Source organism: Corynebacterium sp. 239_CJEI, assembly GCF_001055995.1.
Classification (GTDB): Bacteria; Actinomycetota; Actinomycetes; order Mycobacteriales; family Mycobacteriaceae; genus Corynebacterium; species Corynebacterium jeikeium_D.
The window spans coordinates 1-57671 of record NZ_JVOW01000009.1; the positions used below are offsets into that span (position 1 = coordinate 1).

51 protein-coding genes (1 of these 51 running past the window's edge) are annotated in these 57671 nt (G+C 59.0%); 28 read left to right on the forward strand and 23 right to left on the reverse strand.

Annotated features, from left to right (window positions below; all coding sequences use genetic code 11):
* Positions 1 to 124: 124 nt before the first annotated feature.
* The 3 genes from ADB08_RS02875 to ADB08_RS02885 form a co-directional block, all read right to left on the reverse strand.
* Positions 125 to 1336 (reverse strand): IS110 family transposase, encoded by a 1212-nt coding sequence (locus ADB08_RS02875; protein ID WP_011273191.1) that lies wholly within the window; start codon positions 1334 to 1336, stop codon positions 125 to 127.
* 251 nt (positions 1337 to 1587) lie between these two features.
* Positions 1588 to 1896 carry a hypothetical protein gene (locus tag ADB08_RS02880; protein ID WP_049170660.1) on the reverse strand — a complete coding sequence of 103 codons (309 nt, stop codon included), beginning with the start codon at positions 1894 to 1896 and terminating at the stop codon, positions 1588 to 1590.
* 259 nt (positions 1897 to 2155) lie between these two features.
* Positions 2156 to 2431: an amphi-Trp domain-containing protein gene (locus tag ADB08_RS02885; RefSeq protein WP_049170663.1), complete on the reverse strand. Its 276-nt coding sequence runs from the start codon at positions 2429 to 2431 to the stop codon at positions 2156 to 2158.
* A gap of 372 nt (positions 2432 to 2803) precedes the next feature.
* Between ADB08_RS02885 and ADB08_RS02890 the strand changes: the two genes are divergently transcribed.
* Positions 2804 to 3298, forward strand: a complete 495-nt coding sequence (locus ADB08_RS02890; RefSeq protein ID WP_049170665.1) for a 2'-5' RNA ligase family protein — start codon at positions 2804 to 2806, stop codon at positions 3296 to 3298.
* Between the two features lie 47 nt (positions 3299 to 3345).
* Here the strand turns inward: ADB08_RS02890 and ADB08_RS02895 are convergent, their stop codons facing one another.
* The 5 genes from ADB08_RS02895 to ADB08_RS02915 all read right to left on the reverse strand — a co-directional run bounded on the left by ADB08_RS02895 (position 3346) and on the right by ADB08_RS02915 (position 8712).
* Complete coding sequence (locus ADB08_RS02895) at positions 3346 to 4230, reverse strand: hypothetical protein (RefSeq protein WP_049170669.1); 885 nt, start codon at positions 4228 to 4230, stop codon at positions 3346 to 3348.
* Between the two features lie 146 nt (positions 4231 to 4376).
* Positions 4377 to 5549: an MFS transporter gene (locus tag ADB08_RS02900; RefSeq protein ID WP_053087303.1), complete on the reverse strand. Its 1173-nt coding sequence runs from the start codon at positions 5547 to 5549 to the stop codon at positions 4377 to 4379.
* A gap of 122 nt (positions 5550 to 5671) precedes the next feature.
* Complete coding sequence (locus ADB08_RS02905) at positions 5672 to 6196, reverse strand: CBS domain-containing protein (protein WP_016423146.1); 525 nt, start codon at positions 6194 to 6196, stop codon at positions 5672 to 5674.
* A gap of 296 nt (positions 6197 to 6492) precedes the next feature.
* Complete coding sequence (locus ADB08_RS02910; RefSeq protein WP_048732760.1) at positions 6493 to 7365, reverse strand: patatin-like phospholipase family protein; 873 nt, start codon at positions 7363 to 7365, stop codon at positions 6493 to 6495.
* A 96-nt stretch (positions 7366 to 7461) separates the two neighbouring features.
* On the reverse strand, positions 7462 to 8712 hold the full coding sequence (locus ADB08_RS02915; RefSeq protein WP_049170675.1) for a glutaminase: 1251 nt from the start codon (positions 8710 to 8712) through the stop codon (positions 7462 to 7464).
* Between the two features lie 153 nt (positions 8713 to 8865).
* Here ADB08_RS02915 and ADB08_RS02920 point away from each other — a divergent pair, with 153 nt between their 5' ends.
* Both ADB08_RS02920 and ADB08_RS02925 read left to right on the forward strand, forming a co-directional pair.
* Entirely contained in the window at positions 8866 to 10299 is a 1434-nt protein-coding gene (locus ADB08_RS02920) for a GuaB1 family IMP dehydrogenase-related protein (RefSeq protein WP_049170755.1), read from the forward strand.
* A 311-nt stretch (positions 10300 to 10610) separates the two neighbouring features.
* Complete coding sequence (locus ADB08_RS02925; protein ID WP_342585523.1) at positions 10611 to 10916, forward strand: YchJ family protein; 306 nt, start codon at positions 10611 to 10613, stop codon at positions 10914 to 10916.
* Here ADB08_RS02925 and ADB08_RS02930 read toward each other — a convergent pair.
* Entirely contained in the window at positions 10913 to 11866 is a 954-nt protein-coding gene (locus ADB08_RS02930; RefSeq protein WP_049170678.1) for a DUF808 domain-containing protein, read from the reverse strand. The genes ADB08_RS02925 and ADB08_RS02930 overlap by 4 nt on opposite strands.
* A 171-nt stretch (positions 11867 to 12037) precedes the next feature.
* Between ADB08_RS02930 and ADB08_RS02935 the strand changes: the two genes are divergently transcribed.
* Positions 12038 to 12745 (forward strand): isochorismatase family protein, encoded by a 708-nt coding sequence (locus ADB08_RS02935; RefSeq protein WP_049170681.1) that lies wholly within the window; start codon positions 12038 to 12040, stop codon positions 12743 to 12745.
* Positions 12746 to 12807: 62 nt separating this feature from the next.
* Here the strand turns inward: ADB08_RS02935 and ADB08_RS02940 are convergent, their stop codons facing one another.
* Positions 12808 to 13362, reverse strand: coding sequence for a gamma carbonic anhydrase family protein (locus ADB08_RS02940; protein WP_005510604.1), 555 nt, complete (start codon positions 13360 to 13362; stop codon positions 12808 to 12810).
* Positions 13363 to 13468: 106 nt separating this feature from the next.
* Between ADB08_RS02940 and ADB08_RS02945 the strand changes: the two genes are divergently transcribed.
* The 4 genes from ADB08_RS02945 to ADB08_RS02960 all read left to right on the forward strand — a co-directional run bounded on the left by ADB08_RS02945 (position 13469) and on the right by ADB08_RS02960 (position 17103).
* Complete coding sequence (locus ADB08_RS02945) at positions 13469 to 13792, forward strand: putative quinol monooxygenase (protein WP_038629105.1); 324 nt, start codon at positions 13469 to 13471, stop codon at positions 13790 to 13792.
* Positions 13792 to 14409, forward strand: a complete 618-nt coding sequence (locus ADB08_RS02950; protein WP_048732750.1) for a hypothetical protein — start codon at positions 13792 to 13794, stop codon at positions 14407 to 14409. Before ADB08_RS02945 ends, ADB08_RS02950 begins: the two co-directional genes overlap by 1 nt.
* A gap of 188 nt (positions 14410 to 14597) precedes the next feature.
* Complete coding sequence (locus tag ADB08_RS02955; RefSeq protein WP_016423138.1) at positions 14598 to 15464, forward strand: 3-hydroxybutyryl-CoA dehydrogenase; 867 nt, start codon at positions 14598 to 14600, stop codon at positions 15462 to 15464.
* 280 nt (positions 15465 to 15744) lie between these two features.
* Positions 15745 to 17103, forward strand: coding sequence for an acid phosphatase (locus ADB08_RS02960; protein WP_049170684.1), 1359 nt, complete (start codon positions 15745 to 15747; stop codon positions 17101 to 17103).
* Positions 17104 to 17111: 8 nt separating this feature from the next.
* Here ADB08_RS02960 and ADB08_RS02965 read toward each other — a convergent pair whose 3' ends face one another.
* The 3 genes from ADB08_RS02965 to ADB08_RS02975 all read right to left on the reverse strand — a co-directional run bounded on the left by ADB08_RS02965 (position 17112) and on the right by ADB08_RS02975 (position 22261).
* Positions 17112 to 18263, reverse strand: coding sequence for a MalY/PatB family protein (locus tag ADB08_RS02965; RefSeq protein ID WP_049170686.1), 1152 nt, complete (start codon positions 18261 to 18263; stop codon positions 17112 to 17114).
* Between the two features lie 97 nt (positions 18264 to 18360).
* Positions 18361 to 19944: a glycerol-3-phosphate dehydrogenase/oxidase gene (locus ADB08_RS02970; RefSeq protein WP_049170689.1), complete on the reverse strand. Its 1584-nt coding sequence runs from the start codon at positions 19942 to 19944 to the stop codon at positions 18361 to 18363.
* Between the two features lie 622 nt (positions 19945 to 20566).
* Positions 20567 to 22261, reverse strand: coding sequence for an FAD-binding oxidoreductase (locus tag ADB08_RS02975; RefSeq protein WP_049170691.1), 1695 nt, complete (start codon positions 22259 to 22261; stop codon positions 20567 to 20569).
* Positions 22262 to 22485: 224 nt separating this feature from the next.
* Between ADB08_RS02975 and ADB08_RS02980 the strand changes: the two genes are divergently transcribed.
* Positions 22486 to 23445, forward strand: coding sequence for a diacylglycerol kinase (locus tag ADB08_RS02980; RefSeq protein ID WP_049170694.1), 960 nt, complete (start codon positions 22486 to 22488; stop codon positions 23443 to 23445).
* Positions 23446 to 23500: 55 nt separating this feature from the next.
* On the opposite strand, the gene ADB08_RS02985 is transcribed toward ADB08_RS02980, so the two are convergent.
* The 6 genes from ADB08_RS02985 to ADB08_RS03010 all read right to left on the reverse strand — a co-directional run bounded on the left by ADB08_RS02985 (position 23501) and on the right by ADB08_RS03010 (position 32156).
* Positions 23501 to 25417: an ABC transporter ATP-binding protein gene (locus tag ADB08_RS02985; RefSeq protein WP_049170696.1), complete on the reverse strand. Its 1917-nt coding sequence runs from the start codon at positions 25415 to 25417 to the stop codon at positions 23501 to 23503.
* A 59-nt stretch (positions 25418 to 25476) separates the two neighbouring features.
* Entirely contained in the window at positions 25477 to 26829 is a 1353-nt protein-coding gene (locus tag ADB08_RS02990; protein ID WP_049170698.1) for a maltokinase N-terminal cap-like domain-containing protein, read from the reverse strand.
* A gap of 32 nt (positions 26830 to 26861) precedes the next feature.
* Entirely contained in the window at positions 26862 to 28673 is a 1812-nt protein-coding gene (treS, locus tag ADB08_RS02995; protein ID WP_049170701.1) for a maltose alpha-D-glucosyltransferase, read from the reverse strand.
* Positions 28674 to 28781: 108 nt separating this feature from the next.
* Positions 28782 to 30101 (reverse strand): PH domain-containing protein, encoded by a 1320-nt coding sequence (locus ADB08_RS03000; protein WP_049170704.1) that lies wholly within the window; start codon positions 30099 to 30101, stop codon positions 28782 to 28784.
* 60 nt (positions 30102 to 30161) lie between these two features.
* Entirely contained in the window at positions 30162 to 30650 is a 489-nt protein-coding gene (locus ADB08_RS03005; protein WP_049170706.1) for a PH domain-containing protein, read from the reverse strand.
* 231 nt (positions 30651 to 30881) lie between these two features.
* On the reverse strand, positions 30882 to 32156 hold the full coding sequence (locus ADB08_RS03010; protein ID WP_049170708.1) for a carboxylesterase family protein: 1275 nt from the start codon (positions 32154 to 32156) through the stop codon (positions 30882 to 30884).
* Between the two features lie 108 nt (positions 32157 to 32264).
* On the opposite strand from ADB08_RS03010, the gene ADB08_RS03015 reads away from it, so the two are divergent.
* Positions 32265 to 34319 carry a M3 family metallopeptidase gene (locus ADB08_RS03015; RefSeq protein WP_016423125.1) on the forward strand — a complete coding sequence of 685 codons (2055 nt, stop codon included), beginning with the start codon at positions 32265 to 32267 and terminating at the stop codon, positions 34317 to 34319.
* 75 nt (positions 34320 to 34394) lie between these two features.
* Positions 34395 to 34610 (forward strand): hypothetical protein, encoded by a 216-nt coding sequence (locus ADB08_RS11460; RefSeq protein ID WP_042388817.1) that lies wholly within the window; start codon positions 34395 to 34397, stop codon positions 34608 to 34610.
* Between the two features lie 359 nt (positions 34611 to 34969).
* On the opposite strand, the gene malQ is transcribed toward ADB08_RS11460, so the two are convergent.
* Positions 34970 to 37189 carry a 4-alpha-glucanotransferase gene (gene malQ, locus ADB08_RS03020; RefSeq protein WP_049170711.1) on the reverse strand — a complete coding sequence of 740 codons (2220 nt, stop codon included), beginning with the start codon at positions 37187 to 37189 and terminating at the stop codon, positions 34970 to 34972.
* 154 nt (positions 37190 to 37343) lie between these two features.
* Here malQ and ADB08_RS03025 point away from each other — a divergent pair, with 154 nt between their 5' ends.
* From ADB08_RS03025 to ADB08_RS03080, 12 genes are all read left to right on the forward strand, one after another.
* Positions 37344 to 39176, forward strand: a complete 1833-nt coding sequence (locus ADB08_RS03025; RefSeq protein WP_016423122.1) for an AMP-dependent synthetase/ligase — start codon at positions 37344 to 37346, stop codon at positions 39174 to 39176.
* A 205-nt stretch (positions 39177 to 39381) separates the two neighbouring features.
* Positions 39382 to 40068, forward strand: a complete 687-nt coding sequence (locus ADB08_RS03030; protein WP_016423121.1) for a hypothetical protein — start codon at positions 39382 to 39384, stop codon at positions 40066 to 40068.
* Positions 40065 to 41228, forward strand: coding sequence for a radical SAM family heme chaperone HemW (gene hemW, locus ADB08_RS03035; RefSeq protein ID WP_049170714.1), 1164 nt, complete (start codon positions 40065 to 40067; stop codon positions 41226 to 41228). The genes ADB08_RS03030 and hemW overlap by 4 nt, the downstream gene beginning before the upstream one ends.
* Positions 41229 to 41237: 9 nt before the next feature.
* Positions 41238 to 42275 carry a heat-inducible transcriptional repressor HrcA gene (hrcA, locus tag ADB08_RS03040; protein ID WP_016423119.1) on the forward strand — a complete coding sequence of 346 codons (1038 nt, stop codon included), beginning with the start codon at positions 41238 to 41240 and terminating at the stop codon, positions 42273 to 42275.
* 2 nt (positions 42276 to 42277) lie between these two features.
* Positions 42278 to 43408 carry a molecular chaperone DnaJ gene (gene dnaJ, locus ADB08_RS03045; protein WP_049170716.1) on the forward strand — a complete coding sequence of 377 codons (1131 nt, stop codon included), beginning with the start codon at positions 42278 to 42280 and terminating at the stop codon, positions 43406 to 43408.
* Positions 43409 to 43452: 44 nt separating this feature from the next.
* Entirely contained in the window at positions 43453 to 44232 is a 780-nt protein-coding gene (locus ADB08_RS03050) for a 16S rRNA (uracil(1498)-N(3))-methyltransferase (RefSeq protein WP_049170718.1), read from the forward strand.
* A 12-nt stretch (positions 44233 to 44244) separates the two neighbouring features.
* Complete coding sequence (locus ADB08_RS03055; protein WP_049170721.1) at positions 44245 to 45273, forward strand: PhoH family protein; 1029 nt, start codon at positions 44245 to 44247, stop codon at positions 45271 to 45273.
* A gap of 16 nt (positions 45274 to 45289) precedes the next feature.
* Positions 45290 to 45823 (forward strand): rRNA maturation RNase YbeY, encoded by a 534-nt coding sequence (gene ybeY, locus ADB08_RS03060; RefSeq protein ID WP_005511056.1) that lies wholly within the window; start codon positions 45290 to 45292, stop codon positions 45821 to 45823.
* Complete coding sequence (locus ADB08_RS03065) at positions 45820 to 47148, forward strand: hemolysin family protein (protein WP_016423115.1); 1329 nt, start codon at positions 45820 to 45822, stop codon at positions 47146 to 47148. Before ybeY ends, ADB08_RS03065 begins: the two co-directional genes overlap by 4 nt.
* Positions 47149 to 47152: 4 nt before the next feature.
* On the forward strand, positions 47153 to 48094 hold the full coding sequence (gene era, locus ADB08_RS03070) for a GTPase Era (RefSeq protein WP_042389423.1): 942 nt from the start codon (positions 47153 to 47155) through the stop codon (positions 48092 to 48094).
* Between the two features lie 4 nt (positions 48095 to 48098).
* Positions 48099 to 48848, forward strand: a complete 750-nt coding sequence (recO, locus tag ADB08_RS03075; RefSeq protein ID WP_016423113.1) for a DNA repair protein RecO — start codon at positions 48099 to 48101, stop codon at positions 48846 to 48848.
* Entirely contained in the window at positions 48832 to 49599 is a 768-nt protein-coding gene (locus ADB08_RS03080) for an isoprenyl transferase (RefSeq protein ID WP_049170724.1), read from the forward strand. The genes recO and ADB08_RS03080 overlap by 17 nt, the downstream gene beginning before the upstream one ends.
* A 36-nt stretch (positions 49600 to 49635) precedes the next feature.
* Here ADB08_RS03080 and ADB08_RS03085 read toward each other — a convergent pair whose 3' ends face one another.
* Positions 49636 to 50130: a Fur family transcriptional regulator gene (locus ADB08_RS03085; protein ID WP_016423111.1), complete on the reverse strand. Its 495-nt coding sequence runs from the start codon at positions 50128 to 50130 to the stop codon at positions 49636 to 49638.
* 190 nt (positions 50131 to 50320) lie between these two features.
* Between ADB08_RS03085 and ADB08_RS03090 the strand changes: the two genes are divergently transcribed.
* From ADB08_RS03090 to ADB08_RS03100, 3 genes are read left to right on the forward strand one after another with little or no spacing between them, the layout of a single operon-like run.
* Positions 50321 to 51706 (forward strand): glycine--tRNA ligase, encoded by a 1386-nt coding sequence (locus tag ADB08_RS03090; RefSeq protein WP_049170727.1) that lies wholly within the window; start codon positions 50321 to 50323, stop codon positions 51704 to 51706.
* Positions 51706 to 52275 carry a hypothetical protein gene (locus tag ADB08_RS03095; RefSeq protein ID WP_049170730.1) on the forward strand — a complete coding sequence of 190 codons (570 nt, stop codon included), beginning with the start codon at positions 51706 to 51708 and terminating at the stop codon, positions 52273 to 52275. Before ADB08_RS03090 ends, ADB08_RS03095 begins: the two co-directional genes overlap by 1 nt.
* Entirely contained in the window at positions 52263 to 52679 is a 417-nt protein-coding gene (locus tag ADB08_RS03100) for a hypothetical protein (RefSeq protein WP_049170733.1), read from the forward strand. The genes ADB08_RS03095 and ADB08_RS03100 overlap by 13 nt, the downstream gene beginning before the upstream one ends.
* Positions 52680 to 52687: 8 nt before the next feature.
* Here the strand turns inward: ADB08_RS03100 and ADB08_RS03105 are convergent, their stop codons facing one another.
* Positions 52688 to 54721, reverse strand: a complete 2034-nt coding sequence (locus tag ADB08_RS03105; protein WP_239660010.1) for a TPM domain-containing protein — start codon at positions 54719 to 54721, stop codon at positions 52688 to 52690.
* A 28-nt stretch (positions 54722 to 54749) separates the two neighbouring features.
* Here ADB08_RS03105 and ADB08_RS03110 point away from each other — a divergent pair, with 28 nt between their 5' ends.
* The gene (locus ADB08_RS03110; RefSeq protein WP_049170738.1) at positions 54750 to 56042 is read left to right on the forward strand and encodes a deoxyguanosinetriphosphate triphosphohydrolase; all 1293 of its coding nucleotides are present in this window, start codon (positions 54750 to 54752) and stop codon (positions 56040 to 56042) included.
* A 4-nt stretch (positions 56043 to 56046) separates the two neighbouring features.
* Here the strand turns inward: ADB08_RS03110 and ADB08_RS03115 are convergent, their stop codons facing one another.
* Complete coding sequence (locus ADB08_RS03115; RefSeq protein ID WP_049170742.1) at positions 56047 to 56550, reverse strand: ribonuclease domain-containing protein; 504 nt, start codon at positions 56548 to 56550, stop codon at positions 56047 to 56049.
* A gap of 120 nt (positions 56551 to 56670) precedes the next feature.
* On the opposite strand from ADB08_RS03115, the gene dnaG reads away from it, so the two are divergent.
* Positions 56671 to 57671 carry the 5' portion of a DNA primase gene (gene dnaG / locus ADB08_RS03120; protein ID WP_080971472.1) on the forward strand. Its footprint extends 931 nt past the window's final position, so the window shows 1001 of its 1932 coding nt (coding positions 1-1001); its start codon is at positions 56671 to 56673; the stop codon falls past the right edge of the window.

Below are 57671 nucleotides of genomic sequence, written 5' to 3' on the forward strand. Positions count from 1 at the left end.
GGGGGGTGTCCCTATGTTTTTGTCAAGTGCCAGACCGATGTTGACGAGCACAGTCTTGGGAGTAGTTTCTTAGGCGTGCCTAGGAGCCGGCCAGCGTGTGCTGGTCGGCTTCGTCTTTGGGGCTTTATGCGGCGACGGGGCGTGGCGGGATTTCGCGGAAGAACTCCTTGTTTTTCAGCATCGCGTAGATGACATTGCATCGGCGTCGTGCCAGGCAGATGACTGCTGCGTTGTGGCGTTTTCCTTCAGCGCGTTTGCGTTCGTAATACCGCCGTGACGGTTCGTGGCTGCGGATAACTGCGAATGCGGAGTAGAACAAGGCGTTTTTCAGTCGTTTATTGCCTGACCGTGCCGGGAATTCACCTCTGATCGACGAACCGGATCGTCTAGTCACGGGTGCTATTCCAGCATAAGCAGCTAAGTGGCCAGCACTAGCGAAGTCGGAGCCATCACCGATCGCAAGAAGGATCTGCGCTGCGGTCTTGATGCCGACTCCGGGCATACTCATCAAGACCTCACAAAGAGGGAAATCAGCGAGCATCTCTTCAACCTGCTCAGCAATGGTGTTTCGTTGCTCTTTGAGGGCCTGGATGTTTGCAGCCAGTTGAGGAATTACTAACTCGGCGGCATCGCTTCCAGGCACGGTGACTGTTTGAGCTTTCAGCGCTGTAAAAATGTCGTCTACCAGCGGGGTGGGGTCTTTACGTGTGCGCTTGATCATCCAGTTCAACACTCGTTGGTATCCGGCTCTTTTTAGCCCCTGCGGTCCCTTGTAATGGATCAATAATTCCAGGATCGGCGTGCGAGTCAGGGTGCTACCAGCAAAAACTCGTTCCAGGCTGGGGTAGATCTGGGTGAGGACACTGCGAAGCCGATTGACAGTGCGAGTGCAATCGCGGGCGATGTCATCATCGAAGCCGGACAGCATCTTTAGGGCGGAGAGTACCTCATCATTGCGGTCGACGGCACGTAGCGTGTGGGGCATTGTGCGGGCGGTGTCGGCGATGATGAATGCGTCGCGTTTGTCTGTTTTTGCACGTCCCGGATAGAGATCTGCAGCTTTGCGCATCGCAAGACCTGGCAGGTATCCGACTTCGCAACCGCAGTCCCGGGCTACAGCAATCGGTAGTGCGCCGATGGTGTTGGGTTGGTCGACGATCACGAGCACGGTGCCAAGCTTCTGAAGCTGGTGAAAAACGCCTGCTAGTTCGGATTCGAGTTGAGGCAACGGTTTGTCGAAGACCTTGTTGCCATCACGGTCTAAGGCGCAGGCGTGGTGTTCAGATTTGCCGACGTCTAACCCAAGGAATATGTCGATGGAATGCTCCGGAGACATGATGAGCTCCTAGAAAACGAGATGGGTATGGCGTTGTTCCAGTCGCTGGTGTCATGACCTTCGTTGCAAGCACCCACGTTACAAAGAGACCTAGTTTAAAACTGGCCGTGTCCCTATCAGCTGTCATCGAAAGTCCTGGCACCCGGCGGCAACACCCCCGGATTATGGAAACTACAGGGCAGGTAAGCCATACCGGACCAGCGACTATCCCCATTATCGGGGACACTCACAAGGTAACGGGCGAGGGCCGGCTACCGGATCCGGGCTTTCGCGGCGACGAGCAGCAGGGCGGCGTGGTCGACTTCGCCGTTTTTGATCTCGCGATTGAGCTTGTGTAGCACCACGGGGCAGCGCAGGCAGCGGATGCCGGATTTGCAGCACTTCTTCTTCGGCGTCATTGCGGCCAGTTTGAAGGGGTCCTTGCCGGCGAGCTTTTTCGCGGCCTTGGCCTCGGCCTTCGAGTATTCGGGCAGGCGTAGCGAGGTCGTTGCCGCAGCCTTTTTCTTGGTTTTGGCGGCGTGCGTCTTCTTGCCCTTGTCGCCTTTCTTGCCCTTGGCCATGCGCGTTCCCTTCGTCGCGGATTTTCCCGAATTAGGTTAGCGTCACCTCATGCGATGTGGGTAGGCGTGGGTGTATGGCGGGTGTATTCGGCGTGGTGTACGACGACCGACCAGGTTGTAGAGATTCTGCGATACGTGCTTAAGGCGTAAGGCCTGCAGAATTAAGAGCCAAGACAAAGGGCGACTTCGGAAGACAATTCCGAAGTCGCCCTTTGCTTAGTCAACACTGCGCGGACCAAACCGGACAGCAACAAGCCTGCTAGGAGATTGCGAAGCCAGATGCTGGTCCTGGCTTTTCGACGGGCTCGCCAGCCTCGTCGACCATCCAGTCAATTTCCAGCTCCAGCTCGCGCTCGATGCCAGCACGCTTTCGGGAATCGACGACTTCCATCGTGGTATTAAACGATGTCGGCATGGTCATCGTCACCGTGGACTCACCAGTGCCGAGAGTCATTTCCCCGGCGCGGATGCGAGCTGCCAGCGTCTCCAGCAAATCCGCGAGCTCATCGCGGCTGAAGCTTGCCTTGCTCTTCACCAGCTTTTGATTCTTCGGGGGGTGTAATTTTTTTAGGTTTCGGTGCCATGTCTTTACTTACCTTTCCAGCCGTGTAGGTATTTGTGCAGTGTGGAGAATCGGCCGTCACTCCACACTGTCTTTGAAGATGGTCTAGAAAGCTTTCAGGAAGCCTGTCTATCCCCATTATCCCAATAAAAAGTGGTTTTTACCGGGCTAAATAACAAGAGGCTAGAAATTTCTATAGGTAGGTTATAAATTGTGGAAAATCCCTACGCTATGCTCTGGGGTGCAAGGTCCTAAGTGCCTTAGGTTAGGAGCTCTAGTAACGGCGCCCTTGGGTAGCGCCTCAAACGTGTCGACCGACAGCAATAGGGGAGGAGTAAACGTCACATGGTGTCACCCGACAACATCCTGATGTACCTTCTGCCTGAGCAAGAGGCGCAGGTTAAAGAGATATTTGTGCAACTGGCAGAGCGTGGATTCCCGCAGCAGAATCAAAAGCCCCACATCACTGTCACCTTCGCACCGACCATGAGCCCGGAGGTAATCCAACGAGCAGCCGAAATTCTCCCACCGCTGATGCCTGCGGAATTCCGCAGGGTAGGAACGGTAGTGTTCGGCACAAAGAGTAAACAGACTGTCGCATGGTTATTAGAAACAAGCGATGAGCTGGAAGAAGCCGCTCGTGAGATCAGTCGTCTTAACCCTGAAGGTCGCGGCTCCCGCTGGATTCCGCACCTGACTATGGGGCTGCGAATCCCGCGGGATATGGTTCCCGGTTACGTCCGGGCTCTTGATGAACTAACAAGCCCGCACTTCAAAACTCTTAGTGCACCACGCGCTGCGTTCTGGAGTCCCAAAGTGCAGGAATTAACGGAGTTTTAGCGCGCCGCACGCCGCAACTTTTCAAAAGCAGCGCAGCCAAGCGGCCACTAAGCGGCGTCCATAATCTTCTTTGCCTGGGCATCGAAGACCTCCAAGGCGCGCTTCTTTGCCGCTTCCTTGGACTCTGGGGTCGCCTGTGCAAGTTCCATCGGTTGTGTCGCATTTTCCGCGCCGGTTGATGGAACGTCTGGAATCGGGGCAGCGGACACCATCACCATCACGCCATTGACAACGCCGACAATGTCGTAGCTGGTGGCATCAGTATTAGTGCCACCGGAGCTAATGTCCACAACTGTCGCGTGTGCAGTGAGCTCATCTGGCTTGACGGAAAGATCCGGCTCCCACTTTTCCCGGTGCATTTTCATGGTGGTTGTCATATCCATGTCATTGAGCATCTCCTGCGCCTCAGGAGGAAGTTCCTGGCCTTCCATGGATTCGTTTACGAGGTCGGAAGCATCCATCGAAGCGGTCACCTCAGAGCACTTGTTAAGAACATCTGTGTACTCCTGGTAGGTCTGAGGGTTCTTCAATACTGAGACAGCGATGGTGACCTTTTCCGCGTCCAAATTAGCGAAAGAACTGACAGCTCGCTCCAATTCTTCCGTTGGCTTGATGAAAGTGGCACATTCGGCCGGCTCTATATCTAAAGAATCCTCCGAAAACATCTCCATTGCGTCCTTGTACCCATTAATCCTGTTGTTGGAGAAGTCCACACCTTGAACTTCATTAGTGAGCAGGAGCTGATCTTCGGATGCAGCTGGAGCTGACCCGTCTGCCTTCGTCATCTTGCTGGTCGACTCTTTGCCTGCCTCGCCACCGGCATTGTTGCTTTCTTCTCCCGAGCCGCATGCGGTGAGCAGGGCGGCGCTTGTACAACCTGCGACGACGGTTGTCGCAATTTTCTTCCACATTCCAGAGCTGCGCTGCTTCATGATTCCTCATTCCATCGAGCTGAATTTCAACAACCTATGCAACCTGATCAGATGTCCTGAGCCGGAGCCAATCTTTTGTGAAAGAAAGAATACAAGAGCTCGCCTCAGCACGCTTCCCAATATCAAGAATTTCAGTCGCGTCTGCTTCACGACGCTCCGTCGGACCTCACCGCAGACTGTGCAACCTTTGCCACGGGGTACGTGGATACCAACGCAATAATCGCACCGAAGATGAAAACGGGCACGAATCCGAATTTCGGTGCTGCGAAAGAAATAACAAAAGGAGCGAAGAAACCAACATAGGTCAGCGAATAGTAGATAGCAGTCGCAGCGCCCAGCTCGGCTGGCGGTGCGATAATTTGCACTTCGCGGAGGCCGGAGACCATCATCACGCCGTACGCGGCACCGAGAGCTAGAGCAGCGGGGAAAACGCTCCACACATTCTGGGTGAGTGCAACGATAAGACTGAGCAGCATTCCGACCGTCGTTAAGCCAAGACCGAAAATAGCTGGCGGGATAAAGCTGCTGGAACTGATGCGAGTGACCAGTGGTTGCACCAAAACGCCGGTGCCCATCGTGATACAGGCGATGAGCCCGGCGAAGGCGATGGGGTAGCGGGATTCGGCGATTGTTGGCAGGACGACGAAGGATGTGCACGCAGCGCCGAAGACCCACGGTGCCCAAGCGGCGACTGCCCACAGGAACCTCGGGCTAAGCGTGGCGGAGGAGAAGAACCGTTGCGGAGAGTCGCTGTGCGCTGCGTTTGGAAGTCCTCCGGAAGCGTTCCATGTTATTGGTGCGATAAAAAGCAGCAGTGCGAGATGAACAAGATAGGGGATGACATCAGGGCGCGGGGTGAATTCTGCGACCAACCCGGAAGCCAGGGGGCCGAGGGAGAATCCGGCGGAGAGTGCAACGGTTGCGCGCCGGGCAGAAATTTGAGGTGCGACGGGCGCAATTTCTTTGATCCACGAGGCACCGGCGGCCATTACCATGCCCATCGAAATGCCGATGATAAGACGTCCTACCAGAAGTGATGGGAAGTGGAACCAGATGCCGGTGAGTAGGACGGCTGAGCCAACGGCAGAGGTTATGAGTGCAGGCCGGATGATGGCGCGACGGCCGAGCCGGTCGGAAAGTGGGCCGCAGATGAGTAGCGCGGGGATGAGTCCTGCGACGTAGATGGCGAAGAGAAAGGTGACCTGGGACTGGTTGAGAGCATCGGTTATTCGATACGCGGGCAGGAGTGGGGCAAAGAGGTTGGCGCCAAATGCAACAGCGAACATGCCCAGGGCTACCCGAATCCAGTCTCGTGCCACGATCTGCCTCCTGTCGACTCTCATCTTTTGGGGATAGAACAGTGTGGTAACAACAATAGGCCAGCTAACAAACGCTAGCTGGCCTATTGAGTTACTCGGGTCGTCTACCCAAGTTAGTCGCTCTAGTTATTGGCGGCACCGAAAAACGCGGTAATCGGTGAGAAGAATCCCTTAGACTTCTTTGCCTTCTTAGCTGCCTTAGTCCTGCCAAGAATACGCTCAGAGATGCGGTCGGTAAGAACCCCTACCAGCTTGCCGCTGCTGACGACGGGCAGCTCGCTGCGACGCCCGTCGATAAGCTGGCGAGCCCTGATGGCAGCTGGATCCTCGGGCTTGACGAAGACCTTCACAGGAGCGCCGACGGTGTTCATGTAGGCACCGCGGTCGGCGTATTCGCGGAGTTCCTTCAGTGTAATATCGCTGGTCAGGTAGCCTTCATCGTCGACGAGGAAGACACAGGTATCGTCATCGAGACCAGCAAATTCAGCTGCGTAGGTGCTCAGTGCCTCACCGACAGTGATGTCCTCCGGCAGCGCAATGTAAGAATCCGTCATGTGCATGCTTACGGTGTCGGGCAGGAGGCTGTACGGGCTGATTGAAGACTTCGGCTTGAAGAAGTTGGCGATGGTGTTCTGTGTCTGTGTCATTGTGGATCCTTTTCCAGGTATCCCAGCTCCTTTGCTAGGAGGGAATTTCTGTTGATTGAAAAATTATGGCTCCTTCGCCTAAGAGTGTTGGCAATGTAATGCCGTAACTAAAGGTGGCCACTTGAGATGGACCCTTGCCTCGGGAGTCTTTCGAAACTCTCGATAAAGTGCAGGGCAGCGGCCTATGTAGATATAGGAGCCTTACCTAACGAGGTCGTTCGCTACGCAAAGGTTAACACAAGGTTACGTACGCAGTAAAGAGGAATGAACGAAAAGCTTCCTAAAGGTGGCGGAAGCTACAAGCCCATGAACTCTCGAATTGCTGGCCATTCGGCATCGGCTTGCGCCCGGCCGAGCTTGTAGTTGTGTATCAGCTTCGACCGCTTCCGCTCCGCCTTTGTGATGCTCATATTATTGGCGTAGAAAACATATGCTTGGCCTTTTCGTTCAAGCTCAGCAGCCCAATCGAGAGAGGCGTTGTAGCGCTCGTGCCTGGTGATAAGTAGCTCAGCCACCACCGGGTTACTGCGGAAAATCTGTCGCAGCAGCTGTGGGCGCTTAGGGGTGGTGCGGCGGAATCCCTTCGGACGGGTCAGAACGATGAGGAACTTCTTAAAGCCGTCGGCTTCTGCGGCATCGATTGGGATACCGCCTGATGATCCCAGTGCACCGTCGACGAAGGGAACGCCATCGATATAGGGCATACGCATGACGCCCGGAATCGTTGAACTGGCGCGAGTGTACTTCATCAGCGTGGGTAGATCTGGGATATCGTCCGGCCCCCAGTTGATGGTCTCGCCCGTATCCGCTCGGACAGCAGAAATCCGATAGGGAGTTGGATTGTTCTTAAAAGTCTCGTAATCCAGGGGCATGGCGCCGTCGGGAAGCCCCGCGTCTTCATAGATGTACTCGGCATCGAAATAGCCGCGCCCGCGCAACATTGGGCGCCAGCCGCTGCTGGCTGGCTGTGCAATGAAGTCAGTGAAGCTATTTATAGAGCGCTGGATATCCTGGGAAAGGTAATTGACTACGTGAGAGGCACCGGCGCTTACCCCGCCGGCCCAACCGACATCGATGTCCTCGCGAAGTAGCCGTTCGACGAAAGGTGCCGTGTAACTATTGCGAGTCCCTCCGCCCTCGAAGACTAATGCTACATCGCTGACCTGCATTTATATCCCTCCGGTTGCTATCGCGCTGCTGTCTTTCGGGCGTTACAATCGTTCAAGACTACCCGAACCACCATATTGGATTTCGGTTAGCGTAGTTTACGGCGCATCCTGGAGGATGACCGGCAGCAGCCCCTCGCCCATATCTGGGTTCGGCAGTACGCCCTCCGGGTCGTAGAACAAGATCTCCTTGCCCTCGTGGCTCAGACGTCGCATCGCTTCCAGAATCAACGTGCGCCCCACCGGGTTGACAACGCCAACGCGGCTGACGTCGAAGACAACTTCGCTTTCCGACGGTGTGGAAGTCGCCAACCTGTTGAGAACAATCTCGGCCGCAGTGAAGTTGACTGGCCCCTGAATCTCGATGATCGAGCGGCCATTGCTGACGCGTGTACCGCGCAGCGCACGCGAACCAATCGCATCGGCATCCATGAGATGAAGGCCCAAATCTTCGGAGAGCTTCCGGAAGATGGCAATGCTGCGGACGCTGTTGCCGTGGTCGTTCAATCGCGGTGAAAAGGCTGCGAGACCCGCCTGTCCAGGCAGCGCGCCCAGCAAGCCGCCGGCGACACCGCTCTTGGCGGGAATTCCGACTTCGGTAAACCATTCACCGGCCTCGTCGTACATGCCGGCAATAGCCATCACGGACAAGACTCGGCGAACAACCGAGCGGCCGAGCACAGTCTGGTTGGTAACCGGGTTAACGCCGCCGTTGGCCAACACTGCGGTCATCATGGCGACATCGTGGGTGTTGACCAGCACGGAGCACTGTGCGGTGTAGCCGCGGACAGCATCGTGGGGCGTGGTTTCGATAAAACCGTAAGCTGCCAGCATATGCGCGATGGACATGTTTCGATGCGCGGAGTCCATTTCGCTTTCATAGGCGTCGTAGTCAACGCGGAGCTTGCGGCCAGCCAAAGTTGAGAGAAGCTCCACCATGTGCTTGGTGCGAGTCTTCCAGTTGGCACCTGGCTGGCATACGAACTGGTTGATCGCCAGTGCGCCGACGTTAATCATCGGATTCTTTGGTCGGTGCGTGCCTTGCTCCAACGACAATTCGTTGAAGGCCTCACCGGAAGGCTCGGTGCCCACAATACTGTCGATTTTGTCTTTGCCGTGCTCAGTGATGGCTGCGGCATAAGCGAAGGGCTTGGACATCGACTGAATCGTGAATTCAGTATCGGTATCGCCCGCGGTGTAGGTGCGGCCTGACACCGTGGTCATAGCTAGTGCCAGGCGGTCGGGATTAGCTTCAGCAAGGGTGGGAATATAGTCCGCCACCTCGCCAGACTCATCGGGGCGGACGGATTCGACGATTTCGGAAAGGTAATCTTTGATCGGCGTTTTCATCAGAGTTTGCTAAGCATCTTTCCTGGGGAAAGGTAATCCCAGTTGAGTCAGTGGAGTCCCGTTCGAACCTACACCAGGCAAGGCCGGCCACTGATGCTCACCTCTGTGCACTCTCACCGTGCGCGCCGGAAAAATCAGCATATCCTGGGGTATGTGAAATTCCTCAACAATCAGTCCGTGCCCTACGAGCTGACCTACAGCGATGTGTTCATGGTGCCGTCGAAGTCATCCGTCGGCTCTCGCATGGGCGTCGATTTGTCCACTAATGATGGCACCGGCACAACCATTCCGATTGTGGTGTCCAATATGACGGCCATCTCCGGGCGCCGGATGGCCGAAACCACCGCCCGCCGAGGCGGAATTGCCATCCTGCCGCAGGACGTTCCAGCTGATATTGCCGCTGAGACCATTCGCAAGGTCAAGTCCGCTGGGCTGGTTTTCGACACCCCGATCGTCGTCAAGCCTCACCACACCGCGGGGTATGCGCGCCATCTTCTGCCGAAGCGCGCGCACGGTGCGGCAGTGGTGGTGGAAGACAACAAACCGGTTGGTCTGATCACCGGCCGTGATCTTGCGGGCGTTGACAACTTTGCGCAGGTGGGGACGCTCATGTCCACTTCGCTATTTACGCTTCCGGCCGATATTGAGCCCCGTGACGCCTTCGACCAGCTCACTGCATCCGGGCGCAAGCTCGCTCCGGTGGTGGACGCCGATGGTGCGCTGGTGGGTATTCTCACGCGTAAGGGCGCGCTGCGTGCGACGCTTTACAAGCCCGCTGTTGATGCTGAGGGAAAGCTGCGCGTCGGTGCGGCGCTCGGCATCAACGGTGATGTTGAAGGGCGCGCGAAGACACTGCTCGATGCAGGCGCCGACGTGCTCGTTGTCGATACCGCGCACGGTCATCAGGAATCGATGCTCGGTGCTTTACGACGAGTCCGCGCGCTCAACCCGCCTGTGCCAATTGCCGCTGGCAATGTCGTGACCGCCGATGGTGTTCGCGATCTAGCGGAGGCGGGAGCCGACATTATTAAGGTCGGCGTCGGTCCGGGTGCGATGTGCACAACCCGAATGCAGACCGGTGTTGGGCGTCCACAGTTCTCCGCCGTGCTCGAATGCGCTGCAGCTGCTCGTGAATGCGGCGTGCATATCTGGGCTGACGGTGGAGTGAAGGATCCCCGCGATGTTGCGCTTGCGTTGGCTGCGGGTGCGTCCAACGTGATGATTGGCTCGTGGTTTGCCGGCACTTTCGAGTCCCCAGGAGATGTCCAGAAGGACGTCGACGGGCGCATGTTCAAGGAGTCCTTTGGCATGGCTTCACACCGTGCGGTGGAGAGCCGAAATGCGCAGGTAGAGGCCTTTGAGAAGGCCCGGCGTGAGATGTTCGAAGAGGGCATCTCGACTGCGAAAATCTACCTGGAGCCCGGCCGCGAAGGTGTGGAGGACCAGATTGATCGCATTATCTCGGGTGTACGTTCGTCGTTTACATACGCGGGTTCGGCCACCATCGAGCAATTCGCTGAGCGGGCAGTGGTGGGAATTCAATCCGCTGCGGGCTTTGCGGAAGGAATGCCGAGGGCGACGCGTTAGCCGTCGTCAAGCCTCTCGGGGCTAAACCGACTAGCGGTGCTGCGGGTCAATTGGTAGGTATGTAAAGACGTTGTTAGGACGCGTTTAGTACCACGTGTGAGAATGGGGAGGGGCTGGCGATTATGGGTCGGCAGGTAAGAGAAAATAGTGCTGTAACGGAGTCTGGATTGGTAGCAGGAAACGGTGCTAGAGCAGGAAGCGGGAACGCATTTTTCGCTCGCGCCCGCGTTACTGATTCCGATTTGTGCCCGTGTGGTGGGGGACTCTACGGGCAGTGCTGTGGCCCGCTGCACCGCGGTGAGCGGGAGGCGGTGACCACAGCTGAGCTGATGGCAGCGAGGTACAGCGCTTACGCTGCCCACGAGGCGGATTACATCTGGCGGACGTGGCATCCGCGCTACCGCCCGGAAGTTATCAATGTCGATGACGGTGTGGAATGGGAAGGACTCACCATCATCAACGCTGTCGATGGTGGTGAGGATGACCGCGAAGGCATCGTGGAATTTGAAGCGGCTTTTCATGACCATGACGGTGTCGGTACGATGCACGAGCGTTCCCGTTTTGTTCGTCGTGCGCGACGGTGGGTGTACGTCGACGGTGAGGTCACGTACTCCTAAGCGTCAGACTTGTTGTGCTTGCCGTGGCCGAATGGCAGCACGGCGACAATCGCCACAATGATTGCTCCCCAGATGGCGCCGAAAATCAGTGAGCCGGTGGTGTTGGCCAACCAGCCGAGGAAGCCGCCGGTAAACAGCTGCTCAAGGTTGTGGACCAGCTGGTAGGGGAGATGCCAGCCCAGCTCGTCGAGGCCGACCACCATGATGTGTCCACCGACCCACAACATGGCAAACGTTCCGATAATGCCGATCGTGTTCAGAACGATTGGCATGGCTTTGACCAGTGCCGTACCAAACTTACTGATACCGGCTGACCTCTTGGACTGCAGGTGCAGGCCAATGTCATCAATCTTGACCAAGAAGCCCACCACACCGTAGACCGCAAGCGTGATGATGAGTGCCACCACAATAAGAATCAGCGCGCGATTGAGCAGTGGCTGATCAGCGACCTCATTGAGAGAAATCACCATGATTTCCGCAGAGAGAATCAAGTCTGTGAAAATTGCAGACTTCACCAGGGAATCTTCATTCTGTGGTGTGCGGTTGGTCGCCGCCTCCATTCGCTCCTGCTCAGTCTGATCGGGAGAGATCCGGTGCTTAATCTTCTCCCAGACCTTTTCCATGCCCTCAAAGCACAGGTATGAGCCACCGAGCATCAAAATCGGCGTCAGCGCCCAGGGCAGAAACTGGCTGAGCAGCAGGGCAATCGGCAGAATAATGACAATCTTATTGACCAAAGAGCCCTTGGTGATACGCCAAATAATCGGCAGCTCGCGTTTCGGCGAGACACCCTCGACGAATTTAGGCGTCACCGCAGCGTCGTCGACCACAACACCGGCGGCTTTAGCGCTAGCTTTGCCGGCCGCAGCCGCAATATCGTCTGTTGTTGCCGCTGCAGCGCGTGCAATCGTGGCAACGTCGTCAAGCAGCGCGACAAGTCCGCCTGCCATAAAAACCTCCTGTATTGGAGGACGCGACCAGGAGCCGTCGTCGTATCAAAGAATTACCGGAGCAATTTTAACCGCTTTCCCGGATTGACTCTGTGTTGTCGGTAGGGCGTCGATGTCCGGTCGATAGTTCACGTGCTCCTCTGAACGTGGGCACGTGGCAAGATATAGGCCATGAACGCTTCCTTCTCCGAAATCTACCGACAGGTCAATGCGGACAACTCGGACAACGCTGGCACCGGGGCAGACACCAGCAACGAAACCCGCTCCGAGGAACAGCAGCGCCCGGCGCGTCCCCGCATGGCACTGGTAGTCGTCGACGCTCAGAATGATTTTTCCGCGGGTGGCGCACTTGCCGTCGACGGTGCTGAGGCAGCGTACACCGCTACATATCTGCATGTTGCGGGCACGGCTAACAAGTACTCGGTTCTTGCGACCACCCGTGACAATCACATCGACCCGGGCACGCATTTCTCTGAAACCCCGGATTTCGTCGATACCTGGCCGAAACACTGTGTTGCAGGTACCCCGGGCGCAGAGATTCACCCCGGCATGCAGCGCGCCATCGCGTTTTTTGAGCAGCTCAACCCCGCTGCTGTGCGTATCGATGTCACAAAAGGGGAGTACGCCGCCGCCTACTCCGGTTTCGAGGGAACAACGGAGGCTGGCGTTTCGCTTGCCGACGCTCTCCGCGCCTCTGACATCGAAGAAATCGATGTGGTGGGAGTTGCGACTGACCACTGCGTCCGCGCCACAGTGCTCGATGGCCTCAAGGAGGGCTTTTCCGTTCGTGTTCTGAGTAATCAGGTCGCGGCGGTGGACCCGGAGCGCGGCAAGGCTGCACTAGCGGAATTGGCCGCGGCGGGTGCGACTGTGGTGTAGTGCGGCGACGTTAAGCGTCAAATAATCCGCCTAGCCGCTTAGCTAGGCGCCTCGGCAGCCGCCTAGTTAAAAGTCACCATATCCAGGTCGACCTCGCGGAGGTGGCGGTGGTTGGACGCTGTTTCCACATAACGCCCTGCATGGGCGATGAAGCCCTCTGCTTCCTCGGCGGAGAGTTCACGACGCACCTTGGCGGGAACGCCTGCAGCCAGCGACCTGGGGTCGATAATCTGATCTTCCAACACCACGGCACCTGCAGCAATGAGGCTGCCAGCGCCGATACGGGAACGCGAAAGCAGGGTGGACTTCATGCCGATGAGGCAACCATTTTCAACCGTGGTGCCGTGGACCAAGGCCATGTGTCCGACGGTGACATCATCGCCGAGAATTGTGGGCACACCTCGGTCGACATGGACTGTGGAGTTGTCCTGAATATTGGTGCGCTGGCCGATGCGGATCGGTGCGACGTCTCCTCGGAGAACAGAACCGTAGAACACGGAGCTATCCGCACCGATTTCGACATCACCGATAATGACCGCGCCGGGCGCAATCCAGGCGCTGGAATGAATGCGTGGGGTCTTATCTTGGTAGGTGAGAATGAGCGGAGTGTTCATCATACAAACCAATATAACTGTCACCTGAGGTCAGCGTAAGAAAAATTCTCAGCGAAACTCTATTCGTCGAAGGGTGCAATTCTGCTTGGACGCGCATACAGTGGGCGACATGATTTTTATCGTTGTGAATTACCAAGTTAAGCCGGAGTTTGCCGACGAATGGATGGACCACGTCGCTGAGTTCACCGCTGCCACCCGCGCAGAGGCTGGCAACAAGTGGTTTGAATGGTCCCGCAGCGTAGAAGACCCCAACCAGTACATCCTCGTCGAGGCGTTCGATGATGACGCTGGTGAAGCCCACGTCAATTCCGAGCACTTCGCCAAGGGCCTGGAGGCGATGAAGCCGCTGCTCGCTGAGACCCCGAAGATTGTCTCGCAGGTGCTGCCTGATAAGCAGGACTGGGATCGCATGGGCGAGCTGCAGGTCGACTAATGTCCTCTGACACCATTCGCGATAGCGCAGCCGCTTCCAGCAGCGACACCTATTCTCTGATTGGGCGTGGCCTGCGTATTGGCTCCGCTGTGCTGGCCTCTGCTCTCGTCGTTGGTCTCAGTGCTTGTGGAGATAGCGATGAGGCAGCCCTCGAGGGTAGCCAGAATCAGTCAAGCCAGGAGCAGAGTGCTGTTGCCTCCACTGCCGCCATTCGGGATAACTTGGCTCAGCTGGCGGCAGATACTGCGGCGCTGAAGAAAGCATCGCAGACACTAATTGCAAAGGAATCGGTCTCGGAAGAGACTCGAAAGATTGCGCAGCAGGCGGAGCCAATCTTTGCTGAAGAGGAAGCGCAGCTAGTCAAGACTCTCGGCGTCGATGTTGATCCGTCGGAGACCAAGCTCGACACCGCCACCATGACTCGCCTCGAGAACGAGGAGGGGCCACACGCAGATATGGCTTATCTGACGTTGATGGAAGGCAGCCTGGATAAGATGCTCGGACAGTGGGAAGAGCTGGAAAAGCATGGCGGAAACGACCTGCAAGAGTTGGCACGCTCTTCTCAGCAGCAGCTGGAAGATATTCAGCAGGCGCTGGAAAAACGTATGCAGTACTAGCCGCTGCCCAAAGCTCGTGGGGGGGGGAAATTCAAGTAAAAAGTCCTGCAAAGCGTGCCCGGGGAACCGGGGAAGTGAGTAGCGTGTAAATAAAGCCAGTGCGCTGTGATCGTCGTCAAGCGAATGCGCACTCGGATGAAGCACAATGCTGGCTAATAACCCAGAGTAGAAGGTAGGAAAACACGCCAATGGCAAATAGTATCTCGCGAGTAGGTATCGTCGGCGCCGGTCAGATGGGCTCCGGAATTATTGAGGTCTGTGCGAAGGCCGGTAGCGATGTCAAGGTCTGGGAGGCCAAGGAGGAGTTCCTTGAGTCCGGTCGCGCCCGTATTGAAAAGTCGCTGGATAAGGCCGTTTCCCGTGGCAAGCTAGAGCAGTCTGCACGTGATGAGATTCTGGGGCGTATTAGCTTCACCACCAAGCTGGAAGACTTCGCTGACCGTGAGCTGGTCATCGAGGCCATCGTGGAGAACCCAGAAGTAAAGGCCAGCGTATTCTCGCAGCTCGATGAAATTGTTGAGTCGGAAGATGCCATCCTGGCTTCCAACACCTCCTCGCTGCCGATTCAGTCCATTGCTGCAGCTACCAAGCGCCCGGAGCGCGTCATGGGTCTGCACTTCTTCAACCCGGTTCCGGTTCTGCCTCTGGTAGAGCATGTCGTTACTCTGACGACCGGTGATGTTCAGTCGGAGCGTGCGTACGAGTACGCTTCCGAGGCGCTGGGCAAGACCGTCATTCGCGCTAAGGATCGCTCGGGCTTCATTGTTAACGCCCTGCTGGTTCCGTACATCCTCGGCGCTATTCGCATGCTGCAGGACGGCATTGCTACTGCAGAAGACATCGATGCCGGAATGGTCAATGGCTGTGCGCACCCGATGGGTCCGCTGACTCTGGCCGACATGGTTGGTCTGGACACCATCAAGTTCATTGCCGATGCCATGTTCGATGAGTACAAGGAGCCGACTTACGCGGCACCTCCACTGCTCAAGCGCATGGTTGAGGCGGGTCACTTCGGCCGCAAGTCCGGCCGTGGCTTCTACGACTACTCCAAGTAGTCCACGCTTTTAGCCCCGTTTGGGGCGAGTATTGAGTTCTTACCGGTTGACGGGCGTTTCTCCCGCCAACCGGTTTCTTTTATGCATTTATCAGTGAAAACCCGGAGTCTGATGGGGACAGCTCCCACAATCGGCGCTAGCATTTTGAAAACTTGTTTCTTTTCAACGCGCCGAAACCTCACAGTGCGCTTAACATAAGTGAAGATTTTGTCAGACCTTGGCTTATAGAGCACTTCACAACTGGTGCCTCCCACGCAGCAATCTGGAAAGGAATGCTTCAGTGTCTTCTTTGAAGCCGCACAAGCGCACTGCAACACGTACTCGCGTCGGCGCTGCTACCGCAGCAATGGCAGTTGTAATGGGGCTTACACCGGCAACGGCCGTGGCAGCTCCGGTCAACCCGTTGGCCGAGCTCGGCAACCGCCTGGACTCTGTTTCTGATCTTCCAGCTAATGTGGCAGCTCCAGAGGGAATCAAGCTCCCCGGCGGTGGCTTCGAGGTCCCGGATTCCATCTCGCTGCCGTCATCTTCCGGTGAAAACACCGACCCGAATGCGCCGAAGCCAACCTCGTACCGCCCGGACCAGATTGCACGTGCGTACCCGTCGGATGCCGCCACCGATAACTGGTTCTACTTCTACGTTGTGCATCCTTTCGTGGAGCTGGAGAAGAACCACCCAGAGGTTATGGACCAGAACCTCGAAACGGTCGTCCGCATTAACAACGCTGCCAAGAATGACCCGCAGGCACAGGAACTCGCTCTTGATGACGACTACCTGGACCCACTGGCCAATATTTCCACTGCTTTCGGTGCAAACCTGGGCCAGCACTTCCGTGATGCCTATGACGAGGATCGCCTGCCGAAGGTAAAGGCCCTGCTGTCCGGCAACCTTGCTCGCGGCGGCGGTCTGGTCAGCTCGACCTTCTTCGAGAAGTACGTCTACGGCTACGATCGCCCGTTTGTGGTGGCGCCGGAGCGCATCGAGCGCTACTACCGCGAAGGTCAGGACGACCCGTACTCGACCACCCCGTCCTACCCGTCGGGCCACACCAACAAGGCTGCATGGACTTCAACCATGCTGGCCATGATGCTGCCGGAGGTTGCACCGCAGATTCAGGCGCGTGCGTCCGAGGCTGGTCATTCTCGCCTTGTCATGGGCGTCCACTACCCGCTGGACGTTATGGGCGGCCGCATGATGGGCAACCAGGCCGCAGCTGATCGTTGGGCAGACCCAGAGTTCCGCCCACTCATCGAAGAAGCCATGGATGAGCTGCGTACGGAGCTCGAGTACCGCTGTGGCGACACCATCGCCAACTGCGTTGCCAAGGACACTCCGTACATGAGCACCGCAGCTGCCGTTCAGCAGTACACCGAACGCATGACCTACGACTTCAAGCAGGTTGGCCCGGCTAACGAGCCAGTTGTTGTTCCGAAGCGGTACGCAGGTTTGCTGGAGACCCGCTTCCCGCAGCTGACTGAGGAACAGCGCAGCTCCGTCCTCGCTCAGACCGCAATCCCATCCGGCTACCCGCTCGATCGCACTGACGGTGAGGGCCAGCACGTTCGCATGAACCTGGCTCGCGCTCTGGCCGCCAACGTTGTTGTCAACGCCGACGGCAGCGTCACTGTCACCAACTAAAACGTCAACTACAAGCGCAGGGCCGCGTCAAGACGGTCCAGGGCCTCACCGAGGATTTCCGGGGAGGTCGCAAAGTTAAGCCGCACATGCCCAGCCCCGCCTTCGCCGAATGCGAAGCCGGGGTTGAGTGCTATTTTGGCGTTTTCAACCAGCCACGCAGCTGGGTCCTCACTGGCAACACCAGGCACGTCACCCAAGTCCAACCACGCCAAAAATGATGCTTGCGGTGGGGTAAAGCGAGCCTGCGGCGCAATAGTGGACAAACGTGTTCGCAGAGTCTCACGGTTGGTGCGCAGGACATCGACAAAATTGTCCAGCCAGGGCACGCCATCGCGGTAGGCGGCGGTGGCCGCGGCGACACCAAGAATAGAAGCGCCTTCGCGAACAATGAAGGGCAGCTCCAGCCAGGTTTTGGCATCTTCGTCGTTAAAGATGATCTGCGCACACTTGAGGCCGGCGGTATTCCAGCCCTTCGAGGTAGCAGTCACCGTGATAGTCACGGCCGCCGCGGTATCCGACACCGACGCGGTTGGAGTGTGAGTGCCATCTAGAACAACTGGGCCGTGAATCTCGTCTGAGATAACGCGCGCACCAAAGCGAGCGGCTAAATCAGTAATCTCACGAAGTTTTTCGGGTGAGTAGGTAAAGCCGAGAGGGTTATTCGGGTTACACAAGATCAGGCAACCGGCACCGTCGGTGAAGGCGCGTTCGAGGGCGCCGAGATCCGGGCCGTCGGCAAGCGTGGGGATGCACACCGTCTCCCGTCCCAGCGCGGGACCTACCTGGAAGAACGGCATGTAGGCGGGAGTGGGGACGACAATTGCGGAATCGGGGCGGGTGAAGCGTTCAACTGCGAGCGTGACTCCGCGGACGACGTCGGCGACTGCAAAGATATTGTCTGGGTTCGGACGCCAACCGTAGCGCGCTGCAGAGAAGTCCGCGGTTGCGGTCGTAAGCGCGGTGATGTCCTGCGAGAGGTATCCGAACTGTTCGCGCTGACACGCCTCGTCGATCGCGGCACTGACGGCAGGGCAGGTTGTGGCATCGGATTCGGCGACCCACAGTGGCAGCACGTCCGGTGAATATGCGGTCCATTTGACCGTCCTGCGGGAGCGGAGTTCATCGAGGGAGGGGAAAGTGACAGCGTTATTTACACTCATAGTTCCCGTGTATACAGAAAAAGCGGGAAGTCCGAAGACTCCCCGCTTTATCCAGTAGCTACGGCCACATCAGAAGCAGCCGCGGCAATGGCCAGCGCTAGGCTAGCCTCAGTGCCTCCTCAGCAGCTGGCAGTGCAGCTTCGCGATCAGCTTTGACCAGCCCCAACCGTGTGCGGCGATCGAGAATATCGTCGACGCTGAGAGCTCCCTCGTGCGTCACATGCCAGGCGAACTCGGCGCGGGTGACATCGAGACCCTCCGCTACCGGGTCGAGCGGTCGGTCGAGCGGACAGGATTCGATGACCTCGAAGGATTCGGCACCGTAGCGGTTAAACAGCGGCATCGGGATACGGCCGGCAGCGGCAGCGGTGCGAGCGCGGTCGAGCTCCTTCGGCTCGGAGCCCAGCACAGGGATGGTGCGGGTGGAGCACAGAGCAAGCGAAACACCGAGCTTTTCCGCAACCTTGTCCACGGTTTGCTCAGCCATAAGACGGTACTCGGTGAGCTTGCCACCAGTAATGGAAATCAGGCCGTTCGGGGCCTCCAACAAGGCGTGCTCGCGGGAGAGGTCAGCGGTGTGTGCCTCGCCGGCGTCGATGAGCGGACGCAGGCCGGCGAAAGCACCGATGACATCGTCACGAGTGAGCGGAACCTCGAGTGCCTGGTTGATGACATCGAGCAGAAAAACGATGTCATCCTCCGGCACTTCCGGCTCGTCCGGAATCGGGCCCGGTGCATCCTCATCGGTCAGGCCAATGTAGACGCGGTTGTGCTCTGCGGGAAGGACAAAACAGAAACGGTTGGTGTGACCAGGAACCGGTACCGTGAGAGAGCCGGTAGGGTTGCCTAGCTTCGCGGCGTCAAGAACCAGGTGCGTGCCGCGAGATGGGCGAATCTTGATGTTCGTCGCTAGGTCTGCGGCCCACACACCAGTGGCATTGACCACAGCGTGAGCCGGCAGCTCGAAGGAATCGCCAGTGAGCTCGTCGATTAGTGTGGCGCTCGTTCCAGAGGCGTTCTCGCAGCGCACCCGGGTCAGAATAGTTGCACCGTAGCTAGCGGCGGTTCGAGCGATAGTGGTGACCAAGCGTGCGTCGTCACGCAGCTGACCGTCGTAGTTGACGTAGCCGAATTTCACGTCGCGCTTACGGACGGTCGGCGAAAGCTGGCTGACTCGGCGGGAACTGACAGTGCGGGACAACGGCAGGGTAGTGGCGGAGGTACCAGCGATAATGCGTAGAAAGTCACCGGCCAAGAAGCCTAAACGCGGCAAAACCCGGGTCAACGGTGCGAATTTGTCCATCACCGGTACAACCTGTGGCAGGTTATGCACCAGGTGCGGAGCGGTGACGTCGAGCAGCGCACCACGTTCAATAGCTGAGCGGCGAGCGATACCGACATTGCCACTGGCAAGGTAGCGCAAGCCCCCGTGGGCGAGCTTCGATGACCAACGAGAGGTGCCGAAAGCGAGGTCCTTCGATTCGACGAGAACGGTTTTCAAACCCCTCGACGCCGCATCTAAAGCGATGCCGACACCAGTGATACCGGCGCCGATGACCAGCAGATCTGGGATGTCGCCCTTAGCGGTTTCTTCGCGTAGACGATTCAAGTCCGCTTGCCGACGAGCCTTGTTCAAAACCGCAGCTGAGCGATCGCGCTGAGGAGCGTGCGTGGCAGTCATAGTCTTTCTTCCTCGACTTTCCCGAAGACGGTGATAGTGATGAAACTATCTGGCGTAAGTGATGAAGTTGTGGAGTGCGTAGTGAGTGTGAACTATTTCGGGCGTACCCCATTGCAAGGCGCTTAGAAATAGACTAAGTTGTTCATTATCAACGACCGGCACGGATATTGATTCAAGAGATCTTTCTTAGTTGCGAATCATTTCCCGGGATTACAAGGAAGGAGACACCTCGATGGCTATGCACCCAGCGTCCAACCGCTCTGAGTCCATGAACCGAGCTTTCGCTGCTATTGCACCATCGCTGCAAATGTGTTGCTGCTGTCTCCAGTCCGTGCCACCCCAGACAGGTCGTAACTAGAAAAGCACGCTTAGGCATGTAAAACGCCACGCTGTTTGCGGTCGCACGGACGAAATCGCACCGATTGACCCGACCATCCCACTATCCGGGCATCTTCGCTTGGAATCCCAGGAAGAAGCGACAGCGACAATGACCGCAGCACTTGGATCTTTTACCCTTGACGATTACGTTTCACTGTTTATTTATGACGGCCCAACGTCACCGGAAATCTACGCTAGCGAACTGGTTAGTCTAGCTCGCTAGCCGAAGCCGACAGCAACAGGGTTAAATCATGTTGCCGTCGTAACGCTCTTCCAAGGAGTGCGGACCGGTAGCCAACTTGCCCGGGTTGAGGATGCCAGCCGGGTCGAGTTCGTCCTTAATTGCGCGCATGACCTTGGCGAACAACTCGGTGTTCTCCTCGTAGTACTGCGGGCTGTGATCCTGGCCAATGCCATGGTGGTGCGTGATGGTGCCGCCGAAGTTCATCATGGCCTCTGATGCCGCAGTCTTGATGTCCATCCACTGCTGGAGGATCTCGCCCTGGGTCTCGCGGAAGAAGTACGTGAAGTACAGCGAGCAGCCGGATTCGTACATGTGCGAGATGTGGCAGAAGACGTACACCGGGGTGCCGTGCTTCTCGCCAGCGGCTTCCATTGCGGAGGCGATTTCGCGGCGCAGTGTAGCGGCGTTATCCCAGGTGGTGGCGGTCTCCAGGGTGTCGACGCCGACGCAGCGAGTCATCATGACATCGCGCAGGTACGGCGAGGAGAAGCGGTGGTTAACCCAAGCCATGCCCGGGATGGAGCCCATGCGGACGCACTTCTTGGTCAGCAGGCGAGCGGCCAGGCGCTCACGGGTGACGCGGGCGCCGACCGGATCCGTCTGCGCAAAGCCAAAAATCACCATGCACGGGGTGTCGATGCCGCGCAGCTTCAGGTACTTTGTGACCTTCTCGGACATGCTGGCGGAGCCCAGCTGAGTGAGGCCGAACAGCGTCTCCTTCTCGTCGGAGATGCGTGCTAGGTGCGGGATATTGCCGCTCTGCTCCAGTTTGCGCAGCTCCTCGGCGGCTTCCTCAAAGGAGTTGAAGAAGTAGGTGTCGAAGAGCATCTCCTTTTGTGGACGCTGATTCAGGGCAATCGTCACATGCGTGATGATGCCCAGGGTGCCTTCCGAGCCCAGGAAAAGCTCACGAGGGTTCGGGCCGGATGCCGACGACGGCATGTCGCGGAATTCCATGGTGCCGGCTGGCGTGACGACGCGCATGCCAATCACGTTGCGGTCGATACGACCGTAACCAGAGGATTCTTGGCCTGCCGAGCGGCAGGAAACCCAACCGCCGACAGTGGAGTACTCGAAGGACTGCGGGAAGTGACCAGCGGTGAAGCCGGCCTTGGACAGCTCCTTTTCCAGGTCGGGGCCGAAAACGCCGGTCTGGGCGGTGACAGTGCCAGCGACTTTGTCGATGTCGATGATCTTGTTAAAGGCGGTCATGGACACTGCGATGGCCTTACCCATGCCTCCGTCAACAGCCTCCACGCCGCCGACGACCGAGGTGCCACCACCGAAGGGGACGACTGCAATCTTGCGCTCAGCGCATACCTTGAACAGGTCTTCGATGTGCTTTTCAGTTTTCGGTAGCACTACAGCATCTGGGGCGACATCGAGCTTGGCTGCGCGAAGGCGAACCAGGTCGGGGTAGGAGCGTCCGACCGCGTGCTTGACGCGGGTGTCGTGGTCGGTGGCGACGGCATCCGCGCCGACAACAGCGCCCAGGGCTTCGATATCCTCGGCGCTGAGGCGACTATTGGGGATGGTGACGTCGGCGATGTTGCGCGGCGGGTTGTTTGCGTCCAACGACATACCGATTTCGCGCTGCAGTAGCTTCTCGCTGGCCGTGGTGATTGGCTTGTCGTTGCCGTCAACACCCCAGCCCCACCAGCGCATGCGGTACGGAATCGTGAGCTTGTTAGACATCCTGAGCTTCTCCTTGGGCATCGGTGCTGCGAGTCTGAACTGCGGAATTATATGTAACTTGCGCGGAAGCACATCTTTACATCTTTTATTATAGCGGTATTACGTTACGTTTTCTCAAAAAATGTCAATCAATCTTGGTAAGCTTTAGTTAGATGCATTAACGCACTCCCATAAAGGCCAGTATTGACCGGTCAAAAGCCCACGTAAAAGTAGGTATTTCTTCGATGAACGCTAACGACAAGGATCTCAACTACCCGCTGGGAACAACTGAGATTCGTACCCTTGCTCTGGTCACTAACCCCCACGCGGGTCATGGCGCCTCGCAGATTGCGTCCGCCCGGGCGAGCCGGGTGTTCGCGGATCGCGGCATCGATGTCATCGCTCTCCAAGGTGCTAACCCCGACGACGCCCGCAAGCTCATTCGTGAGGTCATCGCCGACGGCCGAATTGATGCCCTGGCAGTCTGTGGTGGCGACGGCATGATTAACCTCGCACTGCAGGAGCAGGCACAGACCGGCATCCCCCTCGGTATTATCCCGGCCGGCACCGGAAACGACCACGGTCGCGAATACAATCTGCCGCGTGGCAATGCTCGCGATGCCGCTCACGTTATCGCCGATGGCTTCTGGACGACCACTGACCTCGGCCGCATCACCAATGAGGCAGGGGAGCAGCGCTGGTTCGGCACTATCATGTGTGCCGGCTTCGACTCGATTGTCTCCGACCGCGTCAATCAGATGACCTGGCCGCATGGCCGTAACCGCTACAACCTGGCCATCGTCCGCGAGTTCTTGGCTTTCCACTCGCTGCCATTCCGCATCACGCTCGATGACAATCGGGTTCTCGAAGATCCAATCACGCTGGCCGCCTTCGGTAACACCCGTTCTTATGGCGGTGGGATGAAGATTTGCCCGTCCGCAGACCACTCCGACGGACTGATGGATATCACTGTCATCGGCAAGGCCGGGCGCATCAAGGCCGCCCTGGCCTTCAAGTCCGTGTTCGACGGCACCGTTGAAAAAATCGGGGAGGTCAGCACCTACCGCGCCAAGAAGGCTTACGTGGAATACATCGGCCCGCCACGCCAGATGAACGCCTACGCTGACGGCGACCTCATGTTCCCGATGCCGGTTACCGTCGAAATTGTTCCGGGCGCTGGCCGCTACATCGTTCCCCGTCCGTAAAAGGGCGCAGGGGTGCCCGTCGTCAAGCGTTTCCTGCATGCTTGACGACGGCGCGTTACCCCTTGATGCCGTATTTCTTCAGGCGCAGACGATCCGCCGCCGAGGCCGAAGCCGTCAGGCGTAGCAACTCGGCGTAGATACCGTCAGTCTGCGCCAATTCTGCGGGTGCGCCGACCTCGTCGACGTGACCGTCACGCAGCGTCACGATGGTGTCCACATCGGAAATTGTGGACAGGCGGTGGGCGATGATAACCGTTGTGCGTCCCTCCATCAGCTTGTCCAAGCCTCGCTGAACTTCGCGTTCTGCCTTGGTGTCCAGCGCCGAAGTGGCTTCGTCCAGGATGAGCAGGGGAGCGTCCTTCAAAATAGCGCGCGCGATGGCGATGCGCTGCTTCTGGCCACCCGAGAGCTTCAGACCTCGCTCGCCGATAGTGGTGTCGTAGCCGTCGGCGAAGCTGCGGATGAAGTCGTCGGCGTTGGCCTTCTTCGCGGCGGCAATGATTTCTTCGTCGGTGGCGTTGGGTTTGCCGTAGGCGATGTTCTCCCGAATCGTGCCGGAGAACAGTGACGAGTCCTGGAACACGACGGCAGAGCCAGCACGCAGAGTGGAACCGGAAACCTCGGAGACATCCGAACCCAGCACGCTCAAGCGGCCTGCGGTCGGGGCGTAGAAGCCGAGCAGCAAGTTGACGATGGTGGACTTGCCGCCACCCGACTCGCCGACCAGGGCGATTTTCTGGCCCGAGTACGCCTGGAAGCTGACATTGGAGAGCACCGTCTTGTCCTCTTCGTAGGCAAAATCCACTGCGTCGAAGTCGACAATGGGAGCGCCAATTGCCTCCTGTTCGGCTGCGCGTTCCAGGGAGGAACGGTGGGCGCTGTCGACGGACTCTGCGTCTGCGGTGGAACCAACGGACGCGGAGTCGAAGTCGCCGTTATTCGCGGTCGCTGCACTGAGCAGCTCCGGCTGCGTGCGGGTCTCTGGAGTAAGCTCCATGACCTTGAAGTAATCGCGCGAACCGGCGACTGCGCGCTGGGCAGCGTCGACCAGGAAGCTCATCATGGTCACTGGTTGGCGCGCCATGTTAATCAGCTGAATGAGCATGACCATGGTGCCGATGGAGAATTCTCCCGACAGCGTACGCAGGAAAAGCAGCAGGTAAATGCCTGCGAAGATGATGTTCAAAATACCCCCGCGAAGGGCATCCATGCGGTGCCACCACGTTGACTGATCGCGGGTCAGGGAGATGGTGCGGCGGAAGCGGGAACCAAAGAAAGCGATTTCGCGCAGCTCCGCAGTGTAGGAGCGGACAACCTTGACTTGGCCGATGACCTCGGCAAAACGGCCACCGGCGATATCGATTTGTTCGTTCTTTTTCGCTTCAATCTTCTGCCAGCGCTTCGAGGTCAGCGCGGTCAGCAGGGTGTAGACCGGGAAAACGATAATCAATAGCACCGCCAGGGGCCAGTAGTGCCAGGCAGTGATGCCCAGTACCGCGCCGACGGTCAACAGCATCGGGAAGAAGTTGTTGGAAAACGCCTGGAGGAACTGCGTGATATTGCTAATCGAGCGTTCCAGGCGGGCGATAATTGTGCCGGTGACCTGACTGTCGAAATAGCGTTGCGGCAGCGACAGCAGCTTTGCATAGTAGCGGGTCGACAGAATCTCGCGCATGCGCGCAGTCATCACATCGCCCAGGTAACCACCGATGTTATGCACGATGGTTTGCGTCAGATCTGCGATTAGCAGCCCGATGACCAGCCAGATTACCGTGCGAGTGGTATCGGACATCGCCGCCTGGCTCAAGCCTTCATCGCTGGACACCGCGCCGACGATGGCGTCGGTGGCATCGCGGATGAGGAAGGGGCTAATCAACGACGCGGCGGCGGTGGCCAGCGAACAGATGATGACCCCGATATAGAAAGGCCAGAGCACTCGTGTAGTGGACAGGATTCTGCTGAGCAGACGCACGAAAGACCTCTATCTTGCGGGAGGATCACTCCCGCGATGAAATTACTGCGACAAAAGCCCTATCCTAACAGCGAGCGCACAGCACCAAGCGGCAGCGGCAGCCAGTTGGGGCGGTTCTGCGCTTCGTAAAGGCACTCGTAGATGGCCTTATCCAGTACAAAGGCCTCCAGTAGCGCCGGGTCACTGGCATCGCCATAGCCCTCCAAGAACGCATCGATATTGCGGCGAGCCCACTGCTCAACACGCTCGGTAGCTGCCTCGGTGTCTTCACGTCCGGTCAGCAGCGGGTAATGAGCGGCGTAATCGAAGGAGCGAATCATGCCGGCGATATCGCGTAGGCGGTGATCCGGCAGACGGCGCTCCTCCCACGGGCGCGACGGCTCGCCTTCGAAGTCAATCAAGCGCCAAGAGCTCGGCGTGCGCAATACCTGCCCCAAGTGCAGATCACCGTGGATTCGCTGGACGACGGCACCACCTTCCGGAACCGCAGCCTCCGCGCGATCGAAGATAGCCTGCGCTTTATCTTTGACCTCAGCAATTTGTGGCACCACACCAGCGACGAAGTCCAGGCGAGCTCGCAGTGGGGCTACCAGCTCCGCACCGGTCAGACGCTTCTTTACCGCGACAGCGGCAGCGAGGCTGCTGTGTACCGAGGCCACTGCTTCGCCGAGCGCACGCGCTTCGGATGTAAAGTCGGTGCCCAAATCTTCCAGCGGGGTCTGACTGTCGCGGATGGCATCGCGGACTGCGCCAAGAGCCAGCTCCCAGCCATCCACCGAGTTCGGTGCGAATTCCTGCAGCATGGCGGTGGTGTAGGTGTCTTCGCCAATGGTGGTCTCCACCCAGGAGTAGAGCTCAGGGACGAACTTGCAATCCGCCTGGGCCAGTGCGGCCAGCAGCTCCACATCGGCATTAGTACCGGGGTAGAGGCGACGGAAGAACTTGCACATCACGCGGTCGTCGAAAATGACCGAGGTGTTCGACTGCTCGACTCCCATGGGGCGGCCGGATTTCGGTCGGAGCTGCTCAGAGCCCGGCACACGTCGCAGTTCCATGCGGCCGAGCTTGCCTTCGTCGGAAAGCTTCTGGCCGAGTGCTGTGATGGCATCCGAATCAATCAGAGCGTCGTAGCCGACGATGCCCTCCGCGCGAACCAGCAGGGACTGCTCGTGGCCATCGGGGACGTCCTCCGCCCAAGCGATGGGCAGCTGATAGGTCGGTGCGGAATGCGCGGTGTGCACCCTCACCAATGCGATATCGACATCGGGACTGTCGGGATTGTCGCGCAGTACGGGGTCAAGCGCGAGGATCTCGACGTGGTCGATGTCAGAGACCTTGTCAGCGAAAAAGCGCATCTTGACCAGTGTGTCTGCCAGCTCTTCGGCAATGAAATCGGCGGTGGGAATAGTCATTTCAGTTCGTTCGCCTTTCGGGACTTAAAAGATCACTCTTTATTATCGGCGTTTGTGACGGCATCGGCTGCGGCATCGGCGGCGGTGCCTGAGTGCTCGCGTGATGACGTCACCGGCGCGTCCGATATCGCCTGCGCAACCGGGATTGTCGGCGCCGACATGGAGGCGCTCGATTCGAGGTTTGTCTCTGGCGGCAACTGGATTTCGAACCAGTAGAAACCGTGACCAGGAAGCGTGATCTGGTAGGGATCAGTGCCAATTGTGGGGAAGGGAACCGAACCCGTGAGCTCTACCGGGGTGGCGCCGGCGAACTCGGACAGATCCAGCGAGACGGCCGCGGGGTAAGAGGACAGGTTGTTGACGCACAGCAGCACTTCGTCGCCGTATGTGCGCAGATAGGTCAGAACAGAGGCGGTATCGCTATTCAGCTCGCGGAAATCACCGAGGCCAAAAGCCTCATAGCGCTTGCGGACCTGAATCAGTCGACGCACCCAATTCAACAGCGAATTGGAGTAGCTCGCTTGGTTCTCGACATTGACCGCCTGGTAACCGTAGGTCGCATCCTGAATGGTCGGCAGATAGAGCCGACCAGGGTCGGCCTTGGAGAACCCGGCGTTGCGGTCGGGTGACCACTGCATCGGTGTGCGCACGCCATCGCGGTCACCGAGCCAAATGTTGTCGCCCATACCAATTTCGTCCCCGTAGTAGAGCACCGGCGAACCCGGCAGGGAGAGTAGCAGGGCATTGAAAAGCTCGAGCTGTGTGCGGTCATTTTGCAGCAGTGGCGCTAGACGACGGCGAATGCCGATGTTGGCCTTCATCCGCGGATCGTGCGCATACTCGGCGTACATGTAGTCGCGCTCGGCATCGGTGACCATTTCCAGCGTCAGCTCATCGTGGTTGCGCAGGAAAATGCCCCACTGAGCCGAAGACGGAATCTCTGGCGTGGACTCCAGGATCTCCGAGATGGGGAAGCGGGACTGCTTGCGCACCGCCATGAAAATGCGTGGCATGAGTGGGAAGTGGAAAGCCATGTGGCATTCGTCGCCACCGACCTCCGGGTCGCCGAAGTATTCCACCACATCGGAGGGCCACTGGTTGGCCTCCGCCAGCAGGACGCGACCCGGGTATTCCTCATCCATGACCTTGCGGCAGCGCTTCAGAAAAGCGTGGGTCTCGGGCAGATTCTCGCAGTTAGTACCTTCGCGTTCGAAGAGGTAGGGAACAGCGTCGAGGCGGAAGCCATCGATGCCGAGATCGGACCAGAAGCGCAGCACATCGAGCATCGCTTCCTGCACCGCCGGATTGTCATAGTTCAAATCCGGCTGGTGGGAGAAGAAACGGTGCCAGTAGTACTGGCCACGCACCGGGTCATAGGTCCAGTTGGAATCCTCGGTATCGACAAAGATAATGCGTGCGCCCGAGTAAGTGTCCGGGTCATCAGTCCAGACATAAAAGTCGCCGTAGGGGCCATCCGGATCAGTGCGCGACTGCTGAAACCACTCATGGGTATCGGAGGTGTGGTTCATCACCAGGTCAGTAATAACGCGGATACCGCGCGCATGGGCCTCGTCGAGAAGCACCTTAAAATCCTCGACCGTGCCAAACTCGTCGAGCACGGCGCGGAAGTCGCGGATATCGTAACCGCCGTCGCGCAGCGGGGAGTCGTAGAAAGGCGGCAGCCAGAGGCAGTCAACGCCCAGCCATTGCAGATAATCGAGCTTCTCCGTCAGCCCTTTGAGGTCGCCGGAGCCGTTGTTGTCGGAGTCGAAGAAGGCCCGGACGAGCACCTCATAGAACACCGCGCTGCGGTACCACTCGTAATCTTCCTTGGCGATAGTCATGCATCCCAGCGTAATGACTATGCCACTAGCCTGCAGAGAGAGTTTTCCTGCGAGATCCCACAAGACCGCGCGAGACGGCCGTCCTGGGAGACCTCATTAAACAGCATTCTAAACAGCCTTGTGTTCCTGAATCAGCGCGGTGAGCTGGTACGCATCATCCAACTTCAACTCCGTTGCCACCGGAGTGACCGCTCCCGGCACCATGTCGATCCGCACGTTCGCCACTCCCGCCGCTTTCTTCAGCGGAGAAATGGTTAGTGTATGCCCCTGGATGCGCTGCCAAGGGACTATGAACCGCGTATGCCAGAACCGCCCCTTGGTCACTAACAGCCCCCGCCGCGTGGCCTGCACCTTTTGGAATTTCCAGTCAATTGGGCTGAGCCACCACGCCGTGCGTGGAGTCTGCCAGGAGCCCAGCAGGTCATCGGTAGAGGCCGGTCCCGCAATCTCAGTCATCAGGTAATCGACAATCGCGTCCGTCTCCGGTGCCGGTGCCACTGGCACCAGTGTGTTGTTCGACTGTGTGCTGTCCAGGCCATAGCCCGCCACCGAGACATCCGCACGGGACCATCTCCACGGACGCCACCAGAGCGGTTGCACCACTTTAAACCCATGAATGCGATCAATGGGAATGGTCTGAGCGCGCGTCGACAACAGTCCGGCGGTAATCGCCAGACGCCTGCTTTCCGACGATACCTTCAGCGTGAAATCCCACGACTGATTTAGTACCCCGAAAAGGCCGACAGCGAAACTGCCAATCACAATCAGAGTAGTGATGGTTACTCCGCTGAGGATTTCTACGATGAGGTCGGTAAACAGCGCAGAGACAACGGCGAGGAGGATGAGAGCTATGCCGACGAAAAGACCGGGTCCAATGGCCACGGATGCAATCAGCCGTCCGACATCGACCGGGCCAAAGATGGTCTTCGCTTCGGGCATGCGAGAGGACATGTGAGCGCCGGAGTCGAGGGGCGCGGTGGAGCTGTCACCGTCGTAAAGCGAACGTGCCAGCTCGGTGTCCAGCTTTTCTACCTCACCCAGCACGTCGGCGCGGAACTGTTCGCACTGCGGGGGAGTGAGGTATTTGATTGTGAAGTGTGAATCGGAGCCGCCGGCTGTTTCAATGACAATTTCGGCGAGCCCGAAAATGCGCGCCAACAATGGTTGGTTGATATCCACCGCCTGCACGCGGTCGAGCCGTGCCGCGCGTCGAGAACGCAGTAGCCATCCGGAGCCGTAGCGAACCTCATCGTCGGTGAGCTCGTAGAACGTATACCGCCAGGACAGCCACGAGAAAAATGCAATCAGACCAATAATTATGGCGACCGCACCGGTACCGACAAGGAGACCGAGCCATGCCCAGTCGTAGAGCTGAGTCACGACCGCAACGGCCAACTGCCACTGATTCGCGACTGCGAATGCAGTCACCGCAGCGATTGTGGCAAAGCTTTTGAGCAGCGGAGATAGGGGATGAACTCTATGCCTCATTTAGAGACCCGCCATCCGGTCGTGGGCGCGCTGAGATAGACGAGCGCGCAGGGCGAGCGCTTCTTCACGTGGCAAACCGTGGACGGCTGCATCCGAGCTCGCCGATGCTGTGTTGAGCTTCAGCGTTGCCAGTCCGAATAGTCGAAGGAGAGGTCCTTCATCGATGTCGATGAACTGGATTCGTCCGTAAGGGACGACAGTGACCGAGCGCCACCAGCGTCCGGACGCAACAATGAAGTCGTTGTCCTCTTCGAGGTATCGGTGGGCACGAACTCGTCGACCGATGAGCCAGTAGATATATGCGAAGTAGAGCACGCAGGCGAGGACGCCCAACCACATCCACGGAGTCCACATCACAGCGGCGACGACGGATGCAATCGTGATAACTAGCAGGGGAGCGGCGTGCGCGACTCGCTTCACCTTAGCCAGCGCGGGGTCGACCGGCTGCAGCGCGGAATTCTCGGGGACTAATAAATCAAGCGGCTCCATAGTTGACAGTTAACCACAGAGGGTAAAGCTTGCGTCTGGCCTGGTGCTTCGGTAAGAACGGTGGCTATGGATCGCAGGAAACTCATAGCAGTACTTATCACGCTGATCACCATTTTGGTCTGCGTCGAGATTTATCGGTACATGCAGACTTTGCCAGCTTAAGTCGCTGGGCTCAGTTGTTGAGCACAACAGCACAGCGCTAACCAGCGCAAGCCTCACCCGCCTTATGCCTTATGCGCCAAAGAGCTGGCGCGGAGCCGCCCACGCATCGATGGCAATGTCCTCGACTGCCTGGGCGTCAGCGCCAGCAAAGGTGGTCACCTTGCGGTCATTGTTGTAGCGGGGCATGTGTGAGGTGCCTTCGCGGATGAACTCGACCGCCACTTGGTGGAATGGATGGTTGGGTTCCTTCATACCGAAGAAGCGTGCAATGTCGATGCAGTGCGGAGCACCACTGGTGCGGCCAGCAGGTGCATAGCCCAACCCTTCTCCCGGTTCGAACTGTGCCGCCCACACATCCAGCTCAGCCGCCACGGACCGTTCGGCGACTTTAACAGCGTATGAGCGAATCGCTGAGTCAGAAATGACATTCCCCATCGGACGTTCGGCATAGGCGGTGGCCGGAAATTCGCCGTGGCCGCGATGCCCCTTGGCGTAGCGCCGAGCCATCCACTCCCGCATGGGCAACTTGTCCATCGCCACAACCGGCGGTTCTGAGAAGAACTCTTCGCTGGTGGCAGTCACCATCGTTGGCAGTGTGGGAGCAAAGCTGTCAAAGCGAGGCCCAATTGCCGGATCCGAAGGTGAGGATGCCGACACCAATTTCTGGGCTCGAGCGACCCTGCGTTCGTCGGCACGCGAAAAGACGTCGGTGGACGGCGCACGTCCCACACCGATGCCCGCCAACGTGCGGCGGAGACGCGAGCCCGACAGCAGCGAGAAGGCCGGCGACATGGCGATGGTGCGCTGGATCTGGCCGCGAGTGCGTTCGTCGGCAGCGAGAGTGAGCGCCAGCGCCGCACCCGCCGATTGCCCCGAGATAGTGATGTTGTCGATATCGCCGCCGAAGGCAGGCGCGTTACGACGAGCCCACTGCAGCCCCAGATACAGGTCATCAATGGCCCGGTAGGTCTCTGTTTCACTGTCGCGCCAGAATCCCTCGAGGCCCTTGCGGTATCCGAGCGAAACGGTGACGATGCCTGCCTGTGCGAAGGCCGTCGCGTCCGTCCAGGGCTCGGAGGGATGCCCAAACTCGTAGCTACCACCGTGGATCCACAGCAATACGGGATAGGAAGCGTCCGCGGGCTCAGCCGGTGCGGTGACGGTGAGAACTAATTCGCGCTCGGGTTCACAGCGCCGAGTGCCTGACTGTGGCCCGTCAGCCACCGGTGCCGACGCGGCGAACGGAGCAGCATCTGCGTAATCGATATTGAAAACTTGTATTGCGTCATCGTGAATACGGCCGGTTAGCCTCCCACAGGGAGCGGAAATAGTCGTCTCTGTCATGGCGGAAAACGCCTCCTCGTCACGGTTGGTCCTGCCAGAACGGCGGGGAGCCTGTTTCAGACGGTAGGCGCACTCTGGTTTTTCGAGCACGCTACAGTTGAATTCACTATGACCAATGATGCACGAAATCCACTGTTGACACCGTCAGAATTGTTCTGCGAATTGCCAGATTTTGCGGCAATCGACGACAGCCACGTCCGCGAGGCCTTTAGCGAAGCAATGCGCAGCCATGCACGCGAGATCGACGCCATCGCCACGTCGTCGGAGGCGCCGACCTTTGTTAATACCATCGAGGCAATGGAAAAGGCGGGCCAGGATCTGGACCGCGTCGCTGCTTATTTCTTCAACGTTGCCGGCACGGACGCCACCGATGTCCGCATGGAAATTGAAGCCGAGATTGCCCCGCAGCTCACTGCACACCTGGATCAGATTCGCATGCGCAGTGACCTGTGGCAGCGCATCAATGCCATCGACAGCGTTGAGGATGCCGCCAATCCGGAAGAGGCGAAGCTGCTGCTGAAGAAAGTCCGCGAAGACTTCCAGCGCGCCGGTGCGGACCTCAGCGACGAGGACAAAGCCGAGCTCAGCCGCATCAATTCCCGTCTCTCTGAGCTCTCCACGGCTTTCGGTGAAAACCTACTGAAGGACACCGTCGCGCGCGCCGTGGAGATCTACGACCGCGAGGAACTCGCCGGGCTTTCCGACGACGCCATTGCGTCCTTCGCCGCCTACGCGAAAAAGGCCGACACCGATGCGCCGTGGCTGATTCCGCTGGACCTACCGTCAACTCCGGCACAGCTGGCTGACCTGGATAATCCGGCTACTCGCGCCAAGCTCTATGAAGCCTCACTGGGGCGTGCGGGTGCTGCCTCCGGCACGTTCGACAACTCCGGCATTGTGCTGGAAATGGCGCGCCTGCGTGCCCGCCGTGCCAAGCTGCTCGGCTACGACACGCATGCGGATTACGTCATTGCCAAGGAGACGGCAACCACCGCAGAGGCTGCTCGGAAGCTCATTGCAGACCTGGCGCCAGCTGCCATTGCCAATGCTGAAGGCGAGTACAAGCGGGTCGCTGATCTGGCTGGCGGTGAGACGGTCACGGGCGCTGACTGGCCGTATTGGGAGCGCCGTCGTAAAGCGGAAGAATTCGCAGTCGACACGGAGGAACTCAAGAACTACTTCGAGCTGCACCGTGTCATCGAAGACGGCGTGTTCTACGCTGCCCGCAAGCTCTACGGCATCGAGGTAGTCAAGCGCGAGGACCTGCAGGGATACGCGCCGGGCACGACCGTGTGGGAGGTACGCCAGGGCGGAGGCGAGACCATCGGCCTGATTATTACGGACTACTTCTCGCGCCCGACTAAGCGCGGTGGTGCATGGATGAGCTCGTTTAGGGACCAGTCCCGTCTGCTGGGGCGCCTGCCAGTCGTGGTCAACGTGATGAACATCGCCGAAACCGAGCCGGGAACCCCGGTGCTACTGACGCTCGACGAGGTCACCACTGCTTTCCACGAGTTCGGGCACGCCCTCCACGGTCTGCTTTCCGACGTCACGTACCCGACCTTCTCGGGCACTAACGTCCCGCGCGACTTCGTGGAATTCCCCTCCCAGATTAACGAGAACTGGGCACTTGAGCCATCCATTCTGGCCAATTACGCCGTCCACGTTCGTACCGGTGAGCCGATCCCGGCCGAGCTAGTCGAGTCTGTGAAGAAGGCCCGCACCGCTGGTGAGGGATTCGCCACGGTTGAGTACCTCGCCGCGTGCGCCATCGATCTGGCCTGGCACAGCCTCACCGAGGAGGAAGCAGCTCAGGTCACTGATGTTGATGCCTTCGAAGCGGAAGCACTCGCTGAACTCGGCCTCGACGTTCCCCACCTGGCTCCGCGTTACCGCTCCCGCTACTTCAACCACATCTTCGCCGGCGGTTACTCGGCGGGCTATTACTCCTACCTGTGGGCAGAGGTGCTCGACGCGGACGGTTTCGGTTGGTTCACCGACAACGGCGGTGCCACAATCAGCGGCGGCAGCCACTTCCGCGAGGAGATTCTCTCCCGTGGTGGCGCCATCGACTTCATGGCCGCCTACCGTGCCTTCCGAGGTCGCGATAAGGACATCCAGCCGCTCCTCGAACGCCGCGGGCTGTCGGGCACTGATGCCTAGCTTCACGCTTTACGACGAGCCCCGCGACCGCCGCCCACTGGTTATTCCGGTCACCGGCAGGGTAGGTTGACACTCATGGCAGAAGCATTCGACAGAGTAGGGCAGTGGCTTATCCAATTGCCACTGCTTGCGCAGGTCAGCGTGCTATGCGTGGTTCTCCTGGTAGTCGGAGGGTTTCTTGCTTTCGTTCTCGTTGGCGCAATCGATGTTGTCAGCGGACGTCTGTGGCAGAGGTCGGTGCATCGGCGGGAGCGTTCGCAGGAGCGTCGAGGAGCGGGCAGCGAGAGCTAGCCGAAGAGGTAGTGGCCTTGCGGATAGCTCACCGAGAGACCCGATGAATTGAGCTGGGAGAAGCCCCCTTTAAGTGTTGGGTCGCTATCGCTGCCCTAAGGTATGTCTTAAAGTATTAGGAAATTTGCCCAACAGGCTAGAGTTGGGTAGTTCGCAAATATTTCGCAGTAGGGAGCTGAGTTAGCATGCATCGGTCGAGGCACTCGAAGGTCCTACTTGCCCTAATCGTTTTGCTTCTTCTCATCCTCATCGCTGGTGCAGTCACCGATTTCCAGTTTTAGCCTCGGTTTTAGTGCCGGGCATATAACCTGAAAGATCGGTGAACAGCAAAAATGAGGGATTAGTCGCTCACGAACCAATTAACGCTTGAATCCGGGGAAGCGAGGCAGGTCCTCGACAAGCACGGCCTTGCCCTCGGCATCGGTTAGCGGAATGCACCAGTTCGGGTACTGGTCGTGGCTCGTGCCCGGCTGGTTCTGAGTACGACGATCGCCGACCATGTCCACCAAGGCCTCACACTTCAGCGCGGATGGCGTCTGGTCGAGGAAGCGGTGCAGCCCCGTGACCAGTGCGTCAATTGGTGGCAGATTATCGCGGGTAAGGGAATGAACATCCATGTCCGCCGCAGCCGTGTCACCAAAGCAGCCGGCTTCCTTGGCCGCACCCAAAACCTTTCGAATCCACTCGAAGTCCCGGCGGTCTTCCTCCGCGACGTCGGAAAGCAATAGTCTCAGGCGTTCCCGTAGCTTGATGTGCTCGCCTGCGAGGTAGCCTGCCGTCGGCGGCAGATCGTGCGTGGTGACGGAGGACAGGCACAGGCTGCGGTAAGCGCTTGGTGGTTTCGGCTGGTCGCCCTCGGATTCAAACCACACGATCGAGGTGCCCATGATGCCCCGCGAGGCCAGGTAGTCCTGCACCCACGGCTCGAAAGTGCCCAGGTCTTCGCCTACGACGACGGCCCCAGCGAGCTCGGCCTCAAGTGCGAGAATGCCGACCATTGCCTCGTGGTCGAAGTACAGGTAGGTGCCATTGACGGGGGACTCCATCCGCGGCATGACCCAGAGGCGGAACATACCCAGCACGTGGTCAACACGAATGCCACCTGCGTGGCGAAGGATTGTGCGCAGCATGTCGCGCCAGGGGCGGTAGCCGGCCTCGGCTAGCTTGTGCGGGTTCCACGGCGGCTGCGACCAGTCTTGGCCGCGCTGGTTAAAACCGTCTGGCGGTGCGCCAACAGAGATAGCAGGAGCGAGCCAATCCGCAAGGTTCTCGGCATCCGCGCCGCCAGGGTGCACGCCGACGGCAAGGTCGGCCATGATGCCGATGCGCATACCCGCATCCAGGGCTGCCTCTTGTGCCTGGCCGAGTTGCTGATCGAGAATCCACTGCACCCAGAGGTGGAAGTGGAAGATTTCCTCCCGCAGAGATTCGACACTGGCGTGGTTACCCAACGGTGGAACCAACTCGATATCGTTCTCGGCTACGGCACCAGAATCGGAAGTGGCAGCGCGTGCAGCATCGCGGGCAGCAGCGCGATCCGCGAGCTCGCGCTCGGTGCACCACGACGCGTAGTCGTAAATGCCACGGCCCTCGGCCTCCAGCCAACGGTCAAATTCCGCCTGGCGTGCGCTGGACAGGGGGATCTTGTGAATTGCCCGCAATACCTTGAGCTTTGCAGCGTAGATGGGGTTGCGGTCAATCTCATCAGGGCTGTGATTGAGCTGGTGGAAAGAGTTCGCTAGCGCACGGGCTTCATCGGCCTCGTCCTTGTCCAGGTACCCGAACTCGTCGATAAGCTCTGGGCGCGCGTACAGCGGATTGACATAGCGGCGCGTGGTGGGCAGGTACGGCGAGTCTTCTACCGGAGGCAGTGGCTCTGCGGCGTGCAACGGATTGATGAGGACGAAATCAGAGCCCGCGTGCTCTGCACTGACCTGTGCCAAGTCGCCGAGGGTAGCGAAATCGCCGATACCCCAGCTGCGGCTGGAGCGTACCGAGTACAGCTGTGCCATGACGCCATGCGCAGGATTCTGCACGTACTTGTCGGCAGTGGCGAGACGGTTGGGGGTTACGGCCACATCGCACTCAGCGACGTTGTCGTCGTTGACTGCGCGCAAGCGATGCCAACCAAGTGGCAGATCCTCTGGAATTGCGAAGGCGGCTTCACCCATCAACACATCGCCGACCTGGCGTGGCGGTACCAAGTGGTGCACCTGAGCGCAGGGCCATTCTGCGCCGTCCTCCAGTTTCACAGTCACGCTGACATTGCTGCCGTGCGGTACGTGAACCAGAACTCGGTGGAAGATGCCCTGGCGGGTAACTACCACGGGCGGGAGAAGGCGAGACCACTGCGTGTCTGCCCACTCACGACGGGCGTCGTTGATGTCGGCATCGCTGGGATCTGGGCCCAGATCGATGTCGAGAGCAGCGAGAGTTTTTAGCACTGTCTCACGAGAGACGTGCACGAGTTGGCCCTCGGTGGAGTAGTAGGAAACCCCAACTCCGACATCTTTAGCGAGGTCGGCGAGTGGAGAGGAAAGGGGAGGATTGGAAGCTGCCTGTGTCACCCTTTCCATCATGCCAGTTTAGAAAAACTTTGCCAGTAGTAAGGTAAATCACTTCGTTATCGAAATATTTACTGAAATCACAACGGCGCAGGGTTTGATGTTCTAAGTTGATTCCTAACGAAACCAACGACGGACAGAACTACCGAAAGTAGGGGTTTGTAACTCGATGCGTGAATATACTACCGAGGCGAAATACGTCATCGGCGAGGACGAAACGATTATTACCTCGCTGCAGGAGCTGGTGCAGAAGCGCCCGAAGCTGGTGCTTTTCACTCGCCCCAAGAACTTTGAGTGGGTAAATGTCACTGCTCAGGAGTTCTATGACGAGGCAAAGGGCGTCGCTAAGGGGCTAATTGCCAACGGTGTTCAGCCGGGCGACCGCGTAGCGCTGCTCAGTGAGACTCGCTACGAGTGGAACCTGATCAATACCGCTATCTGGATGGCAGGCGCTGCTGTTGTCCCGATTTACGGCTCTTCTTCGTCTGGCCAGATTCGTTGGATTATTGAAAACTCCGGTGCTGTTTTCGCATTTACCGAGTCGCGTGAGCACACCGACCGCATGAAGCCTCTGCTGGTCGAAAAGGGCACCGAGAACCCGGAGGGCGAGTCTCAGCTGCGTCGTGTACTGGAGATTAACGCTTCCGCTACTGACACCATTAGCTACGAAGGCCGTGACATTGACGGCGACGAGGTCGAGCGCCGCATCAAGGACACCAAGGCCGACGACCTGGCAACCGTGATTTACACCTCCGGTACCACTGGTCGTCCGAAGGGCTGCGTGCTCCTGCACAGCAACTGGCTGGCGGAGGCCCGCGCCATCCTCACCAACGAGATTGGCCTGATTGCCCGTCCGGGGAACCGCATTCTGACCTTCCTGCCGTTGGCGCACGTGTTGGCTCACGCAGTGTCCCTGGCTTCGATGATTTCCGGTGCTACCCAGTCTCACTGGGCTGATACCAAGACCGTCACCCTGGAGTTCCAGCGTTCCCGTCCGCACATGATTCTCGGTGTGCCGCGCGTGTTCGAGAAGGTTCGTGACTCCGCCTACGCCTCCGCTAAGGAGAAGGGCGCATTCGGCCTGGCCATGTTCGAGCGTGCTGAGGCCACCGCCATCGAGTACTCCAAGGCACTGGATACTCCGGCAGGTCCGTCGCGTGTCTTGAAGCTGCGTCGCCAGCTCTACGATCGCCTGCTGTTCTCGAAAATTCGCGCAGCTATGGGTGAGGCCGTGCAGTACACCATTTCCGGTGGTTCGGCTCTGTCCTCTGACCTCGGGCACTTCTTCCGTGGTCTCGGTGTGCCTGTCTACGAAGGCTACGGTCTGACTGAGTCCACGGCTGCCGTCACCGTGAACAACCCGAGCGAGCAGATTATTGGTACCGTTGGTCGTCCGGTCGGTGGTTGCTCCGCCGCTATCGCTGATGACGGCGAAGTTCTGCTCCGTGGTCCGGTTGTGTTCGACCGCTACTGGAAGAACGAAGAGGCAACCAAGGAAGCCTTCATCGACGGCGAATGGTTTAAGACTGGTGACCTCGGTGAGCTGACCGAAGAAGGCCACCTGAAGATCACCGGCCGCAAGAAGGACCTCATTGTCACCGCTGGTGGTAAGAATGTCGCGCCGGGCCCGATGGAAGACCGCATGCGTGCGCACCCGCTGGTGTCCCAGGCAGTCGTCATCGGCGATGGTCGTCCGTTCGTCTCCGTGTTGGTCACTCTCGATGAGGAGGCACTGGAGAAGTGGAAGATTGAGCACTCCGTCCCCGAGCACACCTCGATCCGTGAACTCGCTGCCTCCAGCGCAGTTTTGCGCGCCGAGATTCAGGACGCCGTCAACTCCGCTAACGAGCTGGTTTCTCACGCAGAGGCCATTAAGAAGTTCCATATTCTGGACAGTGACTTCACCGAGGAAAGCGGCGAGCTGACCCCGACCATGAAGGTCAAGCGCAACATTGTCATGGACAACTACTCGCGTGACATTGAGGCTCTCTACCAGCGTTAATTCACGGTCTACCCGCTGCCGATAGAAAACGGCAGCGTGTTGTTACCGCGCTAGCGCCCCTCACCCCATTAAGGTGAGGGGCGCTAGAAATTTTTAAGGAGTTTTCAGTTTTCGAAAGTCGGCATTCGTCAATGTTCGTCGATATTCGAAAGCGGAAGACTGCAATGATGTCACCGGCGCCGAAGATGTCGTGGGAGGGCGGGCAATGATTAACCACTTCGATGCTCGGCTACGCCTGCGCGAAGTGACCCAAGAGCTCTACGACATTGGTGACGAAGTTGCCGAACACATCGAGCACCTTGCTCAGGCGGTTGCTGATGTAGATCGTGAGCTGGTGGACGAATGTGTCCTCGAGCTCGCTGACATCGTCGACGAGGCCGTTGAGGACTGCCGCCCTCTGATTGGTGAGCTTGATGGTCTACGCCAAGCGTTTACCTCCGGCATTCGCTCGGGGCGCATCGGTACTCTTTCCTCCGCTTCGACACCGCGTCGACACCCGCATCCGGCACCGAAGTCGCCGGATGTGCAGTCACTGTCGCTCATTCCGGCTCCTTTGAAGCATCCGGTTGCAGTCCCTACGGTCACGCAGGCAATGATTGCTCGCTCCGATGCCGTGGCTTCTTACCTGGAGGAACTCGCCGACTGGGTTTCCGCCGAAAACATCCGAGGCGTGGAAAAGCTCGGTAGTGTGGTGCTTCCGCAGCTTTACGCACAGTCTGGCCGCCGTGCACTGTCCGCTGCCGCCGCTTGGTGTGTTGCTGTTCCCGAGACTCATCCGGCAGTTGCCAATGCGCTGCGCGGCCGTAGGCCTCCGGAGTTCCTGATGGAACGTGCCCGCATCGATGAAATTGTCCGCCGCGTCAAGCAACGTCGAGCCAAGGAGCATGCGTGAGCGAAGCCTCCGCACACACCGATTCCTTCGGTGTCTACTTACACGTCCCATTCTGTGCCACCCGTTGTGGCTACTGTGATTTCAACACGTACACGCCAGGTCAGCTGGGCAGTGGCGCAACGCAGGGAGACTACCTCGATGCCATCGTGGCTGAGCTCGAGATGGCCGTCGTAAAGCACCCCGAACTAGCGCGTGGCGCCGATACCGTATTCGTCGGCGGTGGTACGCCGTCGATGTTGGGGGCGAGTGGTCTTCGTCGCCTGCTCGACGGTGTGCGCAACAGCTTTGGGCTTGCCGACGACGCCGAGGTCACCACCGAGTCGAATCCCGAGTCGACCTCCCCGGAGTTTTTCGAAGGCTTGGCCGAGGCAGGGTTTACCCGGGTGAGTCTGGGCATGCAGTCGGCTGTGCCGCATGTGCTGGCCACTCTGGATCGTACGCACACGCCGGGGCGTCCTGCGGCGGCAGTGGCGGAGGCACGCGCGGCCGGCTTTGAGCACATCAACCTCGACGTTATCTATGGCACGCCAGGGGAGTCGATGGCGAACCTCGATACGACGTTGGAGGCAGTCCTGGCCACGGACGTCGATCATGTTTCGGCGTACTCACTGATCGTCGAGCCGGGTACCGCGATGGCGCGTAAGGTCCGTCGTGGTGAGCTGCCGATGCCTGACGACGACGATCTCGCCGACCGCTACGAGCGCATCGATGCCGCACTGAGTCAAGCCGGTTTTTCCTGGTACGAGGTGTCCAACTGGGCAAAACCGGGCGGCCAATGTCGTCACAATATGCTCTACTGGCGCGATGGAAATTGGTGGGGTGCGGGCCCCGGTGCACATTCGCACCTGGATGGCACGAGGTTTTACAACGTCAAGCATCCGGCTCGCTACGCGGCGACCATTTCCGGCGGAGAATTGCCGATTAAGGATTCAGAAGGGCTAACGGCCGAGGATCGGCACACTGAGAAGATTATGCTGGGCCTCCGCTTGGCCGAGGGTATCGATGCCAATCTGCTCGGTGAGGATGAGCTGGGCAAGGCACGTCGGCAAGCGGAAGCGGGCATGGTGGAGTTTGTTTCCGTCGATGGCGGCCAGCGGATTCAGCTGACCAATCGCGGTCGTTTGCTGGCCGACGCCATAATTGTTGACATCCTTAGTTAAACTATCCGCATGTCATCTCAGACGGATAAGCGCAGGCAGGAAGTTCTTCGGGCAATTGTCTCGGATTACGTAGCTTCCCAGGAGCCCGTTGGCTCGAAGGCTCTGGTGGAGCGCCACAATCTGGGTGTGTCCTCGGCGACCATCAGAAATGACATGGCGGTGCTGGAGGCTGAAGGTTATATCCAGCAGGAACATGCATCGTCCGGGCGTATCCCGACTGAGAAGGGCTACCGCCTTTTTGTGGACAATCTTTCGCAGATTAAGCCGCTGTCCCGGGCCGAGCGCCGAGCTATCCTCGAGTTCCTCGAAGGCGGCGTCGATTTGGAGGACGTTCTGCGTCGCAGTGTGCAGCTGCTGGCTCAGCTAACCCGCCAGGTTGCAGTGGTGCAGGTGCCGACGCTGGAGGTCTCCCGCGTCCGGCACTGCGAGGTCGTACAGCTCGCCGACGCGCGATTGTTGCTGGTAGTCATCACTGACACCGGGCGCGTGGAGCAGCGCAATGTTGAGCTGCCAGCACCGATGGATCCCGATCTCGTGCCGCTCTTGCGTGAGCATTTCAACCGCGCAATGTCGGGGCACACGCTTGCCGACGCGTCGATTGCGATCTCCGATCTTGCGGCTAACGCCCCGCGTGATTTGCGGGATGTGCTTATTCGCTGCTCGACGGTGCTGGTGGAGTCGTTGATTGAGAAGCCGAATGACAGACTCATCCTGGCCGGGGCATCGAATTTGACCCGTGGTAATATGGCCGGTCGCTTACCTTCTACGTTGCCCATGGTTCTTGAAGCTCTCGAAGAACAGGTGGTCGTGCTGAAACTGCTGTCGGCCGCGCAGGATTTGCACCACGTTCGCGTTTCCATCGGTGAGGAAAACGAGGACGAGGAGCTGCGCGCTACCTCAGTTGTTTCAACTGGCTATGGCACCGGCACCGAAATTTTGGGTGGCATGGGCGTAGTTGGCCCCACATTTATGGATTATCCGGGAACAATTTCCTCGGTTGCTGCTGTTGCACAGTACGTTGGCCGGGTATTGAAAGGAAGTAGCTAAAGTTGGCACGCGACTATTACGGCATCCTCGGAGTGGAGAAGGACGCTACGGACGCTGAGATTAAGAAGGCGTACCGAAAGCTGGCGCTCAAGTACCACCCAGACCGTAATCCGGGTGATGAAGAAGCTGCGGAGAAGTTCCGTGAGGCATCTGAGGCGAACGAGGTCCTGCTGGATCCTGAAAAGCGCCGGATTGTGGATATGGGAGGAGATCCTCTCAATCCGCAGGGCGGTATGCCAGGCGGAGGTTTCGGCGGTTTCGGTGGCGGCGGAGTCGGCGATATCTTCGAAGCATTCTTCGGCGGTGCCGGCGGTACCCGCCAGCGCCGCTCGCGTGTACAGCCAGGTGCAGATGCGCTGCTGCGTATTTCGCTGGGCCTCGATGAGGCATTCACCGGTGTCCGCAAGCCCATCACGGTGGACACCGCGGTGCTGTGTGAGCAGTGCGAGGGAACTGGCTCGAAGTCCAAATCCAAGCCGAAGATGTGTACCAGCTGTGATGGCACTGGCGAGATTCAGCAGGTCCAGCGTTCCTTCCTGGGCAATGTGATGACCTCGCGGCCGTGCCCGACTTGTGAGGGCACCGGCGAGATCATCCCCGATCCGTGTAACAACTGCGGTGGCGATGGCCGCGTCCGTGCTCGCCGTGATCTGACGGTCAACGTTCCGGCAGGTATCTCTGATGGCATGCGTATTCGCATGGCAGGGCAGGGCGAGGTCGGTCCGGGCGGTGGCCCGGCGGGTGACCTCTACGTGGAAGTTGCCATGGACCCGCACCCTGTATTCGAGCGTGAGGGCGATGATCTGCACTTTAACGTGCAGGTGCCCATGGCTGATGCCGCACTTGGTACCGAGTTTGAGGTCGACGACCTGCTCGGCGAACCAATGACCATCAAGGTTGATTCGGGCACCCAGCCGGCAGAGCAGATTCGTCTGTCGGGTAAGGGCATGCCGCATCTGCGCGGCGAGGGCAACGGCGACGTGGTCGCACACGTCGATGTCACGGTGCCGACGAAGCTGGACCGCAAGTCCCGCGAGCTGCTGGAGAAGCTACGCGAGCACCGCGATGATGATGCCAAGGTGGCAGACTCGAGTGAGCGCAACGGTTTCTTCTCCCGATTCCGCCGCCGTTAGAACACGCCATCCCCAAAGCCCCCTCCAGTGAGTGTGAAGCACACATGAGTTCGCCCGTATTCCTCGGTGAGTTCACCGAGCTGCCGCGCCCGGAAGAAATCATTCGAATCCTCGGGTCGGAGGCAAAGCACATCAGCGTTCGCAGGCTGAAGGAGGGCTCGGAGATTCTTCTTGCCAATGGTGCGGACAAGGTGGTGCGAGCACAGCTCATGCACGTAGACCCTCGTGAGGTCCACGTTCGTGTGGTTGCCGCTGAGGAACGTCCACGTCCGCGCCCGCACGTCACTGTGGTGCAGGCGCTGCCGAAGTCAGATCGTGCTGAGCTTGCGGTCGATATGATGACCGAGGCCGGGGTCGATGAGATTATCCCCTGGGCGGCCGTGAATTGTGTAGCCCGATGGCAGGGTACCGCGAAGGTCACTAAGGCCCGCACCAAGTGGCAGTCGACTGCGCGCGAGGCAGCCAAGCAGGCTCGTCGTGCATGGATTCCGCCGGTCGCGGACCTGCATAGCTCCGCCGATATTGAGCAACTCATCCGGGAAACCACATCAGCAGGTGGTGTGGCAGCAGTTTTGCACGAGGAGGAAACAGCTCCGTTCGTGGACTTCGCCGCGCAGGCAGCAAACGCTGACAAGGTTCTTTTCATCGTCGGCCCAGAAGGGGGAGTCAGTCCTGGGGAACTCGAGGCCTTCCGCGCCGCAGGTGCTAGCTCGGTAGTACTCGGCCCGACAGTTCTCCGCAGCGCCCTCGCGGGAGCTGCTGCTCTTTGCGCACTGGGCCCGTTGACAAAGCGCTGGGGCGGCGCACCCACGCCTGGTCAGTAGGATAGACGCATAATGACAAAGTATTCAGTAACTGCTCGTACCACTGCCGTCGTCGAGCTCGATGACAATCTCGCGCCGATTGTGGTCGGTCATGCGGATCAGAACCTACGTCTGCTGGAATCTCTGCTGGCAGCGGATATTCATGTCCGCGGCGGAGTTGTGACAATCAAGGGTGCTCCGGCGGATGTTTCGTTGGCTGTCCGCGCTTTCAAGGAGTTAGAGGCAATGGCCCGTCGTGGGCACGAGCTCTCCCCGGAGTCGGTGCGGCACGCGGTGGGCATTGTGGATCGCGGGGAGAAGTCCGCCAGCGAGGTGCTCGGTGGCGGCATCGTGACGCATCGTGGCAAGACCGTGCGTCCCAAGACTGAGGGACAAAAGAACTACGTCGATGCCATCGACCGCTATAACGTTGTTTTCGGTATCGGCCCCGCCGGTACGGGCAAGACCTTCCTGGCCATGGCCAAGGCTGTTGCTGCGCTGAAGAATAAGCAGGTCGAACGCATTATTCTGACTCGCCCCGCAGTGGAGGCCGGTGAAAACCTGGGCTTCCTGCCGGGTACTCTGCATGAGAAGATTGACCCCTACCTGCGCCCATTGCACGATGCGATGCGCGAAATGCTTGAGCCAGAGCTGATTCCAAAGCTGATGGAAACTGGGGTAGTGGAGGTCGCACCGCTGGCGTACATGCGCGGTCGTACCTTGAACAATGCGTTCATCATTCTCGACGAAGCACAGAACACTACTCCGGCGCAGATGAAAATGTTCCTCACCCGCCTGGGCTTCGGATCGAAGATGGTCATCACAGGTGATGCCAGCCAGGTTGACCTGCCCCGTGGGCAGAAGTCCGGTCTGGCAGTTGCCCGTGAGGTGTTGCGTGGCGTGCCGGGAATCGCGTTTCCGGCGTTGGCCGCGGCCGATGTGGTGCGAAACCCCTTGGTCACCGCAATTGTCGAGGCCTACGATGACTACGATGCCTATAACGAGGGCATTGCGCAGGGCGCCGAGTCCTCACCCAAGCGACAGTCCGCCACCAAGCGATAAAGGACGCTGAAATTACATGAGCATTGAAGTTTTCAACGAGTCCGGTCAGGGCGTCAATGAAGAATCGCTTATCGACGTTGCCCGTTATGCGTTGGGTCGCCTGGACGTGCATCCGGCAGCTGAGCTGAGCATTCACATTGTCGACTTGAAGACGATTGAAGATCTCCACGTGCGCTGGCTGGACCTGCCGGGGCCGACGGATGTGATGAGCTTCCCGATGGATGAGCTCACTCCCGGCTCTGGTCGCCCCGATGCTGCCAGCCCAGGACCTGCCATGCTTGGCGACATCGTGTTGTGCCCCGAGTTCGCTGCGGGCCAGGCTGAGCGCGCAGGCCACCCTCTGAGCCACGAGCTGGTGCTGCTCACCGTGCATGGTGTGCTGCACCTGTTGGGCTATGACCACGTCACTGCTGAGGAAGAGCGCCAGATGTTCTCCCTGCAGAATGGTCTGTTGGCGGACTGGTACGACGACATCGATCGTCGTGGTGTCAGTTTTTCCGAAAAACCGATTAACCCCAATGCGTTCCCGGAACGTTCTAACGAGCGATGATCACTTTGATAATTGTCGCCGTTGTGGCGATGATCTGCGCTGGCGGACTTAACACAGTCGAAACTGCGGTCGCAGGCATTTCCCGTGCACGCGTGGCTGAGCTGCAGCGTGACGAGGTCGCGGGTGCTAATGCGCTTCTCAAGGTCGTAGAAAATCGCGCTCGGCACGTCAATGTGCTGGTGATTTTGCGGACGCTGTGCGAGTCAATCGGTGCAGTGACGCTGGCGGCGGTCTGTCTCAAGCTTTTCGAGCCGGAACGCTGGGCCATTGTGGCTGCAGTGGTGTTGTTGGCTCTGTTCACCTTCCTGGTCCTCGGGGTGTTTTCCCGCACGATGGGTCGGAAGAATCCGTACTCGATTTCCCTCGCCACCGCGGTCGTTCTGAGTTTTATGGCCAAGGTGTTGGGGCCACTGGAAAAGTTGCTGATTTGGTTCGGCAACATCATCACCCCTGGTGGTGGCTTCCGCGATGGCCCGTTCGCCACTGAAGTCGAGTTGCGCGAGATGGTCGATATCGCCCAGGAGCGCGGCATTGTGGAGCACGATGAGCGCCGCATGATTCAGTCTGTGTTCGATCTCGCGGAAACGTCGGCACGCGTTGTTATGGTTCCGCGCCCAGAGATGGTGTGGATTGAGGCGGATAAGCACTGTGGTCAGGCAGTGGCCCTATGCGTGAAGTCGGGTCACTCGCGACTGCCGGTGATTGGCGAGAGCGTTGAGGACATCGTCGGCGTCATTTACTTGAAGGACATTGTCCAGCAGACGTACTCGCGTACTGATGGTGGCCGCGGTGTTCGCGTCTCCGAAGTCATGCGCGACTGCGTTTTTGTTCCCGACTCCAAGCCACTGGATGATCTGCTCGATGAAATGCAGCGCACCCGCAATCACATCGCCATTCTCATCGACGAATACGGATCGGTCGCCGGTCTTATCTCTATTGAGGACATCCTCGAGGAGATTGTCGGTGAGATTGCCGACGAATACGACGAGGCCGAGCAGGCCCCCATCGAACCACTGGGGGATGCCTCCTACCGCGTGCAGGCGCGCCTCAGCTTGGGCGAGCTCATAGAGCTTTACGACGAAGCCCACGGGCGCCAACTCGTCTTCGATGACGAGGTCACCGATGAGGTGGATACGGTCTCCGGTCTGTTGGCATATGAGCTTGGACGTGTGCCACTGCCCGGTTCGTACGTAGAATATGCAGGACTGAAGTTTACCGCCGAGGGCTCGCGTGACCGTCGTGGTCGTATGCGGGTACGCACTGTGGTGGTGGAGCCGACTGCGGAGTTTTACTCCGAGGAAGAAGATACTGATGGGCAATCTTGATGACATGCTGGCCAATGCTGGACTTGGCGGAGATGCTGATGATTACAGTGCGCCGGAGGGCTTTCGCTCTGGGTTCGTTTCCATTGTGGGGCGTCCGAATACCGGTAAGTCCACGCTGACCAATTCCCTGGTGGGCGAGAAGATCGCTATTACCGCTAACCAGCCGGAAACCACGCGTCATCCAGTCCGAGGTGTAGTCCACCGCGAGAACTGTCAGATCGTTGTCGTGGATACGCCAGGTCTGCACAAGCCACGCACGCTGCTCGGTGAGCGCCTGAATGACATGGTTCAGGAGACTTACTCCGATGTGGACTTGGTCGCGATGGTCGTGCCTGCCGACGAGAAAATTGGCCCCGGTGACCGCTGGATTTACGAGAACGTCTCCAAAGGTTGCAAGAACATCATGGGCATTGTGTCCAAGGTGGATAAGGTCTCGCGCGACACCATTATTGAGCGCCTTATCGAGCTGCAGGAGTTGCTCGGTCCGGATGCCGAGCTGGTGCCACTGTCGTCGAAGTCCGGCGAGAACATCAACACGCTGATTGATGTCATGGCTTCCCAGTTGCCGGAGGGACCGCGCTTGTACCCGAAGGGGCACATCACCGATGAGGATCTGCACACCCGGATGGCAGAGCTCATCCGCGAGGCGGCCCTCGGCGGTCTGCGCGATGAGTTGCCGCATTCCGTGGCAGTCCAGATCGATGAGGTGCTGCCAAACCAGGATCGCGAAGGCGTCCTGGATGTCCACGCCGTTATCTATGTCGAGCGTTCGGGGCAGAAGTCCATCCTCATGGGGCGCGACGGTCGACGCATGGGCACCACCATTCACAAAGCTCGTAAGGAACTCATTGCGCTGCTCGGTCAGAATGTTTACCTTGACCTGCGCGTGAAGGTGCTGAAGGACTGGCAGTCGGACCCGAAGCAGCTGGGCAAGTTGGGATTCTAAAAAGTTGGTCGAGCCGTATCGCGACCGTGCGCTGGTCGTACGCCGCTACGACCTCGGCGAAGCCGACCGCATCATCGTCCTTTTCACCCGCGACCACGGCCTAGTCCGCGGTGTCGCCAAAGGCGTGCGCCGCGCGAAGAGCCGCTTCGGCTCCCGCCTCTCACCATTCGTCGACGTGGATGTCAACATCTACCCACGCCGAGGACTGTCCACTATCGCAGGCGCAGATACCGTGCGCACGTGGGCAGCACCGCTTGTCGACGACTATGCGCGCTACACCTGTGCGTGTGCAGTCCTGGACGTCGCCGAACGCATTGTCGGCGAGGAGCAAGTGCCGGCTCCCGAATTGTGGGATCTCACCACCCAATCGCTCGACGACGTTGCGGCCGGTCGCCATCGCCCCGATTTGTTGCTGACCTCCTACATCCTGCGAGCAATGGCGCAGGCAGGTTGGCAGCCAAGCCTCTTTGAATGCGCAGGCTGCGGCAAAGCCGGCCCTCACCACGCGTTTTCTCCCGCACTGGGCGGAGCAGTGTGCACCAACTGCAGGCCACCGGGTGCAGATACTCCGCCGACCGAGGTTCTGCATCTGATGTGGCAGCTTGCTCATGAGCAATGGGCGGGCATCGATACGTCGTCAAGCGAATTCGAGGGACGAATGGCGACGGCGCGTACCCTAACGGCGAAGTACCTGCAGTACTACCTGGGCCGCCGGGTGCCGGCGCTGGAACATGTGGATGCTTTTTGGCAGTAAACGTCAGCGGTGGGGCACAATAGGAAGCGTGTTGAATCCTCCTGTACCGCAGCAATTCGTGCCCAATCACATCGCGCTCGTGATGGACGGCAATGGTAGATGGGCCGAACAGCGTGGGCTCAAACGCACCGAGGGGCACAAGCGTGGTGAGGCCGTGCTGATGGAGTGCGTCGATGCTTGTTTGGAGATGGGCGTCAAGCACCTGTCGGCTTACGCATTTTCCACTGAGAATTGGCGTCGTTCGGTCGATGAGGTCCGATTCCTCATGGGCTTTAATCGCGATGTGCTGCGTCGACGTCGTGATGAGCTGGATTCGAAGAACGTTCGCGTGCGTTGGGCAGGGCGTCGCCCGCGACTGTGGCGCTCGGTGATTAAGGAACTTGAGATTGCCGAGGAACAGACGAAGGACAATGACGCGCTAACTCTGTATATGTGCGTCAACTACGGTGGTCGCGCTGAAATTGTTGATGCTGCTAGAGAGATTGCTCGTCAGGCAGCAGCGGGGGAGCTCAGCGAATATGACTTGACCGAGAAGTCTTTCGCACAGTTCCTGGATGAGCCGACTATGCCGGATGTTGATCTGTTCTTGCGTCCGTCGGGCGAGCAGCGCACGTCCAACTTCTTGATCTGGCAGTCCGCCTATGCGGAGATGGTCTATCAAGACAAGCTTTTCCCGGATTTCGGTCGGGATGACATGCGCGCCGCAGTGGTGGAGTACGCAAAGCGCGACCGTAGGTTCGGCAAGGCCTAGAGCCGATATTTTTTTAGGGGGGGGAGGGAGCCCGGGCTACTTCTTCTGGCAGTCCCTGCACAGGCCGAAGACCTCAGCAGTGTGCCCGGTCAGATTAAAACCGTGCTCCTCCGCAAGGCTGTGCGCCCACTGCTCGACAGGGCCGCCGGCGACTTCAACGGTGCTGCCGCAATCGGTGCAGACCAGGTGATGATGGTGGTGGTCACCGCACAGCCGGTACAGAGCCTCTCCGGAGGCATTGTGCAGAACATCGACAATGTCCATTTCTGCAAGGGACTGGAGCGTCCGATAGACCGTCGTCAAGCCGACCTTGTCCCCACGTTCCGTCAGCGACTTATGAATGTCAGCAGCGGAGCGAAAATTAGGGGCCTCACTCATAATCGACACGACGGCGCGGCGTTGGCGAGTACTGCGCTGGCCGATGCGGGTTGCGGCCGGCCGCGCGGAGGCGTGTGCCCCGGTGCTAGCGGGGGAGCCCGTACCACGTGGGTTTTCGCCAGAACTAACTTCGTGCATATCTTCGCCAGCCATGTAACCGACACTACCCGGTATCGGTTGGACAAGATGCGCTAGAGTATAGGGGAACTTTTAACTGGCCTGTTGGGGTCAGTACATTTTGCTTTTCATTATGTCGTTCGCCGCACGGAACGGGCTGAATTGTGTGCCCGGAAAAGGCGTGTGGTGTGCGATGCGAAGCCATTTATAAGGAGTGGTCTAGACCGTGGCACCTAAGTCAGTTGTCGATACCGTCGCCAACCTGTGTAAGCGCAGGGGGTTCGTTTACCCGTGTGGTGAAATTTACGGCGGTACCCGCTCGGCATGGGATTACGGTCCCCTGGGTGTGGAGCTGAAGGAAAACATCAAGCGCCAGTGGTGGAAGACCTTCGTCACCGGCCGTAAGGATGTCGTCGGCCTGGATTCCTCCATTATCCTGCCGCGCCAGGTCTGGGAAGCTTCCGGCCACGTCGCTACCTTCACCGACCCGCTGGTGGAGTCCCTGCACACCCACAAGCGCTACCGCGCTGACCACCTGCTGGAGGCCTACGAGGCCAAGCACGGTCACCCGCCGGCCAATGGTTTGGCAGACGTTCCGGACCCGGAGACCGGTCAGCCGGGCAACTGGACCGAGCCGCAGATGTTCTCCGGTCTGATGAAGACCTTCCTCGGCCCGGTCGACAATGAGCAGGGCCTGCACTACATGCGCCCGGAGACCGCTCAGGGTATCTTCGTCAACTTCAAGAACGTTATGACCACGGCTCGCCTGAAGCCACCGTTCGGTATCGGCCAGACCGGTAAGGCATTCCGCAACGAGATCACCCCGGGTAACTTCATCTTCCGTACCCGCGAGTTCGAACAGATGGAGATCGAGTACTTCGTCGCACCGGACCAGGCGGAAGAGAAGTTCGATGAGTGGGTCGACGCCTGCTGGAACTGGTTCATTGACCTGGGCGTTAACCCGGAGAACATGCGTCAGTTCGACGTTCCGAAGGACGAGCGCGCTCACTACTCTGCACGCACGATTGACTTCGAGTACCGCTTCCACTTCCAGGGCAACGAGTGGGGCGAGCTGATGGGTGTCGCCAACCGTACGGACTACGACCTCGGCTGCCACATCGAGCACTCCAAGGAAGACCTGCGTTACCACGACCAGGTCACCGGCGAAAAGTACGTTCCGTACGTCATTGAGCCGTCCTTCGGTCTGACCCGCGCCCTGATGGCCTTCCTGTGTGATGCCTACACCGAGGAAGAGGTGCCGAACGCAAAGGGCGGCACCGACACCCGTACTGTGCTGAAGCTGGACCCGCGTCTGTCGCCGGTTAAGGTTGCTGTTTTGCCGCTGTCGAAGAAGGACACCCTGACTCCGACTGCTGAGGCTGTCGCCGACAAGCTGCGCCAGTACTGGGCCGTCGATTACGACACCTCCGGTGCTATCGGCCGTCGTTACCGTCGCCAGGATGAGATCGGTACTCCGTTCTGTGTCACCGTTGACTTCGATACTCTCGAGGACAACGCTGTGACCGTCCGTGACCGCGACACCATGGAGCAGGAGCGCGTCAAGATTGACGAGCTGGAAGGCTACCTCGCAGCTCGCCTGGTGGGCTGCTAATGGCCGAAGAAGTTTTTTGGGAATCCTATAGTCTCGGCGACGGTTCTCGGGAAAAATCCGAGCAAACCTGGCCGATTCTGAAGGAAAGCACCGAAGTCGGCACGTACATCCGTGATGAGCAGGGCGATCGCCTCAACACCCCGGAAGGGGAGTGGGTCATTGACGCCTCTGCTAATCACCGTGTTTCCGCCACGCTTCCCGACGGCCGCGTGTTCTCGACCGTTGCTGCTGACCGTGACAAGATTTCGCGAGCCAAGCAGCTTTCAGTGACCTTTGGGCCGGAGCGTCCTGAAGGCAAGCTGGTGTGCGAGGGATCGACGAACTACGTCATCGAGAATGCGAAGACCGGCGAGAAGTGGGGCCAGTTTACCGGTGCGTCCCGTGGCGTGCGCCACGCAGAGGTGCAGTTCGACACCGATGAGGGCCGTGCGCTGCCGGAAGAGGAGAAGATCTTCCTGGTCTACAGTGCTCGTCGAGTGCTGGAGTCCCGCATGGTTTCCTCTACCTGGATTCTCACTGTCTGCTTGCTCTTGCTGATTGCCTATATGATTTGGGTGTGGATCGTGTAGCAACTATTGCAGACGGCGTCGTTTACGACGAGTACAAAAAGACCCTGTCCGACGGCTGGAGCTGTCAGGTCGGGGTCTTTAGTGCTTTCTGGATCACCTCGCCACAAGGGCGTGGCTGGCAGGTGAAAGCCCGCTTTTTTAGCACGAACGCGCTAGTGATGACGAATCCGGATGAGGGGGATTCTTTCGTCCTAAACAGAGAAGGACGGGGAATTCGCACGGTCTTCGACATCGAACGGCCAGGCTATGAGCTCGCCCGAATCGTCAGAGAGGACAGCCTAGGCCGAGGGGTATTTGGTGTCTATGCCCAGAAAGGAGACTTCCGGGGGAGTTTCGAAGACTGGCTGATTGCCGCCGCTCTGGCGACGTGGTCTGTGGATGGACCACGCCAGATGCGAATTTAGGCGGGAATCTAGAAGCCCATTGTGCTGCCGGAGCCGCCTGGTCGGCTCGAACCTCCGCCGAAACCGCCGAATCCGCCGATACTGCCACCAAAGCCGCTGTTGTTGCTGAGCATGCTGCCTAGCACCATGCCGGCGACCATCGAACCGTTGCTGCCGCCACCGCGGCGCTGATCCTGGTAGCGGCGGATGTCACGGCGGGCCAAGTCAGCGGCCTCAGCCGCGAGCTTGCGCGCACGACGTGCGTAGGCCAAAGCCTTTCGCGGATCGTCGTTGGCGAAGCCCTGAGCAGAGCCGTAAGCACGCTGCGCCTCTGCGAGGCGAGTGCGAGCCTCAGCGCCAACCACACGGCGGCGGGTAGCAATTAAGTCAGCCGCGGCGCGAATGTGATTGTCGGCATCCTGCATGCTGTGCTGCAAAGTAGCGGTAGCGCGGGCGAACGACGCGGCCTTATCTCGAGCGGAGTCGAGGGCTTCGTCGAGCAGCTCATCGGCATCGGTCAGTGCGGTCCAGGAACTCAGTGGATCCACTTCGGACTTATTGGCTGCCACACCGAGTGCTTCGCGGCCTGCTTCGATGGCTGCATTGAGACGCTCGCGGTTGATGTTGGCGCCTTGCGGTGCCGACATCAGGTGCGAGGCCTCATCGATTTCACCCCGGACCTCGGCGATAAGGGAAGCCAGCCCCGCGACTGCAGCGTGAATATCGCTATCGGCGTGTTCAATGGCCTCCAGAAGACTCTCTGCCTGTGTGAGCGCAAAGTCGGTGGCCGACAGTGCATCAATCAGACCACCTTGCTCACCGGCGGGTAGGTCCGCGATGCGGCGGGCCTCAGTCATTGACTGGTCAGCCTGATTCAGGTGCTCCGTGGCCATGTCGATATTGTCGGTCACAGAGCTGAGCATCTGCTCTTCGTAACGTGCGCGCAGACCGTCGAGAATTTCGCCGGCACGCGGCATACGTGAGCGCAGCTCGACGCTTCGCTGAGTGAGCTTTGAAATGGTCGCTTCAGCATTCATTAACTCCTGGCGGAGTTTCTGGAAGTTTGCGGCCTCGCCGTCGAGCTGGTCATCCGCAACACCACAGGTGGAGATAATCTCCAGTAGGACACTGCGGCGCTCGATTTCGTCGGTCACGGAGCCGTCGTCAAGCTGTTGGCGAAGTGCAAACGCGCGCTCGAGCGTGGACTGAGAGTGCTTCAGTGCGTTGTCGAAGCTGCGGATGCGTTCGGTGCCGAACTCAGCGCGAGCGAGGTCGAGCTCGGTGTTGGCCTTGCGAATGGACTCATCGGTACTGACAATCTCATCGTGCGCAAGAACATCGAGCGAGCTGGTGCTCAGCGAGTCCAGCGAAGAGACATCCCTGGGGTCGATGTTGCGGCCACGAGCGATCTCCTCCTCATCGCGCTTCTTCTTATTGCGACGGCCCACGGCCCAGGTGGCGCCACCGACAACGGCGGCACCACCGAGGCCGGCACCGAGCGCCCACCCACCGGCGGAGCCGCTGCCACCGCCTGCCTCGGCGATGGCAGCTTCACCCGCAGCTGCCCAGTTGTCATCCTCTAACAACTGCCCTTGAGCTGCCCTGTTGATGGCCTCCGCGTTGCGGGGGAAGGAGTCTCCGACGAAAGCGCCGAGGTTTCGGTCTTCCACAGCGACGACGATGACACCGCGGTTGTCGGCAGCTCCGAGGTGTTCCCAGGCCTGCTGTGCCCACTGCTGGCCCTGAATGCTGTCGAAGCTCTTGATATAAAACACCGAGAACAGGAGTCGCTTGTCGGTCTTGAGTTGCTGAATCTGCTCCTTCAGACGAGCTTCATCGCCGCCGCTCAGCACACCTGCGAGATCAGCCACCTCGCCCGACACATCTGTCGGTGCCTCGGCGTGCGACAGTGGTGCTGACGGTGCGAGTGCCAGCAGCGAAGCAGGTGCGTGAACCGGTGGCTGTGCCGGTAGCGCGGCAGTAATTAGCGGCATGCTCAGGCCGAGGAAAGCACCCGATGCAGCAAGGTAAAGGGGGCGAAACACGCGATTCCTGTCAGACATATCTACAAGGATACGTAACAATAATCACGTGGCCGGTAAATTTTCGTATTCATCTTTTGAACTCGCCCGTATTGTCGAGGAGTCTCCGAAGCAGTCATTGCTGCCCGGGGTGCAGTCCTTGGAAACCCACCGGGCGGCGTTTGCACGAGATCGCGCCCGCGTCCTGCACTCCGCAGCGCTGCGCAGGCTGGCTGACAAAACCCAGGTTGTGGGGCCAGGGGAGGGCGATACTCCCCGCACACGCCTGACTCACTCGCTGGAGGTCGCGCAGATTTCCCGCGGAATCGCCAGCGAGTTGGGTGCAGATGAGGATCTCGCAGAGCTGGCCGGCCTGACCCATGACATCGGGCATCCGCCGTATGGCCACAACGGCGAGCGCGCCCTCAACGAGATTGCCGCTGGGTGCGGCGGGTTTGAGGGCAACGCGCAGACGCTGCGTATTCTCACTCGCCTCGAGCCGAAGGCGCTCGATGGTACAGGTGAGCCCTGCGGACTCAATCTCACTCGGGCGGCGCTCGATGCGGCTTGTAAGTACCCGTGGACACCGATCGGTCCCGATGGTCAGCTCCGCCACAAGTACGGGGCCTACCAGGAAGATGCTGCGATTCTGCAGTGGATTCGCCAGGGCGTTCCGCACGGCAAGCAGTGTCTTGAGGCGCAGATTATGGACTGGTCTGACGATGTCGCCTATTCCGTCCACGATGTCGAGGATGGCATCGTCTCTGGCCGCGTTGACCTGGGTGTTCTGTGGGACACGGTGGAACTGGCCGCGCTCGCTGACAAGGGCGCTGCCGCATTTGGTGGCGATCCAGCGGAGCTCGTCGAGGCTGCCGGGCGTCTTGCCAGCTTGCCGGTGGTATCAGCTGCGGCGTCCTATGATGGTTCGCTGCGCTCGCTGGTCGCGCTGAAACGGATGACCTCGGAGCTGGTCGGCCGTTTCGTCACGGCTTCCGTCGCGGGTACGCGTGCTGCCTCCGGGTCGACGCTTCCGCTCGGGCGTTACGACGCGGACCTCGCCGTGCCCAGCTCGATTCTGGCGGAGGTCACCATGCTGAAGACCATCGCCGTGCTGTATGTGATGGATCTTCCGCGTCATATTCGCCGTCAGGAGCGTGAACGCGATCGTCTTTTCCGGGTGGCCGAGTATCTGCAGGAAGGTGCTCCAGGGACGCTTGATCCGATGTTCCAGTGGCTCTATTCCCGGGCGGAGAGTGACCAAGCGCGGCTGCGGGTTATCGTTGATCAGCTAGCGTCGATGACGGAATCGCGTGTAGAGCGGCTTGATCGCCAGATTGCTGGTGTGGCCGCGGCGTGGGGATAGTTGTCTACTCCTCCGCGTCAGGAATTTCGCAGAAGCTCTCGTAGTGGTCGTCGGTGTAGTACCAGACATCCGGATCGTTTTCGGAACCGCCGCCGACAACGATGCGGCGTGCACCGCGGCTGGAATTGCCCGGGGTGGTCACGGTGTATTCGCGGTAGTAGTCACCGCGCTCCTTCGGCAGGCGTCCCTCGTAGTTGCCGAAGTGCTTGCCGTCGTGCTGCGAGTAGATGTGGTCCTGGTCGGTCAGGATGCGGTCGATAACATCGTCGGCCTCCTGCGGCAGGGTATCTACTGCGCAGGTGGCACCCTTTGTGCCAGCCTTGTTGCTGCCCGAGTTGGGGCCAGGTTTAGGGCCTGGTTTCGCGCTGGAGGCAGTGGAATCCTGCGACCCCTGTGAGTTCTCGGATGCCGTAGAGTTCTGGTCTCCGCCATCGAGCCCGAAATAACTACCAGCCAGCACCAGGGCGGCAGCGCCTACGCCGCTCGCAATCTTCTTCCACTCAGCCATGGCTAGTATCTTTCCATATCTGTCGCCGCCGGCACGTTTTTGGGTTGAGCGCGGGCGGCTCGTCGGCAAGCGAAACCTCTACGGCGGAGTCGATTGGACGGGTTGGGTAAGGTTATTTTCATGGCTAGGGGAAGAATTCCGGACTCCGATATCGCGGCAATCCGCGAACGGACTCCGATTGAGGAGATCGTTGCAGAATACGTGAACCTCAAACCGGCTGGCGCGGATTCTCTGAAAGGGCTATCGCCTTTTAAAGACGAGCGCACGCCGTCGTTCCACGTACGCCCCAATCATGGCTACTACCACTGCTTTTCCACCGGCAAGGGCGGTGATGTATTCAGCTTCCTCATGGAGATGGAACACCTGTCTTTCCCGGAGGCTGTCGAAGCCTGTGCGGAGAAAATTGGCTTCCACATTAACTATGAGGGCGGCGGCACGGGCCGTCGCGAGGAACCGGGAACCCGACAGCGTCTCATCGCCGCAAACCGCGAGGCACAGAAGTTCTACCGCGAACAGTTCTCCACGCCAGCGGCAGCGCCCGCGCGCGAGTTTCTGGAAAACCGCGGCTTCACCGCCGAGCACGCGGCCCAGTTCGGCTGTGGTTACTCGCCAGCCGGCTGGGACACTCTAACCAAGCACCTGCAGCGCCTGGGCTTTAGCTTCGAGGAGCTGGATAAGGCGGGTCTTTCCAAGATGGGGCGCATGGGGCCGATCGATCGTTTTCACCGTCGTCTCATGTGGCCGATCCGCAATATGTCCGGCGATGTCATCGGTTTTGGTGCCCGCAAGCTTTTCGACGATGACAATCTGGGCAAGTACATGAACACGCCCGAGACCATGCTGTACAAGAAGTCCAAGGTCCTTTTCGGCTTGGATCTGGCAAAGAAGGACATTGCCACTGGTCATCAGGCTGTAATCGTGGAGGGCTACACTGACGTCATGGCCATGCACGCCTCAGGCGTGACCACGGCCGTCGCGTCCTGCGGTACCGCTTTCGGCGAGGAACACCTCCAGCTGCTGCGCCGTCTCATGCTCGACGACAACTTCTTCCGCGGCGAACTCATCTACACCTTCGACGGCGACGAGGCAGGACAGAAGGCCGCCATGCGCGCCTTCGAGGG

What these genes read in the sequence shown, in the direction of transcription:
- ADB08_RS02875 (WP_011273191.1), bottom strand. Translation starts at nt 1,336, where the DNA reads ATGTCTCCGGAGCATTCCATCGACATATTCCTTGGGTTAGACGTCGGC.
- ADB08_RS02880 (WP_049170660.1), bottom strand. Translation starts at nt 1,896, where the DNA reads ATGGCCAAGGGCAAGAAAGGCGACAAGGGCAAGAAGACGCACGCCGCC.
- ADB08_RS02890 (WP_049170665.1), top strand. Translation starts at nt 2,804, where the DNA reads ATGGTGTCACCCGACAACATCCTGATGTACCTTCTGCCTGAGCAAGAG.
- ADB08_RS02895 (WP_049170669.1), bottom strand. Translation starts at nt 4,230, where the DNA reads ATGAAGCAGCGCAGCTCTGGAATGTGGAAGAAAATTGCGACAACCGTC.
- ADB08_RS02905 (WP_016423146.1), bottom strand. Translation starts at nt 6,196, where the DNA reads ATGACACAGACACAGAACACCATCGCCAACTTCTTCAAGCCGAAGTCT.
- ADB08_RS02910 (WP_048732760.1), bottom strand. Translation starts at nt 7,365, where the DNA reads ATGCAGGTCAGCGATGTAGCATTAGTCTTCGAGGGCGGAGGGACTCGC.
- ADB08_RS02915 (WP_049170675.1), bottom strand. Translation starts at nt 8,712, where the DNA reads ATGAAAACGCCGATCAAAGATTACCTTTCCGAAATCGTCGAATCCGTC.
- ADB08_RS02930 (WP_049170678.1), bottom strand. Translation starts at nt 11,866, where the DNA reads ATGGCAGGCGGACTTGTCGCGCTGCTTGACGACGTTGCCACGATTGCA.
- ADB08_RS02935 (WP_049170681.1), top strand. Translation starts at nt 12,038, where the DNA reads ATGAACGCTTCCTTCTCCGAAATCTACCGACAGGTCAATGCGGACAAC.
- ADB08_RS02940 (WP_005510604.1), bottom strand. Translation starts at nt 13,362, where the DNA reads ATGATGAACACTCCGCTCATTCTCACCTACCAAGATAAGACCCCACGC.
- ADB08_RS02945 (WP_038629105.1), top strand. Translation starts at nt 13,469, where the DNA reads ATGATTTTTATCGTTGTGAATTACCAAGTTAAGCCGGAGTTTGCCGAC.
- ADB08_RS02950 (WP_048732750.1), top strand. Translation starts at nt 13,792, where the DNA reads ATGTCCTCTGACACCATTCGCGATAGCGCAGCCGCTTCCAGCAGCGAC.
- ADB08_RS02955 (WP_016423138.1), top strand. Translation starts at nt 14,598, where the DNA reads ATGGCAAATAGTATCTCGCGAGTAGGTATCGTCGGCGCCGGTCAGATG.
- ADB08_RS02965 (WP_049170686.1), bottom strand. Translation starts at nt 18,263, where the DNA reads ATGAGTGTAAATAACGCTGTCACTTTCCCCTCCCTCGATGAACTCCGC.
- ADB08_RS02970 (WP_049170689.1), bottom strand. Translation starts at nt 19,944, where the DNA reads ATGACTGCCACGCACGCTCCTCAGCGCGATCGCTCAGCTGCGGTTTTG.
- ADB08_RS02975 (WP_049170691.1), bottom strand. Translation starts at nt 22,261, where the DNA reads ATGTCTAACAAGCTCACGATTCCGTACCGCATGCGCTGGTGGGGCTGG.
- ADB08_RS02980 (WP_049170694.1), top strand. Translation starts at nt 22,486, where the DNA reads ATGAACGCTAACGACAAGGATCTCAACTACCCGCTGGGAACAACTGAG.
- ADB08_RS02990 (WP_049170698.1), bottom strand. Translation starts at nt 26,829, where the DNA reads ATGACTATTCCCACCGCCGATTTCATTGCCGAAGAGCTGGCAGACACA.
- treS (WP_049170701.1), bottom strand. Translation starts at nt 28,673, where the DNA reads ATGACTATCGCCAAGGAAGATTACGAGTGGTACCGCAGCGCGGTGTTC.
- ADB08_RS03005 (WP_049170706.1), bottom strand. Translation starts at nt 30,650, where the DNA reads ATGGAGCCGCTTGATTTATTAGTCCCCGAGAATTCCGCGCTGCAGCCG.
- ADB08_RS03010 (WP_049170708.1), bottom strand. Translation starts at nt 32,156, where the DNA reads ATGACAGAGACGACTATTTCCGCTCCCTGTGGGAGGCTAACCGGCCGT.
- ADB08_RS03015 (WP_016423125.1), top strand. Translation starts at nt 32,265, where the DNA reads ATGACCAATGATGCACGAAATCCACTGTTGACACCGTCAGAATTGTTC.
- ADB08_RS11460 (WP_042388817.1), top strand. Translation starts at nt 34,395, where the DNA reads ATGGCAGAAGCATTCGACAGAGTAGGGCAGTGGCTTATCCAATTGCCA.
- malQ (WP_049170711.1), bottom strand. Translation starts at nt 37,189, where the DNA reads ATGATGGAAAGGGTGACACAGGCAGCTTCCAATCCTCCCCTTTCCTCT.
- ADB08_RS03025 (WP_016423122.1), top strand. Translation starts at nt 37,344, where the DNA reads ATGCGTGAATATACTACCGAGGCGAAATACGTCATCGGCGAGGACGAA.
- ADB08_RS03030 (WP_016423121.1), top strand. Translation starts at nt 39,382, where the DNA reads ATGATTAACCACTTCGATGCTCGGCTACGCCTGCGCGAAGTGACCCAA.
- hrcA (WP_016423119.1), top strand. Translation starts at nt 41,238, where the DNA reads ATGTCATCTCAGACGGATAAGCGCAGGCAGGAAGTTCTTCGGGCAATT.
- ADB08_RS03050 (WP_049170718.1), top strand. Translation starts at nt 43,453, where the DNA reads ATGAGTTCGCCCGTATTCCTCGGTGAGTTCACCGAGCTGCCGCGCCCG.
- ADB08_RS03055 (WP_049170721.1), top strand. Translation starts at nt 44,245, where the DNA reads ATGACAAAGTATTCAGTAACTGCTCGTACCACTGCCGTCGTCGAGCTC.
- ybeY (WP_005511056.1), top strand. Translation starts at nt 45,290, where the DNA reads ATGAGCATTGAAGTTTTCAACGAGTCCGGTCAGGGCGTCAATGAAGAA.
- ADB08_RS03065 (WP_016423115.1), top strand. Translation starts at nt 45,820, where the DNA reads ATGATCACTTTGATAATTGTCGCCGTTGTGGCGATGATCTGCGCTGGC.
- era (WP_042389423.1), top strand. Translation starts at nt 47,153, where the DNA reads ATGCTGGCCAATGCTGGACTTGGCGGAGATGCTGATGATTACAGTGCG.
- ADB08_RS03080 (WP_049170724.1), top strand. Translation starts at nt 48,832, where the DNA reads ATGCTTTTTGGCAGTAAACGTCAGCGGTGGGGCACAATAGGAAGCGTG.
- ADB08_RS03085 (WP_016423111.1), bottom strand. Translation starts at nt 50,130, where the DNA reads ATGGCTGGCGAAGATATGCACGAAGTTAGTTCTGGCGAAAACCCACGT.
- ADB08_RS03095 (WP_049170730.1), top strand. Translation starts at nt 51,706, where the DNA reads ATGGCCGAAGAAGTTTTTTGGGAATCCTATAGTCTCGGCGACGGTTCT.
- ADB08_RS03105 (WP_239660010.1), bottom strand. Translation starts at nt 54,721, where the DNA reads ATGTCTGACAGGAATCGCGTGTTTCGCCCCCTTTACCTTGCTGCATCG.
- ADB08_RS03115 (WP_049170742.1), bottom strand. Translation starts at nt 56,550, where the DNA reads ATGGCTGAGTGGAAGAAGATTGCGAGCGGCGTAGGCGCTGCCGCCCTG.